This window comes from Rhodococcus sp. NPDC057135 (assembly GCF_042670865.1).
Lineage (GTDB): Bacteria > Actinomycetota > Actinomycetes > Mycobacteriales > Mycobacteriaceae > Rhodococcus_F.
Map to the genome: position 1 here is coordinate 229,400 of NZ_JBHUUU010000001.1, position 55,350 is coordinate 284,749.

At 62.9% G+C, this 55,350-nt stretch carries 56 protein-coding genes (2 of these 56 only partly in view); 29 read left to right on the plus strand and 27 right to left on the minus strand.

Translation table 11 applies throughout. The features are described from left to right. The 3 genes in view from ACFT1A_RS01040 to ACFT1A_RS01050 are tightly spaced (at most 35 nt apart) and all read left to right on the plus strand, a layout consistent with a single transcriptional unit that may run on beyond the window. Positions 1–364: the 3' portion of a DUF6308 family protein gene (locus ACFT1A_RS01040; RefSeq protein ID WP_378445473.1), read on the plus strand. 287 nt of this gene lie to the left of the window's left edge; only the last 364 of its 651 coding nucleotides appear in the window; its start codon lies beyond the left edge, outside the window; it ends in the stop codon at positions 362–364. Positions 365–399: 35 nt separating this feature from the next. Continuing rightward, on the plus strand, positions 400–1,857 hold the full coding sequence (locus ACFT1A_RS01045) for a DUF222 domain-containing protein (protein ID WP_378445475.1): 1,458 nt from the start codon (positions 400–402) through the stop codon (positions 1,855–1,857). Between the two features lie 3 nt (positions 1,858–1,860). Continuing rightward, on the plus strand, positions 1,861–2,964 hold the full coding sequence (locus ACFT1A_RS01050) for an FAD-dependent monooxygenase (RefSeq protein ID WP_378445477.1): 1,104 nt from the start codon (positions 1,861–1,863) through the stop codon (positions 2,962–2,964). Here the strand turns inward: ACFT1A_RS01050 and ACFT1A_RS01055 are convergent. Continuing rightward, a complete protein-coding gene (locus ACFT1A_RS01055) occupies positions 2,927–3,493 on the minus strand; it encodes a GNAT family N-acetyltransferase (protein WP_378445479.1) in 567 nt (188 codons plus the stop codon). The two genes, ACFT1A_RS01050 and ACFT1A_RS01055, sit on opposite strands and share 38 nt — an antisense overlap. Beyond that, a complete protein-coding gene (locus ACFT1A_RS01060; protein WP_317553691.1) occupies positions 3,490–4,173 on the minus strand; it encodes a TetR/AcrR family transcriptional regulator in 684 nt (227 codons plus the stop codon). The genes ACFT1A_RS01055 and ACFT1A_RS01060 overlap by 4 nt, the downstream gene beginning before the upstream one ends. Before the next feature lie 102 nt (positions 4,174–4,275). Between ACFT1A_RS01060 and ACFT1A_RS01065 the strand changes: the two genes are divergently transcribed. From ACFT1A_RS01065 to ACFT1A_RS01085, 5 genes are read left to right on the plus strand one after another with little or no spacing between them, the layout of a single operon-like run. Then, entirely contained in the window at positions 4,276–5,466 is a 1,191-nt protein-coding gene (locus tag ACFT1A_RS01065; RefSeq protein WP_230816081.1) for a lipid-transfer protein, read from the plus strand. Positions 5,467–5,508: 42 nt separating this feature from the next. Next, entirely contained in the window at positions 5,509–5,940 is a 432-nt protein-coding gene (locus ACFT1A_RS01070) for an SRPBCC family protein (protein WP_030535858.1), read from the plus strand. Between the two features lie 6 nt (positions 5,941–5,946). Next, positions 5,947–6,822 (plus strand): MaoC/PaaZ C-terminal domain-containing protein, encoded by an 876-nt coding sequence (locus ACFT1A_RS01075; protein ID WP_378445482.1) that lies wholly within the window; start codon positions 5,947–5,949, stop codon positions 6,820–6,822. Between the two features lie 41 nt (positions 6,823–6,863). Next, positions 6,864–7,730, plus strand: coding sequence for an SDR family oxidoreductase (locus ACFT1A_RS01080; RefSeq protein WP_378445484.1), 867 nt, complete (start codon positions 6,864–6,866; stop codon positions 7,728–7,730). A 4-nt stretch (positions 7,731–7,734) separates the two neighbouring features. Further along, positions 7,735–9,933: an acyl-CoA dehydrogenase gene (locus tag ACFT1A_RS01085; RefSeq protein ID WP_378445487.1), complete on the plus strand. Its 2,199-nt coding sequence runs from the start codon at positions 7,735–7,737 to the stop codon at positions 9,931–9,933. A 17-nt stretch (positions 9,934–9,950) separates the two neighbouring features. Here ACFT1A_RS01085 and ACFT1A_RS01090 read toward each other — a convergent pair whose 3' ends face one another. The 4 genes from ACFT1A_RS01090 to ACFT1A_RS01105 form a co-directional block, all read right to left on the minus strand. Beyond that, on the minus strand, positions 9,951–11,363 hold the full coding sequence (locus ACFT1A_RS01090) for an amidase (protein ID WP_378445489.1): 1,413 nt from the start codon (positions 11,361–11,363) through the stop codon (positions 9,951–9,953). A 90-nt stretch (positions 11,364–11,453) separates the two neighbouring features. Beyond that, positions 11,454–11,612, minus strand: a complete 159-nt coding sequence (locus ACFT1A_RS01095) for a hypothetical protein (RefSeq protein WP_378445490.1) — start codon at positions 11,610–11,612, stop codon at positions 11,454–11,456. 144 nt (positions 11,613–11,756) lie between these two features. Continuing rightward, positions 11,757–12,407 carry a sterol desaturase family protein gene (locus tag ACFT1A_RS01100; protein ID WP_378445491.1) on the minus strand — a complete coding sequence of 217 codons (651 nt, stop codon included), beginning with the start codon at positions 12,405–12,407 and terminating at the stop codon, positions 11,757–11,759. Further along, complete coding sequence (locus ACFT1A_RS01105) at positions 12,404–13,126, minus strand: FadR/GntR family transcriptional regulator (RefSeq protein WP_378445492.1); 723 nt, start codon at positions 13,124–13,126, stop codon at positions 12,404–12,406. Before ACFT1A_RS01105 ends, ACFT1A_RS01100 begins: the two co-directional genes overlap by 4 nt. A gap of 156 nt (positions 13,127–13,282) precedes the next feature. Here ACFT1A_RS01105 and ACFT1A_RS01110 point away from each other — a divergent pair, with 156 nt between their 5' ends. Further along, positions 13,283–14,305, plus strand: a complete 1,023-nt coding sequence (locus tag ACFT1A_RS01110) for an ABC transporter substrate-binding protein (RefSeq protein ID WP_378445493.1) — start codon at positions 13,283–13,285, stop codon at positions 14,303–14,305. After that, positions 14,302–15,315: an ABC transporter substrate-binding protein gene (locus tag ACFT1A_RS01115; protein WP_378445494.1), complete on the plus strand. Its 1,014-nt coding sequence runs from the start codon at positions 14,302–14,304 to the stop codon at positions 15,313–15,315. The genes ACFT1A_RS01110 and ACFT1A_RS01115 overlap by 4 nt, the downstream gene beginning before the upstream one ends. A gap of 26 nt (positions 15,316–15,341) precedes the next feature. On the opposite strand, the gene ACFT1A_RS01120 is transcribed toward ACFT1A_RS01115, so the two are convergent. Genes ACFT1A_RS01120 through ACFT1A_RS01130 form a run of 3 tightly spaced genes read right to left on the minus strand, consistent with a single transcriptional unit; the run spans position 15,342 to position 19,305 of the window. Then, entirely contained in the window at positions 15,342–16,787 is a 1,446-nt protein-coding gene (locus tag ACFT1A_RS01120) for an amidase (RefSeq protein WP_378445495.1), read from the minus strand. 33 nt (positions 16,788–16,820) lie between these two features. Next, on the minus strand, positions 16,821–18,083 hold the full coding sequence (locus ACFT1A_RS01125; RefSeq protein WP_378445496.1) for an amidohydrolase: 1,263 nt from the start codon (positions 18,081–18,083) through the stop codon (positions 16,821–16,823). Between the two features lie 13 nt (positions 18,084–18,096). Continuing rightward, positions 18,097–19,305 (minus strand): MFS transporter, encoded by a 1,209-nt coding sequence (locus ACFT1A_RS01130; protein WP_347875699.1) that lies wholly within the window; start codon positions 19,303–19,305, stop codon positions 18,097–18,099. A gap of 99 nt (positions 19,306–19,404) precedes the next feature. Between ACFT1A_RS01130 and ACFT1A_RS01135 the strand changes: the two genes are divergently transcribed. Further along, positions 19,405–20,439, plus strand: coding sequence for an Lrp/AsnC family transcriptional regulator (locus ACFT1A_RS01135; protein WP_378445497.1), 1,035 nt, complete (start codon positions 19,405–19,407; stop codon positions 20,437–20,439). A 3-nt stretch (positions 20,440–20,442) separates the two neighbouring features. Here ACFT1A_RS01135 and ACFT1A_RS01140 read toward each other — a convergent pair whose 3' ends face one another. Then, positions 20,443–21,156 carry a TMEM165/GDT1 family protein gene (locus ACFT1A_RS01140; protein WP_378445498.1) on the minus strand — a complete coding sequence of 238 codons (714 nt, stop codon included), beginning with the start codon at positions 21,154–21,156 and terminating at the stop codon, positions 20,443–20,445. 294 nt (positions 21,157–21,450) lie between these two features. Then, the gene (locus ACFT1A_RS01145) at positions 21,451–21,978 is read right to left on the minus strand and encodes a peptidase (RefSeq protein ID WP_378445499.1); all 528 of its coding nucleotides are present in this window, start codon (positions 21,976–21,978) and stop codon (positions 21,451–21,453) included. A gap of 165 nt (positions 21,979–22,143) precedes the next feature. Here ACFT1A_RS01145 and ACFT1A_RS01150 point away from each other — a divergent pair, with 165 nt between their 5' ends. The 3 genes from ACFT1A_RS01150 (at position 22,144) to ACFT1A_RS01160 (ending at position 25,396) form a co-directional block, all read left to right on the plus strand. Then, positions 22,144–23,493, plus strand: a complete 1,350-nt coding sequence (locus ACFT1A_RS01150; protein WP_378445500.1) for a DUF1254 domain-containing protein — start codon at positions 22,144–22,146, stop codon at positions 23,491–23,493. A gap of 156 nt (positions 23,494–23,649) precedes the next feature. Beyond that, positions 23,650–24,222: an HdeD family acid-resistance protein gene (locus tag ACFT1A_RS01155; RefSeq protein WP_378445501.1), complete on the plus strand. Its 573-nt coding sequence runs from the start codon at positions 23,650–23,652 to the stop codon at positions 24,220–24,222. After that, complete coding sequence (locus ACFT1A_RS01160; protein ID WP_378445502.1) at positions 24,212–25,396, plus strand: AI-2E family transporter; 1,185 nt, start codon at positions 24,212–24,214, stop codon at positions 25,394–25,396. The genes ACFT1A_RS01155 and ACFT1A_RS01160 overlap by 11 nt, the downstream gene beginning before the upstream one ends. Before the next feature lie 8 nt (positions 25,397–25,404). Here the strand turns inward: ACFT1A_RS01160 and ACFT1A_RS01165 are convergent, their stop codons facing one another. Both ACFT1A_RS01165 and ACFT1A_RS01170 read right to left on the minus strand, forming a co-directional pair. Next, complete coding sequence (locus tag ACFT1A_RS01165) at positions 25,405–26,463, minus strand: alpha/beta hydrolase (protein ID WP_378445503.1); 1,059 nt, start codon at positions 26,461–26,463, stop codon at positions 25,405–25,407. A gap of 66 nt (positions 26,464–26,529) precedes the next feature. Next, positions 26,530–27,993 (minus strand): serine hydrolase domain-containing protein, encoded by a 1,464-nt coding sequence (locus tag ACFT1A_RS01170; protein WP_378445504.1) that lies wholly within the window; start codon positions 27,991–27,993, stop codon positions 26,530–26,532. Between the two features lie 179 nt (positions 27,994–28,172). Between ACFT1A_RS01170 and ACFT1A_RS01175 the strand changes: the two genes are divergently transcribed. After that, positions 28,173–29,525 carry a hypothetical protein gene (locus ACFT1A_RS01175; RefSeq protein ID WP_378445505.1) on the plus strand — a complete coding sequence of 451 codons (1,353 nt, stop codon included), beginning with the start codon at positions 28,173–28,175 and terminating at the stop codon, positions 29,523–29,525. On the opposite strand, the gene ACFT1A_RS01180 is transcribed toward ACFT1A_RS01175, so the two are convergent. Beyond that, positions 29,522–30,145, minus strand: a complete 624-nt coding sequence (locus ACFT1A_RS01180; protein WP_003944189.1) for a superoxide dismutase — start codon at positions 30,143–30,145, stop codon at positions 29,522–29,524. The genes ACFT1A_RS01175 and ACFT1A_RS01180 overlap by 4 nt on opposite strands. A 260-nt stretch (positions 30,146–30,405) precedes the next feature. On the opposite strand from ACFT1A_RS01180, the gene ACFT1A_RS01185 reads away from it, so the two are divergent. From ACFT1A_RS01185 to ACFT1A_RS01195, 3 genes are all read left to right on the plus strand, one after another. Next, the gene (locus tag ACFT1A_RS01185) at positions 30,406–31,584 is read left to right on the plus strand and encodes an acyltransferase family protein (protein ID WP_378445506.1); all 1,179 of its coding nucleotides are present in this window, start codon (positions 30,406–30,408) and stop codon (positions 31,582–31,584) included. Beyond that, complete coding sequence (gene msrA / locus ACFT1A_RS01190) at positions 31,523–32,236, plus strand: peptide-methionine (S)-S-oxide reductase MsrA (protein WP_378445507.1); 714 nt, start codon at positions 31,523–31,525, stop codon at positions 32,234–32,236. Before ACFT1A_RS01185 ends, msrA begins: the two co-directional genes overlap by 62 nt. Positions 32,237–32,346: 110 nt before the next feature. Beyond that, the gene (locus ACFT1A_RS01195) at positions 32,347–32,943 is read left to right on the plus strand and encodes a hypothetical protein (protein WP_378445508.1); all 597 of its coding nucleotides are present in this window, start codon (positions 32,347–32,349) and stop codon (positions 32,941–32,943) included. 30 nt (positions 32,944–32,973) lie between these two features. On the opposite strand, the gene ACFT1A_RS01200 is transcribed toward ACFT1A_RS01195, so the two are convergent. After that, complete coding sequence (locus tag ACFT1A_RS01200) at positions 32,974–33,903, minus strand: LLM class F420-dependent oxidoreductase (protein WP_378445509.1); 930 nt, start codon at positions 33,901–33,903, stop codon at positions 32,974–32,976. 16 nt (positions 33,904–33,919) lie between these two features. Then, positions 33,920–35,701 (minus strand): hypothetical protein, encoded by a 1,782-nt coding sequence (locus tag ACFT1A_RS01205; protein ID WP_378445510.1) that lies wholly within the window; start codon positions 35,699–35,701, stop codon positions 33,920–33,922. Between the two features lie 416 nt (positions 35,702–36,117). On the opposite strand from ACFT1A_RS01205, the gene ACFT1A_RS01210 reads away from it, so the two are divergent. The 4 genes from ACFT1A_RS01210 to ACFT1A_RS01225 are packed head-to-tail and all read left to right on the plus strand — an operon-like array spanning position 36,118 to position 39,672. Next, positions 36,118–37,113: a DUF4328 domain-containing protein gene (locus ACFT1A_RS01210; protein WP_378445511.1), complete on the plus strand. Its 996-nt coding sequence runs from the start codon at positions 36,118–36,120 to the stop codon at positions 37,111–37,113. After that, positions 37,110–37,874, plus strand: a complete 765-nt coding sequence (locus ACFT1A_RS01215; protein ID WP_378445512.1) for a glycerophosphodiester phosphodiesterase — start codon at positions 37,110–37,112, stop codon at positions 37,872–37,874. The genes ACFT1A_RS01210 and ACFT1A_RS01215 overlap by 4 nt, the downstream gene beginning before the upstream one ends. Positions 37,875–37,885: 11 nt before the next feature. Further along, the gene (locus ACFT1A_RS01220) at positions 37,886–38,800 is read left to right on the plus strand and encodes a DUF5926 family protein (protein WP_378445513.1); all 915 of its coding nucleotides are present in this window, start codon (positions 37,886–37,888) and stop codon (positions 38,798–38,800) included. A gap of 53 nt (positions 38,801–38,853) precedes the next feature. Further along, positions 38,854–39,672, plus strand: a complete 819-nt coding sequence (locus tag ACFT1A_RS01225) for an alpha/beta fold hydrolase (protein WP_003944129.1) — start codon at positions 38,854–38,856, stop codon at positions 39,670–39,672. Here the strand turns inward: ACFT1A_RS01225 and ACFT1A_RS01230 are convergent. Beyond that, positions 39,669–40,214 carry a ferritin gene (locus ACFT1A_RS01230; protein WP_024487904.1) on the minus strand — a complete coding sequence of 182 codons (546 nt, stop codon included), beginning with the start codon at positions 40,212–40,214 and terminating at the stop codon, positions 39,669–39,671. The genes ACFT1A_RS01225 and ACFT1A_RS01230 overlap by 4 nt on opposite strands. A 154-nt stretch (positions 40,215–40,368) precedes the next feature. Then, positions 40,369–41,295: a cation diffusion facilitator family transporter gene (locus ACFT1A_RS01235; protein WP_378445514.1), complete on the minus strand. Its 927-nt coding sequence runs from the start codon at positions 41,293–41,295 to the stop codon at positions 40,369–40,371. A 179-nt stretch (positions 41,296–41,474) separates the two neighbouring features. On the opposite strand from ACFT1A_RS01235, the gene ACFT1A_RS01240 reads away from it, so the two are divergent. From ACFT1A_RS01240 to ACFT1A_RS01250, 3 genes are read left to right on the plus strand one after another with little or no spacing between them, the layout of a single operon-like run. Then, a complete protein-coding gene (locus tag ACFT1A_RS01240) occupies positions 41,475–42,104 on the plus strand; it encodes a M23 family metallopeptidase (RefSeq protein WP_378445766.1) in 630 nt (209 codons plus the stop codon). A gap of 28 nt (positions 42,105–42,132) precedes the next feature. Then, a complete protein-coding gene (locus tag ACFT1A_RS01245) occupies positions 42,133–42,492 on the plus strand; it encodes a BlaI/MecI/CopY family transcriptional regulator (RefSeq protein WP_378445515.1) in 360 nt (119 codons plus the stop codon). Continuing rightward, complete coding sequence (locus ACFT1A_RS01250; RefSeq protein ID WP_378445516.1) at positions 42,489–43,436, plus strand: M56 family metallopeptidase; 948 nt, start codon at positions 42,489–42,491, stop codon at positions 43,434–43,436. Before ACFT1A_RS01245 ends, ACFT1A_RS01250 begins: the two co-directional genes overlap by 4 nt. Here the strand turns inward: ACFT1A_RS01250 and ACFT1A_RS01255 are convergent, their stop codons facing one another. Further along, a complete protein-coding gene (locus tag ACFT1A_RS01255; protein ID WP_378445517.1) occupies positions 43,437–44,081 on the minus strand; it encodes a DsbA family protein in 645 nt (214 codons plus the stop codon). Positions 44,082–44,207: 126 nt separating this feature from the next. Here ACFT1A_RS01255 and ACFT1A_RS01260 point away from each other — a divergent pair, with 126 nt between their 5' ends. Further along, positions 44,208–45,149 (plus strand): cytochrome c oxidase assembly protein, encoded by a 942-nt coding sequence (locus tag ACFT1A_RS01260; protein ID WP_378445518.1) that lies wholly within the window; start codon positions 44,208–44,210, stop codon positions 45,147–45,149. An 11-nt stretch (positions 45,150–45,160) separates the two neighbouring features. On the opposite strand, the gene ACFT1A_RS01265 is transcribed toward ACFT1A_RS01260, so the two are convergent. The 5 genes from ACFT1A_RS01265 to ACFT1A_RS01285 all read right to left on the minus strand — a co-directional run bounded on the left by ACFT1A_RS01265 (position 45,161) and on the right by ACFT1A_RS01285 (position 49,321). Further along, positions 45,161–45,706: a ferritin gene (locus ACFT1A_RS01265; protein WP_378445519.1), complete on the minus strand. Its 546-nt coding sequence runs from the start codon at positions 45,704–45,706 to the stop codon at positions 45,161–45,163. A 121-nt stretch (positions 45,707–45,827) separates the two neighbouring features. Further along, a complete protein-coding gene (locus ACFT1A_RS01270; protein ID WP_378445520.1) occupies positions 45,828–46,214 on the minus strand; it encodes a hypothetical protein in 387 nt (128 codons plus the stop codon). 99 nt (positions 46,215–46,313) lie between these two features. Then, complete coding sequence (locus ACFT1A_RS01275; RefSeq protein WP_378445521.1) at positions 46,314–47,549, minus strand: LCP family protein; 1,236 nt, start codon at positions 47,547–47,549, stop codon at positions 46,314–46,316. 160 nt (positions 47,550–47,709) lie between these two features. Beyond that, positions 47,710–48,531: a CPBP family intramembrane glutamic endopeptidase gene (locus ACFT1A_RS01280; protein WP_378445522.1), complete on the minus strand. Its 822-nt coding sequence runs from the start codon at positions 48,529–48,531 to the stop codon at positions 47,710–47,712. Between the two features lie 10 nt (positions 48,532–48,541). Continuing rightward, on the minus strand, positions 48,542–49,321 hold the full coding sequence (locus tag ACFT1A_RS01285) for a DUF2470 domain-containing protein (RefSeq protein ID WP_003945406.1): 780 nt from the start codon (positions 49,319–49,321) through the stop codon (positions 48,542–48,544). Positions 49,322–49,460: 139 nt separating this feature from the next. Between ACFT1A_RS01285 and ACFT1A_RS01290 the strand changes: the two genes are divergently transcribed. Genes ACFT1A_RS01290 through ACFT1A_RS01300 form a run of 3 tightly spaced genes read left to right on the plus strand, consistent with a single transcriptional unit; the run spans position 49,461 to position 51,710 of the window. Further along, positions 49,461–50,099, plus strand: coding sequence for a hypothetical protein (locus tag ACFT1A_RS01290; protein ID WP_378445523.1), 639 nt, complete (start codon positions 49,461–49,463; stop codon positions 50,097–50,099). 31 nt (positions 50,100–50,130) lie between these two features. Beyond that, a complete protein-coding gene (gene pheA / locus ACFT1A_RS01295) occupies positions 50,131–51,045 on the plus strand; it encodes a prephenate dehydratase (RefSeq protein WP_378445524.1) in 915 nt (304 codons plus the stop codon). Continuing rightward, positions 51,042–51,710, plus strand: a complete 669-nt coding sequence (locus ACFT1A_RS01300) for a histidine phosphatase family protein (RefSeq protein ID WP_378445525.1) — start codon at positions 51,042–51,044, stop codon at positions 51,708–51,710. The genes pheA and ACFT1A_RS01300 overlap by 4 nt, the downstream gene beginning before the upstream one ends. Before the next feature lie 9 nt (positions 51,711–51,719). Here the strand turns inward: ACFT1A_RS01300 and ACFT1A_RS01305 are convergent, their stop codons facing one another. The 3 genes in view from ACFT1A_RS01305 to ACFT1A_RS01315 are tightly spaced (at most 50 nt apart) and all read right to left on the minus strand, a layout consistent with a single transcriptional unit that may run on beyond the window. Further along, entirely contained in the window at positions 51,720–53,822 is a 2,103-nt protein-coding gene (locus tag ACFT1A_RS01305) for an acyltransferase family protein (protein WP_378445526.1), read from the minus strand. A 40-nt stretch (positions 53,823–53,862) separates the two neighbouring features. Next, positions 53,863–54,630, minus strand: a complete 768-nt coding sequence (locus tag ACFT1A_RS01310) for an ESX secretion-associated protein EspG (RefSeq protein ID WP_378445527.1) — start codon at positions 54,628–54,630, stop codon at positions 53,863–53,865. A gap of 50 nt (positions 54,631–54,680) precedes the next feature. Continuing rightward, positions 54,681–55,350 carry the 3' portion of a PPE domain-containing protein gene (locus ACFT1A_RS01315; protein WP_378445528.1) on the minus strand. Its footprint extends 584 nt past the window's final position, so 670 of the gene's 1,254 nt are visible here — the last part of the coding sequence; its start codon lies beyond the right edge, outside the window — the gene reads right to left on this strand; it ends in the stop codon at positions 54,681–54,683.

The window sequence follows — 55,350 nt, forward strand, 5'->3', positions numbered from 1 at the left end:
GGCCGACGTCGGACCGGATCGCGATCTCTCGAACGAACCCGACCCCTTCACCCCGGAATCTCCGGTGTGGCGTTTGGAGACGGCGCTACGAGAGATTCACGGCGTCGGACGCACCATGGCGTCCAAGCTCATAGCCCGCAAGCGTCCGAAGTTCTATCCGATCTACGACGACGTCATCGGTCGAGAGCTGGGAACGAAGTCGGCCCACCTGGAACCCGTTCGCGTAGCCATGCGGGAAGACGAGTTGCAGAGTCGACTCCTCGATCTACGTGCACGTGCAGGTCTCGACGAATCCGTTCCGGTCATCAGGGTGTTGGACGTGCTGGCGTGGATGCAGGGTAAGGGATACAAACCGGCACTCTAGCTTTCTTGTCGGTGGGCGGGTCTAGTGTCGAATGTATGTTCGATGCTGGATTGACGAGCGGTGTGGGGACATCCGTCGATGACGGCCGTCCTGTCGTCGATCCACTCATGCTGCCGGACATGCTCTTTGCAATGGCGCAGAGTGAGAACATGCTTGCCGCGCAGAAGGTGCTCGGCGCATCCATGTTGTCGGAGTCGAGATTCAATGCCGAACTTGACGCGTCCGGTGATGTCGACAAGGCGTGGCGGATCGCATGCAACGAGATAGCGGTCATGCTCACTTGCTCACGTCGTACTGCCGAAGTCCACATCGAGATCGGTGACGCCCTACGCGAGTTCCTTCCGCTCACCAAGGCCGCATTCGCCGCCGGCGAGCTGGACTATGCGCGTGTGCGCAAGATTGTCGACGGACTCACCGGGGCCGACCCCGAGGCGATCGCAGCACTCGAGCGCCGGGTACTGGCCTCGGCGCACCGTCTTCCTCCCGGGCAACTCGAGCGCGACATCGAACGTCAGCTCTTTGCCTACGATCCGGATGCTGCTGCCGAACGTCGCCGGAAGATGCTGGAGCACCGCGATGTTCGTACGCGTGCCGACCGTCACGGCCTCGCGCAGTTGCAGGCAACACTCAGCGCCAGCGAGGCCGTCGAAGCGCTCGGCCTGATCAACGAGGCCGCCGGAAGTGTCTGCACCAACGATCCGCGAAATGTCTCGACCCGTAGGGCCGATGCGCTGGTCGCTCTCCTGCACGGCGAGAACGGGCTACGGTGCCAGTGTGGCAGCGAAACGTGCGAGGCTGCATCCACGGCAGCCCAATCAACTACATTCTCACGTCGGAAGCCGTTGTTGCACATCGTGTGTGATCTGGCGACGCTCCTCGGATTGACGTCAGATCCCGCGAGCATCGACGGGTACGGACCGATCGATCCTGATTTTGCTCGCGAGCTTGCTGCTGATTCCACCTGGCAGGCTTTGTTCGTAGATTTCCGGGCCCAGACCGCCGGAAATCGACCGCGCCGGCAACATGCTCCGGCTGTCCTTCCGCCTGTCACCCGGCCTGATCGCCCGGGCCGCGAACCGAACGGCTGCGGCGATCGGATTCGGGCAATGCAACTGAAGGTTGCGAACGCACCGGACATAGTTCGAAGATCGGATGGGCATGGCGCCCAGCCCGATCCACCTCCCGGCGCGCTGACCTACGCTCCGGGAGCGGCACTGGCCGCATTGGTACGGGCTGTCGACGGGCACTGCCGATTCCCTGGCTGTTCGGTGCCCGCGAACAGGTGCCAACTCGACCACGTCACCGAATTTGATCCATCCGATCCGAAACGTGGTGGGTGGACCATTGCGAGCAACCTCCAATGCCTGTGTCGTCATCACCATCAGGTGAAGACATACAGGTTGTGGACGCCGGTAATGCTGGAGAATCGAGCCATTCACTGGACCGACAACACCAGCGGGTTGACGGCTGTCACAGTTCCGGAGAGGATCTGACCCGTGCCGGAAGGACAAAGCGCTGGAATCGTCGGCGGGGGAATTGGCGGGCTGACGGCTGCCATCGCGCTCCGCAAAGCAGGCTGGGATGTCACCGTGTACGAGCGTGCGTCCGAGTTCACGGAGGTAGGCGCCGCCGTCGTGCTGTTTCCCAACGCGCTGGCAGCGTTGGACGAAATCGGTGTAGGCGAACAGGTCAGGGCTAACTCCCTTCCGTACAGCTCGGGCGCGATCAGGAATCTGCGCGGGCAAAATCTGGTGACGCGCAGAATTGGTGACTTCGCCGGCGGACGCGATCTGGTGACAATCCACCGCGCCGATCTGATCGAGGTGTTGGTTCGCGCCCTCCCCTCCGAGTGTCTACGCACCGGAGTCAGGGTGACGGGTGTTGGCTGCGGAGATCACGGCCGCGGCGAGATAGTCACCGACGGTGATACTGCTCGATACGACCTTGTCGTTGCCGCGGATGGTGTGCACAGTGTTGTGCGACAGCAGCTCTGGCCCGGCGAGGGAGCCGTGGTACATACCGGAGTGTCAGCTTGGCGCTGGATCGTCGATGGCCCACCGCCGAATTTTGTCGGACAGGTGTGGGGGGTTCGAGGGGAGTTCGGGATTCTCCCGTTGGCGGGCAACCGCACCTACGCCTTCGCGGGTGCGCAACGCGGCGTCGAGAGTCTCGCGTATTTTGCCGACTGGCCCGAACCGGTGTCGCAACTGGTCGCGAACGCTGATCCGGCTCGCATCATCGAGAACGAGTTGCTCGAGATTCGGACCCCGAAGTTGTTGACACGCGGCAAAGTTGCGTTGATCGGAGATGCCGCTCATGCCATGCGCCCCCACCTCGGGCTAGGTGCCGCTTTGGCGATCGAGGACGCCGTTACTCTTGCTGCCTATGCGCACGATCTCGCTGGCTACACAAAGGCTCGGCGTCGTAGAGTTCTAGCTGTTCAATGGATTTCGCGGCACATGTCAACCGTCGTGATGCCGGCGAGTCGCCCGCTGGCGGCGATGCGTGATGTTGCCGTGCGGTTGACTCCCGACATTCTTACCTTGTCGGTATTCGGTGTGATCAATCGCTGGCGGCCTCGGCCGATCGAGAGGCACTGACTTCGAAGATGGTTTCCAGACCGTCTTCTTCGTCCCACTGCTCACCGACTTCGCAAAAATTGTACTGGCTGATCAGGTTTCGAGATGCGGCATTGTCCGGGCTGATGGTCGCGCGAACGATGTGTACTTCGGATTCGCGACTCGCGACGTCGAGAAGTATCTCGAGGGCGGTTCGTGCGTAGCCCTGTCGTCGAAACGCCGGGTCGATGCGATATCCCATCTCGACCATCCCACGCGCGTCGGGGCGGCCGTGAAATCCGGCCAACCCCACCGGCGTCGACGTCCGAGTGTCGACCGCGATGCGGGTGATCCAAGCGCTGTCGTGCGGGTTCTCTGCTATCTGCTTGCTCCGGTAGCGCCACAAGCCCTGGCATTCTTCGCCGAGGAGATACGGGGTCAGGATTTCGGGTGCGAGTTCCATTGCGAGAGTAGCGTCATCGTCACCCAGTGCGTGGAGGACTGGTGATGGGACGTGGATCAGTCGAAGTCCGCGTCCGTCGAGTGTCCAGGGTAGTTCGGTGACTGTCACAGGTCGGCGATCGGGGTCGACAGCGTTATATCGACGCCGATGCTCCGGAGATTGCCGTCGAGAACCTGCCAGATGGAGCGTTCGAGGAATTCGGCCAATTCTGCGCTGGTCACGTCGGAACCTGGTTGGCTGAGCCAACGGTTGACGCTGACGTCGACCAAGCCGATCACGCCGAAAGCCAACGGCTCCGCCATCTTCGACGGTTTGCCGCGGCTGGTGAGAATCGCGCCCAACAGGTTTCCCAACTGGACGGCGATGGCTGTCTTAGTTCCGGTCACCACTTTCGAACCGGTGGCTCGGGTGCTCGGGGATCCCTTGCCTAAAAAGTGGTGCAGTCGTGGGTATTTCACAATCCAGCGAAGGTACGTGTCGACGGCCCGCGAGATAGCCTCGCCGACGGTGCCTTGCGGCGTGAGGGTGGGGGTCAGGTCGGTCATCATCATCTCGAGGATGCGGACTCGCAGCTGCTCGTCGAGGTCGGCTCGATCCTTGAAGATCCGGTAGACAACGGAACGGGGGACGTCGGCGCGCTCGGCGATTTGTTGGACGCCGACGTCGGCGCCACCTTCGTTGACTGCGTCGAGGGCTGCGTCGAGGATCCGCGCTTTGCGCTGCTCCTTGTGATCGTTCCAGCGAGTGCTGCGCCCGTCGGGCTGCGCCGACTCGGCTGTTTTTGTCATAAATCGAACGATACTCACCCCGCCATTGACTGGACAAGATGTCTCACATACTTTGGTGGGACAGCGTGTCACACACAGATACCGTTCTCTTCAGGAGTGGCAATGAGTAACAGGGTTTTTGTCGTCGGCGTCGGCATGACGAAATTCGAGAAGCCGGGATCCCGCGAGTGGGACTACCCCGACATGGCACGCGAGTCGGGTACCAAGGCGCTCGAAGACGCAGGTATCGACTACTCCGAGGTCGAGCAGGCATACGTCGGCTACGTCTACGGCGAGTCCACCGCAGGTCAGCGGGCTGTCTACGAGCTGGGTCTGACAGGTATCCCCATCGTCAACGTCAACAACAACTGTTCGACGGGATCGACCGCGCTCTACCTCGCCACGCAGGCAGTCAAGAGCGGTCAGGCCGACTGCGCATTGGCGCTGGGCTTCGAGAAGATGCAGTCCGGGTCGCTCGGATCCACCTACGACGACCGCGAACAGCCACTCATGCGGCACCTCCTCGCTCTCGCCGAGCTGCAGGAGTTCGCGATGCCGCCCGCTCCGTACATGTTCGGCGCGGCCGGCGTCGAGCACATGGAACGCTTCGGAACCACTGCTGAGCAGTTCGCGAAGATCGCCGTCAAGAACCACAAGCACTCGCTCAACAACCCGTACGCGCAGTTCCAGGACGAGTACACCCTCGAGCAGATCCTCGAAGCACGCCAGATTCACGGGCCACTCACCAAGCTCCAGTGCTCGCCTACGTCCGACGGATCCGGCGCGGCGATCATCGCCAGCGAAGCATTTGTCGAGAAGCACGGGCTTGCTGCTCAGGCGATCGAGATCGTCGGACAGGCCATGGTCACCGACATGAACAGCACTTTCGAGGACAAGAGCGCCATCAGCCTCGTCGGCGCCGACATGACCCGTAAGGCCGCCGAGAAGGTATATGCACAGGCCGGGATCACCGCCGACGATGTCGACGTCATCGAACTCCACGACTGCTTCTCCACCAACGAGTTGCTGACCTACGAAGCGCTCGGGCTGTGCGCCGAAGGTGACGGCGGCAAGCTCGTCGACGCCGACGACACCACCTACGGCGGACGCTGGGTGGTCAACCCGTCCGGCGGCCTCATCTCGAAGGGTCACCCCCTCGGAGCAACGGGCCTCGCACAGTGCGCCGAACTCACCTGGCAGCTCCGCGGTACCGCCGACAAGCGTCAGGTCGACGGCGCGAAGGTTGCTCTCCAGCACAACATCGGCCTCGGCGGCGCAGTCGTCGTGACCGCATACAAGCCCTACGCACGCTGAATCACACCCTCAACCCGCTAGCTACCCACTAGGAGTTTCATCATGGCTTCCGTTTCCGTCTCCGCCGTACTGCCCGCGTCCCCCGAGAAGACCTGGGATGCGCTCTCCGACCTGTCTCGCTGGGAAGAGTGGCTCACCATTCACCAGGGCTGGAAGAGTGAACTCCCCACCGAGGTTGCGCTGGGCGCCAAGTTCACCGAGGTCGTCTCCGTGATGGGTATGGCCAACAAGATCGAGTGGACCGTTGAAGAGGTCGAGGTTCCGAAGATGGTCAAGATCGCCGGAACCGGAATGGCCGGTGTCACCGTCGAATTCATCCTCTCGGTCGAGGCCGACGGTGCGGGCTCGAAGGCAACCGTCGACGCCAGCTTCAAGGGCACCATGATTGTCGGGCCGATCGGCAAGGCAGTCGCCAAGAACGCCAAGGCTGACCTCGAGGCTTCGCTGGCGAAGTTCGCCGAGCTGGTCGGATAACGCTCGATGACGACACCGAAGACCAACGCGGTCGAATTCGATACTTCCGGACTGGATGTATGGACTGATCCGGAGCACTTCGAGGTGACAGCCGAGCGTATCGCCGAATACGCCGCTGCCACCAACGATCCCATCGAGCGACATCTGAAGGGCGAGATCGCTCCGCCGGTCTTCGCGGTGGTACCCGTCTTCATGTCGATGGCACCGGCTGCCCTGTCGGTGGCACCGGTGGAACTGCTGATGAAGCTCGTTCACGGTGAGCAGGATTTCCTGTTCCACCGTCCGATCTACCCCGGTGACCATCTGGTCGCGCGCGCCAAGCCCATCGGTTTCGAGGGTCGCGACAACGGTTCCACGGTCGTCATCTACGTCGAAACCAAAACCGACAAGGGCGAATTGGTCAACGAGCAGTGGATGACGGCGTTCTTCCGCAAGGTCGACGCGGGTCCCGGCCTGGGTGAGAAGGCTCCCGAACACCGATTCGACGACGCTCTTCGTACTGGTAGTCCGGCAGCGGTGGTGAATCAGCACATCGACGAGGACCAGACGTTCCGGTACTCGCCGGCGTCCGGCGATCCGATGCCGATCCACCTCGACGAAGAGATCGCTCGCATGTCCGGGCTCCCCGGAATCATCAACCACGGGCTGTGCACCATGGCGTTCACGTCGTGGGGAGCCCTGACCGAACTGGCCGGCGGCGAGACCGAGCGGTTGCGCCGTCTCGCAGTGCGATTCGCGAAGCCCGTGCTTCCGACCCAGGACATCGAGACGGTGTTCTACAAGTCGGGTTCGGCAGACGGAGCCACGTCGTACTCGTACGAAACCAGCGCGGTTGGTGACCTGGTCATCAAGGACGGCCTTGCTGTCATCACCGACAAATGAGTCTTCATGTCCGACAACTGAACTGATGGGAATCTGAACTGATGGGAAGTCTCGACGGTCGCGTAGCGATCATCACCGGAGCAGGACGCGGCATCGGCCGTGAGCATGCGCTGCTCTTCGCTCGTGAGGGTGCGAGCGTCGTGGTCAACGATCTCGGCGGTGCAAACGACGGATCGGGTGCAGATGCCGGCCCCGCGCAGCAGGTAGTCGACGAGATCGTCGCTGCAGGCGGCAAGGCCGTCGCCAACACCGACAACATCGCCACCTGGGACGGCGCCGAGGGCCTCGTCAAGCAGGCCGTCAGCGAGTTCGGCCGACTCGACGTCCTGGTCAACAACGCCGGCATTCTTCGTGACGCCTTCATTGCGGGCATGGACGAGAGCCAATGGGACTCAGTCATTGCCGTGCACCTCAAGGGGCACGCAGCGACGCTGCACCACGCTGCCGCGTACTGGAAGGACCAGAGCAAGGCAGGCGAGACCGTCAATGCTTCGGTCATCAACACCGCCTCGGCTTCGGGTACCTTCATGCCGAATGCGGGCCAGGGCAACTACGGCGCCGCCAAGGCGGGCATCGCGGCCCTGACTTTGGTGGCCGCAGACGAACTGGATCGCTACGGCGTGCGAGTCAACGCAATTGCGCCGATCGCGCGTACTCGACTGACGCTGGCGACACCCGGTATGGGTGCGCTCTTCGCGGCCGAGGTTCCAGAGGGGGAGTTCGACGCGTTTGCGCCGTCCAACATCTCGCCGCTCGTGGCATATCTCGCGGCCTCGGACTGCAAGCTCACCGGCAAGGTGTACGCCGTTCAGGGTGGGGCCATCACGGAACTTGCCGGCTGGCACGGCGTGAACACCATCGAGAGCGAGGGTCCCTGGACCACCGCCGACCTCGCAGAACGTCTGTAAGCGCATGGCACGCAACGCATACGAACTCGGCCTCGGGCTGAGTGAGGAGCACACCGCGCTTGCAGATTCGGTGCGCTCCTTCGCCGAGCGCACCATCACCACCGAGCAGGTGCGCGCGGCGGTGGAGTCACGGACCGAGGACAAGTTCCCCGAGTTCTGGACGGCACTGGTCGGACAAGACCTTCTCGGGCTCGCGGTTCCGGAAGAGCAGGGTGGCCACGGCGCCGGTCTGCTGACCTTGGCCGTGGCACTGGAAGCGCTGGGCCGCACTGTCTCTCCCGGCCCGTTTGTTCCGACGGTATTGGCAAGCGCCGTTCTCGGTGCCGCCGATTCCAAGGCGGGACTCGAGTTCCTGCCCGGCCTGATCGACGGAAGCCGTACGGCAGCAGTCGCCTTGGGTGCACCGTTGGCGGCTGAGGCGTCGGACAGCGGGTACACGGTCACGGGCGCACTCGACGGTGTGCTCGGCGGTGAACATGCCGACGTACTGCTGGTTCCGATCCAGTTGCCCGAGGGCGTTCGCTACGCCGTGCTCGAGAGCAGCGCAGTCTCGATCACCGTGCAGGACAGCATCGACGTGCTGCGCGGTAGTGCGCGAATCGAAGCCGATGGAGCGCAGATCAGCGCCGAACGGGTACTCGACGGTCTCACCGAGGCGCGGGTACGGTCCATTGCCGCAGTCGTTCTCGGCGCCGAAGACGTCGGCGTCATGTCCTGGTGCGTCTCCACCGCGTCGGAGTACGCCAAGACGCGTGTGCAGTTCGGGCGACCCATCGGCCAGTTCCAGGGCGTCAAGCACAAGTGCGCGCAGATGGGCATTGCGCTCGAGCAGGCTCGCGCTGTTGTGTGGGATGCGGCAAGCGCATTGGACAAGGGCGACGACACGGCAGATTTTGCCGCCGACATCGCAGCGGTCATCGTTCCCGACGCTGCAGTGCAGGTAGCGCAGGACTGCGTGCAGGTTCACGGCGGTATCGGATTCACGTGGGAGCACGACGCGCACCTGTACTACCGCCGCGCACTCTCGATCCGCGGCATTCTCGGCACCCGCGAGGATCGTGCCAATCGCGTTGCGCAGCAGGCACTTGACGGTGTCAGCCGGGCTTCGGTTCTCGAACTTCCGCCCGAGGCGGAGGAGATCCGCGGCGACATCGCGGCTGAGCTGGCCAAGTTGGTCGATCTCGACGAGGACGACCAGCTCATTGCACTCGGCGACGGAGGGTGGGTCCAGCCGCACCTGCCGAAGCCGTACGGACGCAGTGCCGCTCCGCTCGAGCAGATCGTCATCTCCCAGGAGATCAAGGCTGCCGGTATCTCGATGCCGCAGCTCCTGATGGGAACTTGGGCCGTGCAGGCCGTCGTAGCGCATGGTTCGGACAAGCAGAAGCAGGAATTGGCAGTACCGACCCTGCAGGGTGAGCTGGTGTGGTGCCAGCTCTTCAGTGAGCCCGGTGCTGGTTCCGACCTCGCATCACTGTCGACGAAGGCCGAAAAGGTCGACGGCGGTTGGAAGATCACCGGTCAGAAGATCTGGACCACGGTTGCTCAGTTCTCCGACTGGGCAATGCTGATCGCCCGCACGGACGCCACCAAGCCGAAGCATCAGGGCATCACCTACTTCGTGCTCGATATGTCGACACCGGGCATCACCGTCCGCCCGCTGCGTGAGATGACGGGCTCGGCGCTGTTCAACGAGGTGTTCCTCGACGACGTGTTCATCCCCGACGAGAACGTGGTCGGCGAGGTCAACGACGGTTGGAACGTCGCACGTACGACGCTGGCCGGCGAGCGCGTCGCGCTCAGCCAGAAGATGGAGGCGTACGCCTCGGACACCGACCTGCTGAAGTTCGCGAAGTCGGCAGACCTGAGCCCGATCGGCCGCTACCGTGTCGGCGAGCTGGTTGCGGAGAGTCAGGCGATCGATCTCATCGGCTCCCGCGTTGTGCTCAAGCAACTTTCGGGAATCGACGTGAGTACTACGTCGAGCGTCGGCAAGCTGTTGGCGATGAAGATCAGCCAGTCGATCGCCGAGTTCGTCGTCGCTGAGCTGGGTGCTGCCGGAGCGGTCAGCATCCCAGGTCAGCCCAGCGACAAGGCGATGGAGCAGCTCATTTCGGGCCGAGCCACCACCATCTACGGTGGCACAACCGAGGTGCAGCTCAACGTGATCGGTGAGCGCATGCTCGGGTTACCGCGCGACTGATTGTTTCTGTCAGAGGCTCAGTCCTGGATTCGTCTCCAGGGCTGAGCCTCTTCCAGTTCGAAGGCCAATTCGAGGAGCGTGCGCTCGTCGCCGAGATCAGCGGAGAAATGCGAAGCCAACGGCAAACCGTTGCTGGTCTGGTGCATCGGTAGCGAAATCGCGGGACCGCCGGAGATGTTGTTCAGCGGCGTGAACGACGTGTACGCGATCAACTTGTCGAAGAGTTCCTCGAAAGGCTGAGCGGGAGAGAGGTATCCGAGTTCAGGGGTGGTGTGTCCCAGAGCCGGCGAGAGCACGACGTCGTACTTCAAGAACATGGCGCTGTACTGCTGCTGGAGGCGTCGCAGGCGGTAGAGCACGCGCGGCGTCTTCACGAGGTTCTTCCGGTACAGCGTGTAGAGGCCCTTGGTGAGATTGTCGGTACCGGACTTGTCGAAGTCGGGTCCGAGCATTTGTTTGCCACCGGTGGAGATGGCAAACGACAGGAAACCCCAGTAGATGCTGAAGTCGTCGATGAATTCGGGGCCGACGGGCAATGCCGCGTCCTCGACATGATGGCCAAGGCTTGCAAGGAGTTCGGCCGTAGCTTCGACGGACTTGCGCGTCTCGTCGTCTGTCTTGGTGACAGTCACGGAATCAGCGATCACGCCGACGCGCAATCGGGTTGAGCTGGGTCCTTCGATCAGGCGAACCGGTGCGAGTCGCGGATTGCGGTAGTAGTTCTCAGCCGCAGACATCCATCGTGCAGTGTCGCGAACAGTGCGAGTAACGGCGCCCTGAGCGATCAACCGGATCGGCATCGACTTGTCGGCGGGGTCGGCAACGGTACGGCCGCGAGTGGGTTTGAGTCCGACCAGTCCGCAGGCAGCGGCGGGAATGCGAATCGATCCACCGCCGTCGTTGGCGTGCGCGATCGGGAGTACGCCGGCAGCAACAAGCGCGGCTGCGCCACCCGAGGAAGCGCCCGACGAGTACGCCGGATTCCACGGGTTGTGGACGGGTTCTTCCGTCATGTATTCGGTGGACGCACTGAATCCGAACTCGGGTAGTCGAGTCTTGCCGATCGAAATGGCCCCGGTGGAGAGGAACTGCTTCGCGAAATCGCTGTCGGCTTTGGCGGGGATCGCGGTGAAGGCGGTACTGCCCTGCTGGGTGGGAAGGCCGGCGCTGTCGGTGTTGTCCTTGATCGCGGTGGGAACACCGGCAAAGACGCCCTTGGCGGGCCGGTTGCTCCTGGCGAGGGCGCGATCGAAATCAGTGCAGGCCAGACCGTTCAATTGCCCCTGCACGGCCTCGGCGCGGGCGATCGACGCCTCCATGACTTCCCGTGCGGTCACCTCACCCGATTCGATCCGGGCGGCGACGCCGGTGGCGTCGAGGTCGCCCAGGGCGTCGTCGGTGAAAGCGTGGACGGGGGTGTTCGCGGTCATGGGGATCCTTGTCAGGCGGAGGCACTCAGGTCGTCCGTCCAGCATATTGGACGGACGACCCCTGAGTGGCGCTATCTGTGGATTGCGGTATCAGCTACCGAAGAACGTCACTGCCTGCTCGGCCGCCTGCGGCGCCTGCTGGAACACTCCCTGTGGGATGAACTGCTGCGGAATGAACTGCTGGGGGCCCAACTGCTGGAAGTTCGTGACCATCGGGTGGATGACGTTGTTGAATACATCGTTGAACATGTGTTGTGTCCTTCGGTTACAGCGTTTTTCGAACTTCTGACTCCAACGACACTAAGCACGGTTCTGGTGAGTTTCAACGAAAATCACTGATACACAGTCAAGTTCAAGTTCATTGCCAGCTGGGGGCCAGGAACCGGCCCTCCTTCACGGCTTGGACGCTGCGCCGTGCAGGTTCTTGGCCGTCGGGGATGTCTCGACGGATTTGGGATCGGGGTACGTGCCCAGTACGCGATCGGCAGTTCCCGCGGTGGTGACGGTGAACCAGTAGTGCTCGTTCTTGAAGTGGTGGTTGCGGTGGTTACGCCAAACCGACCGGTAGAGAGCAGTTTTCGGCTTGTAGTCACTGTGGATGAGGAAATGCGTCCACTCGTAACCGAGGCCGAGCACGGAAATGCAGGTCAGGAACGTCAGGCCGAGTTCGACGCGGGGAAACGCCAGGAGGGCGAGGGCCGTCAGAACCGGAATCACGATCAGGAGCGTCTGCCACGGAATGAAGATGAGTGAGACGGTTCGCGGCGCAAAGTGGTGTTCCCGATGGCTGCGCGCCAGCCGTGAATCGAGTGTGACGCCGGCAATGGTTCGCGGCTTCCAATGTAGAACGAAGACGTGAATGATCCACTCCACGAACGGGAATGCGGCGATCATCACGAGCGGAACAAGTGCGTCGGTGATCTGCCAGTCGCCCAACGCAATGCGGGTCGTCGCCGCGGCCAGCAGCATGGTGCCGATCATCCACGGCGTCGGTGACTTACGAAACGTCCGTGCGGCATCGGCCAGAGTGAGTGGCTTGCTCATGGTTTCAGTCCCTCCAGGAAGGTGAGAGCGTCGCCGATTGCCGTCGTACCGGTGTGGAGCAGCGTCGCTGCCAGGGTCTCGGCGGCGGGCTCGTCGTGTGAAGTGATGGCGGAGGCCAGTTTTCGATACAGATCGGTTTGGCCGACTTCGGCCACCATGACGGAGGCAAGCGCCGTCATGGCCGGCTCGTATGCAGCTCGAAGGCTGTTGAAGATCAAGCGGAAGGCAATGGAATCTGCGCTGTCGACGACGACGTCCCAGAACGCCAGCGCGCGGCTTTGCAGCTCGACCGGATCTTCGGTGGCGCCTAGATGATCCACGGCCGCGTCGAGGTGCTGGGCAGATTCTGCGGAGATGCGACGAGCCGCCAGCACCGCGATCTGCGGTCCCATCAACTCGCGAGTTTCCAGGACGCTGCGCACCACCGTCAGGTCGGGGACGCCATCGCGAACCAGCAGTTGGGGGAGAAGTTCTGGTCCGGCCTGGCGTCGAAAATCGCGCACTGACGTGGACTCGCCCTGGCGGACCTCGACGAGTCCGGCTTGGGCGAGCTTCTGAATAGCCTCTCGGACTGCCGGCCTCGAGACACCGAATGCTTCGGCGAGTTTGCGCTCGCTGGGTAGTGTCTCGCCGGCAGCCAGCTCTCCGGCCAGCACTTTCACGGAAATCTGGTCGAAGACTGCGCCGGAGGCCGAGGTGCGTGCAACGGGTTGGAACATGTACCGACCTTAAGCGCTTGCTGGTGAGAGGTCAAGTGGTATTACCAGTTGAGTTCTGGCGTGAAAGAGATACCCCTTGGCCAACAAGCTTCACCGTAACGGCGCAGGTGAGAGTAATTTTAGGCGACCCTAATTCGGAATACCGTCAGGAAGCCCATGACACCTCTCCTGTTACCGACGCTAGACACCGACGCAGAGTTCGCTCGCATCACCGCGGCCTTGACTCGACGCGGCTTTCTGGGCGGAAGTGCCGCCGCACTGTCCATGCTCGCCCTTGCCGGATGCAGCAGTGAGGACGGCGGTGGCGGTGCGGAAGGCGAAACTCGGACGGTGCAGACGCATTACGGCCCCGTGGATGTTCCCGTTGATCCGCAGCGCATCGTCGCTGTCTCCTACAACACCCCGTGGCAGTTGCAAGCCGTCGGCTCCCGACCCGTGGCGACGCTCGACTACAGCGCGTACATCGACCAGTTCACCCCGGCGCAGCAGAAGTTCATCGACGGATTGTCCTCGGTGGGGGTGTTTCTCGAGGTCAACCGCGAAGCCGTAGTCGCTGCTGCGCCCGACCTCATCGTCGGTGATGCGTACGAGATCGACGAGGACATGTTCCGCGAGCTCTCGAAAATTGCTCCGACAGCGGTGTATTCGGGCACGAACCGGTCTGACTGGCGTTCGGTGTCGGAAGGTGTCGCAGACGCAGTCAACAAGGGTTCGGCATTGACGTCGAATCGCGAGAAGTATCAGGCGATGCAGGAGCGAATCCGCACCGAATACGCCGCTCAGCTTCGTGACAACCGTTGGGCCCAGGTCGCCATCGGAGGTTCGGAAGGACTCTTCTCGATTCTGTATCCAACCGGAGTGACCGGCGCGATGCTCGCCGACCTCGATGTCACGCGCGGCGAGTTCATCCCGGATCTGCGCCCATCCACCGGGTTCGAAGCCTTTCCCCTCGAGCAACTCGAAATGCTGCGGGACGTCACCGTCGTCATCTACCCGAAGCAGCCCAACGGAACTGATTCTGCAGGAATGAAATCCATCTTCGACAGCCCGTTGTGGAGCCGTGTTCCGGCAGCGGCGTCGGGCCGGGCGTTCGGAATCAGCACTCAGGTCACCGACTACGGCACGGCAATCAACTGGCTCAGCGAACTCGAATCCGGCGCCTTGGAGGCACTTTCATGACATCACTTCTCTTGCCCACGTCCGACACCGATGCCGAGTTCGCTCGGATCACCGCAGCCTTGACTCGTCGCGGCTTTCTGGGAGCCGGCGCGTTGGCCGGAATCGGATTGCTCACGGCCTGCGGAACCAGCACCGGTGAGTCTGCACAGGGCTCGATGCGCACCATCAACACCGCTCTCGGGCAGGTGGAAGTGCCCGCCAACCCGCAACGAGTGGTCAGCGCCGATTACTACACGGGTCCCGCGATGTTCGACGCCGGATTCACACCCGTCGGACTGCCGGTGGACTACGAGAACGCCGACGGCGTCCCGGAACCCTATGCGTCTGCTCTGCGGTCGCTCCCGAAGGTGGGGCGCTGGTACGAGCCGAACGCCGAGGCGATAGCGGCTTTGTCTCCCGACTTGATCGTGATGACCAACCTGCTGTCGGAGAACAACCCGGATCTTTACGAGCAGATCCGGTCGATCGCACCGACCGCGGTTTTTGCCGAAGACGGGCAGTACGCATGGAAGGAGCGTGCCCTCGGGGTCGCGGACGCGCTCAACCAGAGCGCGAAGGTTCAGGAGTTGGCAGACCGGTACGAGGCGCGGATCGCCAAGTTCCGCAGCGACAACGCTGATGTGTTGAGCAAGGTGAAGGTCGTCTACACCACGTACTTCGAGGAGAGTGGCTTCTCGCTGTATTCACCGACCAAGTATCAGACGACGGTGATCAGCGAGGCCGGGTTCCAGTTCAACGACCGTTCGCTCGCAATTCCCGCCGGCAGCAACGAGTGGTTCCCGAAGGAGCAGTTGGAGCTACTCGACGAGGCCGACGTCATCATCACCAACAGCGGCAAGGGCCCCATCAACGAGAAGTTGGCGAACGACACCATCTTCCAGCGTCTGCGCGCCGTCAAGAACGATCAGGTGTACTCGTTCGACTACGAGGGCGTCGCCTCGTTCGGTTGGGCCTTGACGTTCCTCGAGCAGTTCCAGCCGATTGCCGAGGAGATCAGAGCCAAGCTCTGATCTCCTCAGCCGTCACGAGGAAGCCGTCATGAGGAAGCCGGCGCAACCAGCTTCGGTTGATGCTGGGCGGTGTACGCCCACGGGTGGATCTTCTCCAGTGCTTTGCCGATCCGGAACACGGTCGGTTCGTCGTAGGTGTGACCGACGATCTGGACGCCCGTGGGAACGCCGTTGTGAGCGTGTCCACTGGGCACCGCCAATACGGGACACCGATTGGCGACGTTGAACGGCAACGTGAGAAGCGCTTCGGCGGTTGTGTTCACGTGCTGGCCGGCCACAGTGAGGCCGTCGAGCAAAGACTCGCCTGCCGGAAATGCGATGGTGCCCGAAGTCGGGCAGATCAGCGCATCGAACGGGGCCATTGCCTCGGCGAGCTCTCGCTGCATCTGGGTTTCCTTGCGAAGGCCGTCCAGGAATGACATCTCCGCAGCGCCCTGAGACGTGATTGCGACGTTGTCGAGCGTGTAGTCGGCAAGAAGATCACCGTGGACGCGAGCAACTTCCGCGACGGATGCACCCATGATCGTCCCGAAATGGACTTTCACCGCTGCTGCCATCGAGTCACGAGTCCACGGTAGTTCGATCTCCTCGACTATCGCCCCGGCATCGACCAACGATTGCGCGAGCGCCCGTGTGTTCGCGTCGATGTCAGGTTCGATGGGGAAGTCACCGAGCCGCAGGCACAGAGCGATGCGCATCCCCTCGACCGACGGGTAATCGTGCGGCAGTGTGATCGCCGGCCTCAGGGAAGCATGGTCACGCGGGTCCGGCCCGATCAGAACATTGGCCAAAAGAATTGCGTCGTCGACAGTTCGGGCCATAGGGCCGTCGCCACGGTAGGAATCCATGGAGAGCGGGGCAACCCCGGCGATACGCCCGTATGATGCTTTGAGGCCGACGGTGCCGGTAAAGCCGGCCGGGCCTCGCGTCGACCCACCGATGTCGGATGCTGTTGCCAGAGTGGTAGTTCCGGCGGCCAGTGCGGCGCCGGCTCCACCGGAGGAGCCGCCGGGACTGTAATCGAGGTTCCAGGGATTGCGGGTCACGCCCCACAACGGAGAGTGTGTGAACGCCGCGACGCAGAATTCCGGTGTCGTCGTGCGTGCGTGAATCAGGCCGCCTGCTGCCAGAACTCGGTCGATCACCGGTGCGTTCTCGCGGGCGATGTTGCCGCGTCCCGCCAGCGAACCTTCGGTCAGAGCCTTTCCCGCAATAGCATGTTTTTCCTTGGCAGCTACCGGAATTCCCTCCAAAGGCCGTGGGTCGGGTCCGCGGCCGAGGTATCGGCTCTCGGCTTCCCGTGCGCCGGCGAGTGCCTCGTCGAACATCTCTTCGGTGAAGGCATTGATGTGAGGCTCGAACTTCTGTGTTCGGTCGATGACTGCCTGTAGCAGTTCGATCGGAGACAATTCTCGCGCGCGAAAGTGAGCAATGGCTTCGGTGGCGCTGAGGTAGTGCAGTTCGTCTGACATGACGTTATCTCCCTGGGTAAGTCTGTGTGAGAATCACGCGCTCCGCGCAAGGGCTCCCAGTGCGGCCGCGGTCATTGCCGTGACACCTTCGGGTAGGGCAGCGGCGGGATCGGGGGCGAAGCGCGGTGAATGATTGGAAGGCGTGCCGGGTGGTATCCGTCCCTCGGCGAGCGCGGCAAGGGCGGTTCCGTCGAAACTCCGAAGTGCCGTTCCACCGAAATGCCAGAACACGGAGGGGCATTGGGCGGCGGTGCCGAAGATTCCGAAGTCCTCGCTACCTGAAAGTGGTTGTGACAGAGTGTGCATTCCCAAGCCGGCCTGTCGCAGGTCGGACATCACTGTGTACGTGGCGTCCGGAGTGTTGACCGTGGCCGGAAAGCCGTTGTACACATGCACATCCGGAGTCTCGCCGGCGCCGGCTCCGTCCGCTTCTGCGCGGGCGATCCGGCGCACCGATTCGAGCATGTTTTCTCGTGACGTTGCGCTGAAAGTCCTCAGGCTGAGCAGTAGTTCGGCTTCATCAGCGATGATGTTTGCAGCCGTGCCGGCGTGCAGGGCTCCGACGGTGAGCACCGGTGCCGTCGGGGTTGCTGCTTCGTGAGCAACAAGACTTTGAACGCGAAGCGCGAACGACGCTGCCATCAACAAGGGGTCGATGCATGCGTACGGCGAGGACGCGTGACCACCACGGCCGTGAAAAACCACTCGAATCGTGTCGGATGCTGCCATCAAGATGTCGGGTCTGCTGACCAACATCCCAGCAGGAGTCGGGCCTACGTGTTGCCCCAGGCAAAGGTCCGGTCGGGGGAAGCGGTCGAGGATTCCGTCGTCGACCATCGCACGAGCTCCGGAGCCGGTCTCCTCGGCCGGCTGGAAGACCGCGACAATCGTCCCGGTGATCGACGTCGGATCCGCGGAAAGCGCTGCGCACGTGGCAAGTAGCGCGGTCACGTGAACGTCGTGGCCACACGCGTGCATCACGCCGTCCGTCTTGGAGGCGTAGGACAGACCGGTGTCTTCTGCGACCGGCAACGCGTCCATGTCGGCGCGTAGCAGGATCACCGGGCCGCTGCTTCCCGTGAGAACACCGACCACACCCGTACCGCCGACCCCGACCGTGACATCCCAGCCGCCGATTCGCCGAAGTTCCTCGGCAACGATTGCGGCAGTGCGAGTTTCGTCGCCGGACAGCTCGGGGTGTGCATGCAGGTCCCGGTACAGATCGAACCAGTGCGGCTCGACGGTTCGCAACCGCGACGGGTCTCCGAACTCGAGATTCGAAAGCAGTTGATTCATGGTTGATCTTCTTTCAGTTGGCGGTTTTCAGTTGCACCAGGTTCAGCATCTTTTCTCGGGTTTGTGGTGCTGCCATTACCGCGACGATCGCCACGACGGGCCCGAGTGCGAGCGATACGAACGCCGCTGACCAGGAGAGATGGTCCACGATGAATCCGAATACAAGCGGTGCGACTATTCCGGCGACCATGCCGCCGAAAATGATCATCGACGACGCGGCCCCGACCACCGAAGAAGGCAGAGCCCGCAGGGGCAGTGCAAAACACGGCATGAAAGCGAAAGAGGCAGCGGCAGATCCGAGGGTGACGAGAACGACGAACAAGGCCGTGTTGGAGACGAAAGGAATGGAAACGAGCATCACGATGCACGCGAGCATGGACGGCACCACGACGATACGGCTGTTGCCTGCCAGTCGATCCGAGATTCGCCCGCCGATGACGGTGGTCACCGCCGCCACCACGGTTGCCGGGATGAGAAGCAGGCTTGCACTCGAAAGGGCGATTCCACGTTCGTCATGCAGGTAGGACGGAACCCAGGACGACATCCCCCAGATCACGAAGTCGTATCCGAAGAACATCAAGGCGAAGAGCCACATAGCGCGGGAGCGAAGTACGGTGCGCATGTTGTCCCAGGAAGAATCCGGACCGTGGTCGATCTCCGCCGGAAGTGCGGGAGGGAGCCACAACTTGATGCTGACGAGCGACAGTACGCCGAGCGCAGCGACGGCCAGAAACATCCCACGCCAGCCGATCAACGGGAGGAGCGCTGCCGCGACAACAATGGCGAGCAGCGTGCCGACGGCATTGGAGCTGTTCATCCAGCCTGTGGCAGTGGCACGTTGCTCCGGGATGCTTCGCTCGGCGACGAGCTTTACAGCAGCGGCCGGAAACACGCCCTGCGCGAGACCGAAGAGAAAGCGAACAACGAGAAGCGTCCCGAACGACCACGCAAGCGCAGTGAGGCCGGTGAAGACGCTCCACGCCACCAAACCGATGAGGGCCATCCGGACTGCGCCGTATCGATCGGCGAGCAGTCCACCAGGCAGTTGGGCCAGCGTGTAGGCGATGAAGAACGTGGAAATGATCAACCCACGCTGGGAGTAGTCGAGATCGAACTCCTCACCGAGCAGGGGGAGGGCGAGGTTGATCGCCAGCCGATCTATGTAGTCGATCGCGTAGGCGACGAACAGCAGCGCGACCGTGACTTTGGTGGAGCGAAGCACTGGGCCTCCAAGTGGTGAAACTGTGAAGTGATTCACACGTCTTTGGCAAACATGCAGTGATCACCATTCAGAATGCAGCAATCCGGCAATAATTGACTGATGAAGCCGGAATCCGACGCATTTGTCATCGCGGAATCTGATCTGGAGATCATCAATGCACTCCAACTCAACCCCCGCGCGTCGTGGACGCAGTTGTCGTCGGTGCTCGACATGGATTCGACGACGATCGCCCGCCGGTGGCGTCGACTCGTCTCGAACGGTCATTCGTGGGTCAACGCGGTCGCAATCGGTCGAACCCACATATTCGGTTATCTCATGATCAGGACCACTCAGGATTCCGTTGCCGACGTGGGGGAACTGTTGCGTCAACTGTCCTGCGCCTACCTGTTGGCCAGGACGGAAGGTGAGTTCGAGTACTTCGTCGGTGTGGTGGCCGCCGACCAGAAGAGTCTGGACACCTTGGTGTGTGAGCACCTGGCTGCCGATCCTGGAATTCTGTCGATCAGAAGCCGGGTCGGGGTGAAGGTGTACCGCGACGGCTTCAGTTGGGAGCCGGGCGCTCTGGGACAGGCCGGTCGCGCTCAACTGGCGACGGCATCGACAAAGGGGGCTGCGGCGCCCGCGGACCCGACAGAGTTCCGCGAGTCCGACGGCGCACTGTTGGAAGCGCTCGGCCGCGACGGACGTGCCAGCTATGCGCGCCTCGCCGCGATTTGTGGAACGAACGAGACTGCGATTCGACGGCGCTTGGCGCAGCTGACTGCGTCGCAGCAGCTGATTTTTCGCTGCGACGTCTCGCAACAGGCCGTCGGTTCACCCTTCGAAGTGATCTTCGACGTCGCTGTGGACGGTTCCACCGACGAACTCGGCCAACTCGTGTCGAGTTGGCCGGAGACCCGATTGTTGGTGGCGACCACCGGAACGGCGAACATGTTGATCAGCGTGTGGCTGAGTAGCCTCACCCAGAGTCTTGTCGTCGAGGATCGGCTACGTCGAATCGGCAGTGTGCGCATCCTCGATCGACGCGTCTCGCTCTACCCGATGAAGCGATTCGGGCAGCTACTCGGACCCAGCGGAGTGGCAGAAGGTCATGTGCCGGTCGCGATTTGGGGCGCCGACGACCTTCTTCGCTGAAAGTCAGTCGATCGGGGTCCGATTCTCGTCGACGAGGTGTGGATCAGAGTCGGTTGCTTGGGAGCGCTTCCAGACCATCCGGGCCAGCGCGCCCACCACGGACACTGCGAGAACAACTCCGCCGCCGATGACGCCGGCCGACGAGTCCGGGAAGATGCCCTCGAGCAGCAGCCAGACGCCGAAGACGAAGAACAGCACCGCGGCACCGATCTTGATGAATCCCTCCGGAAGGTGCTTGCCCAGTACCGAGCCGACGATGATGGCCAGAGCGTCGGCCGCCACCATGCCGACAGTCGATCCGATCCAGATGCCGATCCAGTCGTTGTCGGTGGCAAGAGTGATGGTGGCGAGCATGGTCTTGTCGCCGAGTTCGGCCAGGAAGAACGCCGACGCGACGGCGATGAAGGCGGACCGCGTGACGCGACCGGCCTTGTTCTGCTCGTCGTCGGTGAGATCGTCACCGCGCAGCGTCCAGAGACCGAAGATCAGGAAGGCGATACCGCCGACGATCGATATTGCCGCAGTCGGAAGTGCGACGCCGACGTAGTGGCCGACGGCGACCGAGACCAGGTGAACAAGGGTGGTGGCGACGGTGATTCCGCCGAGAACGACCCACCAGCGATAGCGCAAGGCAAACGTCATTGCCATCAGTTGCGACTTGTCGCCGAGTTCCGCGACGAAAATGACGCCGAAACTCAAAAGTATTGCGGCAAGCAAGATTTACTCCTCCGGTCGGTGTAGGTCGGAGGAAAAATGCGAGCCTCCGGCCTGGGCAGGCGCAGCGGGTGCGCTTGTCCGGCCGAAGGTCTCGCCCACCGAGGCCACAGGACCTTCGGTTCGCCAGGCCGGGTGCTTCGCGATCCGCACATGACGGAGCGCGTCGAACCAGTATGTCGACACAGGCGATTGGGGGCTACTCCCCTTCGTTGCTACCCACGTTAGCGCGGTCGAAACGAATTGGCAAAGCGCGCAGCAAGTTTGGGAGTCCGAACTTATCGCTTACCGGGACCGTCACGAGGCGAGGAGCATGGCCAAAACAGCGGTGTCGGGATCGCTGATCGGATCGATGCCGACACGGCTGATCATGGAGACGACTGTGCCGTCCGGCTCTGCCTCGACCCAGGCCGCACGATGCTCCAAACCCAGGTAGGGAAGACCGGGCAGTAGTACGCACCCCGACGCGCTGCCCTCGCATTCCGGCAGGCTGGACGTGGTTTCCGACGGCGGGTGCAGCATGATCAGGGCCGGTGGCTGGTGATCGGCGAAACGGCCGGGTGTCAGGGCAAAATCGCCCAGCACCGGACCTTCGGCAACCACCAGACCGACAGTGCCCGGCTGGGGGTCCTCGGGAACGTCCTCACGAACCCCGAAGACCGTCGTCGTCGGCAACAAACCCGGCATCGACGCCACTCGGACAGCCAAGGCGAGAAGCTGAGCCCACTCCTGGGTGGTGTCCGGCCAACGCCCGGAAATGACGAACCCCTGCAAAGATCCGGCGGCTTGGAACGGAGAAATGCCTATTGCTTCGTTTCTGTTCATTTCTGTTCCTCCCTCGGTGCTGGGGCAAATCTCGGGCAGACGCGCATGCGTCGGTCCGGCACACCTCGTTGGGTAATCGAAATATGCACCCATTCGGTACTGGCACACAAGACGGGGAGAGTGCCAGCCAGGTTTGCGCTGGTGAGGGCGGTGGTATGCGCAGGCATGACTCTGTCGAAGAACCGTTCTCGGCTGGAAGACCTGGCAACGCAGGCGTGGATCTTCGGATATCCACTGTTGATTGCGGCGGTATCGCGTGACGTCATGACGGCGGTGCCGGCCCCGGTGGCGATGAAAGCCCCGCTCAACCAGTTCGCTTATGCGCGTACAACGCCCGACGCGACCTTCACCGATGTCGTCTCACCCAACGCGGACACTCTCCACTCGTCGGGGTGGCTGGACGTCTCGACGGAACCGCAGGTGCTCTCATTGCCGGACTTCGGCACGCGGTACTGGCTGGTGCCCATCCTCGACGCGTGGAGCGACGTGTTCACGGTGCCGGGATCTCGGACTGTGGGACGCACCGGGGGACCGTATCTGGTGGCCGGGCCGAATTGGAAAGGCAACGTGCCCAAGGGTTTGACGCTGCTGCGTTCTCCGACGGCGATGAACTGGATAGTCGCCCGCTATGCGACGTCGGGGGGAACGGACCTGGCTGAAGTGCACAGCCTGCAGGACCGGACGCGACTGACACCGCTGTCGGAGTGGACGGGTGACCCTCAGGACTTCACGCCCGGCGAAGTGCCGGTGAACGCTGCCGTCGACACCCGGACGCCGCCGGTGGACCAGGTGGCCGCCATGGACGGCGAGGCCTTCTTCACCACACTCGACGCACTTCTCGACGACAATCCTCCCCGCCCGGACGATACCGAGATGATGAAACAGCTGTCCGACATCGGAATCGGCTCCTCGCTGCCCTGGAAGTCGCGTCCGCAAGAGGTGCGTGATGCCCTCGACCGAGCCGCGCGAACCGGAATGGACGTGCTGAGCGAGATCGCCAAAGAGGCCGAGGGTAGTCCGAAGAACGGCTGGACGATGCACCGCGGCTTGGGGCATTACGGAACTCATTACGCACAGCGGGCTTTGATCGTCTGGCTCGGTTTCGGGGCCAACCTCGACGCTGATGCCGTGTACCCGCACGCCACCACGGACGTCGACGGGAAGCCTCTGACCGGCGAGAAGAAGTACGTACTTCATTTCGAGAAGGACGAACTGCCGCCGGTCGAGGGCTTCTGGTCGCTCACGATGATGAACGAGCGGCAGTTCTTCGTGGACAACCCGATCGACCGATACGCGATCGGTGATCGAAGTGATCTGGTGTTTGCCGACGACGGTTCCCTCGACATCTATCTCCAGCACGAATCCCCTGGTGGTGAGAAGGAGCGGAACTGGCTGCCGGCTCCGTCCGGTGACTTCAACGTCTTTCTGCGCCTGTACTGGCCGAAGGCGGCAGTGCTGTCGGGATCGTGGACTGCGCCGGGTATTCGGGAAGCAGGTATTCGGGAAGCAGGCTGAAGGTCCTCTCGCTTCGTACCCGAAGAGCACAACTCGGTATCAGCCGCGCGTTTCGATGGGCGGAAAGGTCTCGATAGCCATACGATCTGTCGGTATTGCCCTGTTTGAAGAGCTGTTGAATCGGTCAGAGACACCCGCTTGCTTCGGAGGCTACTGATGGTCACGCAGAATCCGTTCGTGCAGTACGGCAAAGAGATCTGGTGGATGATCCTGATCCGCGGAATCTTCGGTGTGATCTTCGGAATCATCGCACTGGTGTGGCCGGGAATTACCGTGGTGGCCTTGGTCTTCCTGTTCGGTATCTACTCCATTGCCGACGGCTTGATCACGATCGTTCGAGCCGTCCGGGACCGCGAGCACCTGAGTTCTTGGGGATGGGGGGTGTTCACCGGCGTCGTTTCGGTGGGAGCCGGTGTGGTCGCCCTGGTCTGGCCAGGCATCACTGCGCTGGTGCTGCTGTACATCATTGCCTTCTACGCCATCATGTTCGGAATCTTCGGGATCGTCGGCGCCTTCAAGATGAAGGCGCTGCCCGGATCCAGTTGGGGATGGTTGCTCGCAGCCTCGGTACTCGCTGTCATCTTCGGCATCATTCTTCTCGTCGCGCCCGGCGAAGGCATCATCAGCCTCATCTGGTTGTTGGGTTGGTACGCAATCTTGTTCGGCCTCTTCATGATCGTGGGAGCATTCCAGATCAGGAGCCGGGCAAAGGAAGTCGGTGTTCTCTAAGAAGGGAAAGCCGGCCGTCGCGGCTCCCGCTCCGATCCCCACGCTGTCCGGTAGTGAGAACTGGTCGATCCCTCGCGGTTTGATCGTACTTCTCGGTATCGCGGCCACCGTGGTTGCCGTCGGCGGAATGAAAGTGTTCGGCGGCATCCTCGGACCGGTCTTCCTCGCACTGGTGCTGACGATTGCCGTTCAGCCCATTCAGGATTGGTCGCAGCGACGAGGGTGGCCCAAGTGGGTCGGAATGTTGGGCTCGCTTGTCACCGTTTATCTGATTCTGCTCGGGCTCGCTGCCTCGTTGATCGTGTCGACGGCGCAGTTGGCGACGATCTTGCCCCAGTACTCCGAGGAGATGACCAACCTCCTCAACGAGGGCCGCGACAAGTTGGCCGACTTCGGAGTGAGCACCGAACAGATCCAAAGCACGCTCAGCAGTATCGATCTCACGAAGGTAGTGGGTGTACTCGAAAGCGGGCTGGAGGGTCTGCTCGGCATTCTGTCGGATCTGGTGTTCATCCTCGCGCTGTTGCTGTTCATGGCCTTCGACGGCATGAGTATCCGCTCGCGGTTGCACGTGCTGGCCGAGCAGCGTCCCGAAATCTCCTACGCGCTCTCCACTTTTGCCGCAGGGACTCGCAAGTACCTGGTGGTCTCGACGGTATTCGGCCTCATCGTGGCGGTACTCGACGGTGGAGCGCTGTGGCTGATGGGCATTCAGCTACCCGTTCTGTGGGCGCTGCTGTCCTTCATCACCAACTACATCCCCAACATCGGGTTTGTCATCGGCGTCATCCCGCCGGCACTTCTCGGGCTCTTGCAGGGCGGCCCCTGGCTGATGCTCTGGGTGATCGTCGTCTACTCCGTCATCAACTTCGTGATCCAGTCCATCATCCAACCCAAGTTCGTCGGCGACGCCGTCGGACTGTCGGTGACGATGACGTTCCTCTCACTTGTCTTCTGGTCGTGGGTACTCGGGGCGCTCGGAGCGTTGCTGGCGATCCCGCTTTCGTTGTTGGTGAAGGCCGTCCTGCTCGACATCGACCCAGCCACACGCTGGGCCGACATCCTGATCAGCGGGCCTCGGGACATGCCGAAGGAGAAACCGGAGGAGCCTGAAAAGCCGAAAATACCCGCAGAATCCGAGCCGAACGGTGGACCTGACCAAACAAGTAAGTAGCTTCGGGGCTAATTCAGCCGATCGGCCGGGGCGTTGCGTTTGACGTCGACGAAGGCTTGATCGCTCGCCAGACCCCACTGTGGACCGACGAACACGGCGTCCGCTTCCGGGTTTCCGCCGACGAGGTGCTCGAACCATGCCATGGACAAACTGGCGGCTGGATTGTTCGGCAGATCGTCGTTGATGCTCAGGTGGGTGCCGTTCACCATGGGGGCGCTGTAGGCGGGCGCCTGGAACATGGTGGCGTAGGCCCAGTACGGCCACAGGAATGGCGCCGTGACCCAATCGCGGGTCCCTGTGATCGTCAGAGTGGGCACCGTGATGGCGGCTCCGATGGGGGCTTGGATTCCGGTAGCGACGCTCAGCGCGCCGACGATGCGCAGGCGCGGGTCGAGCAGTTGTTGAACCGGTGGGAGGTACGACGCCGCGTAGATGAGGGAACCTGCGCCTCCGGAATGGCCACCCAGGATCACGCGGGACAGATCGACCTTCCCGTGCAGAGGTGAACCGGGGCGGCCTTCCTCCTGGATCAGTGCTTGCGTCCCCCACAAGTGTTCAGTGGTGGTGGAATTGACGAAGTTGTACGGTATCGCCACGATGAATCCGCGGCTTGCCCACAGTCGCGCCGCGTCGTCGTACTGGCCGGCGTCGCCGTCGATGCCCGGTACCCATACCAACGCAGGCGCCGCTGCCATTTCTTGTAGATCCGTGGGGTAGTAGTACAGGACACCGATTGGTGAATCGGGACCGTGTGGGAATGCGTTGGTGCATCGCAACTGCTCCGGATCCTTCATTCCCGCCAGTGGCGAGAGCAGCTTTTGCAAACCTCCGTAGAGGTCGTTGCACTGTGTCAGTTGTTGCGAGACGGTCACATCGTGGGCTCCGGCGACGGCAAATTTCTGGTGTATCGCGCCTTGGACGGTCGCCGGGAACACCGCTCCGAGAACGGGTCCAGGCCCTGGTACAGGTTGCTGTCCCGGAACGTCATTCGGCTCGCCGGAGGCAATTCCGGCACCGGAAAGTGTCAGAGTCAAACCGAGCGCCACTCCCAAGATCAATTTACGCATCGAGCGTCTCCCCAATTGTGTCGGCATCGTTCTCTCTCAACTGCTTTCAACTGCTTTCAACTGCTCTTAACGTGGTCCGCGGGAGCTGGCTGCGACTGCGGCCGCGATCTGGGCGCTGGCATCTACGACCGTGTCGGACAGATCCACCGGTAGAGGCTTCCCGTTGCACCACAGGAGATTGCAGCCGGTGTCGGCGTAATCTCCGGTGCCGAGCAGGATGGCCAGCACGTTGGCCGGGTCCGACCAGAACAGGACGTCCGCCGGCTCTCGGAACAGTGGGCCGGTCGAATCGTTGTAGCGGTACGGATCATCGACCGGTGCCGGCGGCAGATCTCGCACACTGGCCGTGATCTTGCGGATCAGCTCCTGGTTGTCAGGGTTTCCGGTGCCAACGAGGTTGGCACCCAGGTTGTTCGGATCGATGCTGACAGGGATTCCTTGACGGACGATGACCATGTCGCGACTGGGCACCACCACAATGAGCTGTCCGAGCGCCCCGGAGAACGCATACGTGTCGCGGGGGGAACCCGGCAGAATCGGATGGTCGATGCGGCGAACCGAGCGACCGGAGAACGAAGGCCAGTGAGTATCACCGACATTGGTCCACAACAGGAATCCGTAGCCGCCGTTGGCGTCCGTTGGCTGGGCGGCGTCGCGGACATAGTCGGGGTCGACGATCTCGCGCCCGTTCCAACTTCCGTTCTGCAACATCAGTCGTCCGAGTCGAGCCAGGTCGTCCGCGCGCATCGCCAATCCGCCGCTGACCACGGTATTACCGCTGCGATCGCGCAACCACACCCAGCTGTCGCGGCTGATTCCCACCGGGCCGAACACCTCACGTTGCACAAAGTGCTGGAAATCCGATCGTGCGGTGATCTCGATGATCTTCGGCAGAAGGGCCAGCGTGTTCTGTGCATACTGGAACTTCGTTCCTGCCGGGAAATCAATTGGTGTGCTGAGTGTTTGGAGGATCTGATCGGTGCCGATGCCTGCACCCTCGGCCGGCCAGCTGAAATGCAGGCCTGTCGTCTGGGTGAGGATCTGACGGACTGTGAGGGCACCGTGGGCGTCGTCGGCCTGCGGGAAGAACTTTCGGAGCGGGTCGTCGAGTGTGAAGAGCCCCATGGTGATTGCACGGCCGACCGCTACCGAGGCGACGCCCTTTGTGGTGCTGGCCAACGGTATCGGAAGGTTTCCCGTTCCGGTGCGGTCGCCGGCGAGGCAACCGTGCCGATAAACCTGGGTGGTGGCGGCGCCCTTCGTCTGCCCGAAGTCCAGCGCTTCCGCCAAGGCGGCCGCGTCAATTCCCAGGACCTCCGGACTCTCGCGGGCGGCAAGTTGGCCAGGCGCAGGCTCCGCGCAGACGGCGGCCTGGCTCGCAGTGGGGGCGGCGCCGGCAGGCGCGGCGGCGAAGGTGGCCATCACCAGTGCGGCGCAGGTGGCAACAATTGCCGTACTCCGGTATCCAGCTACGCGTTTGAGGAGCGTGTCGCCCGAGCCGACTGTTGATGCTTTCCCGATGAAGGTCACAGAACGCCCACTCTTCACTAGTCCTCCGTGTTCGACATTTTCGTGTTAGACATCCTCGTCTCACTTTCAAACTAGCTCACAGGTGTGACTCAGGCAACAGGCAGTCTGATGGGGACGAAGGGTTGCAGGCTTCCGCGACTCTCAGTGTTTCTACAAGTTGTTGCTTTATCGTCTCGCCCATGAGCGCCGAGAACACCACCGAGAACACCCACCGCCAGCCGTCACGCCTCGGTCGACGGCTGGCGGTGGGTGGTGTAGCGGCGATAGTCGCAGCTGCGGTCGCGGGGATCGGCTTCGTGATTTTCGCGGGCGGCGGTGCTGATAATTCGCGCACCGTCGCGATCGTGAACGCAGACGCCGGAACCACTCTCGACGGCAAGGAACTTCGAGCGGGTGACACGCTGGTGGACACTCTGGGCAAGAATGAAGACTTCGACTTCCAGGTGGTCGACAACCCCGGCGGCAACTACTTCGCGACGTTGACGGTGCCGGAAGACTTCAGTGAATCCGTTGCGTCGATGTTCGGCACGGACCCCCGCCAGGCGAGTGTCGAGCTGGCGGTGAAGGGTTCGGATCCGGAGAGGTCGACCGAACTGACTCGGGCGGTCTCCGCGCAGGTCGGCGCCGACGGAATCAAGGGTCTGCTGGCTCAGACGTCAGCCGCCAGGCGCTCGATAGATCAAAACCTCACCACCGCACAGATTCTGGTCGCCGGAACCAACGAGGCCGGAAAGTCCATCGATCAGGTGAAGGCGGGCGCCGGCACACTGCTGCCGTATCTCGAGACCGCACGGTCCGGGGCGTTGGAGTTGATGAGCGTGGCGGAACAGGTATCCGGTGTTGTCGATCAGGCATCGGGATCGGCGGAAGAGTTGGCCACGCGCGCTGATTCGCTGGGCTTGACGTTGGGGGAGGCGTCGTCCTCGACCGCGGAATTGAAGACACGAATCGACACGTTGCAGACCGCGTTGAACGGCCTTCCGATCCCGCCTGACGTGACAGCGCAACTGGCCGGTGTGAGTTCGGATCTCGGTGCGCTGAATGCGCAATTGGGCACCGTTCCGGCGCTGTTGGGTGGTTCGGTCGGACCCGATACGGAGCTCGGTGATCTGGTCCGCACCGCCGTCGGGCAGCTGCAAGGGGCGAGCGATCAACTGAGCAGTGCTGCCGGACAATTGAACGACGGACTCATCCCCATAGCCGATCAGGCGCCGCAGATGCTCGGTGACGTGACCGACCAGATCACCCAGGGATTCACGACGCTGCAAGGGATCGCCAAGTCATTGGTCACGGGCCTCGACGGCGCAAAATCCGGCATTCCCGCGATGACCACTCCGCAGCAGGTTCAGCTGACCTCGGTGCTGTCGGATCCGGTGGCCGTCAATCAGACCACCGCGAGCAGCGGTGACTCCGGAACTCGCACACTGGCATTGGTCTTCGGAGCGACGACGGTCTTGCTCGGTGGTGCTCTGCTGACACGAACGGCGGCGCCCCTGGTGAGGCGCCGCCGTTCGCGAGAAGAGCGTGACTAGACGATCAGACCTGCGGTCTGGGTACGTGCACGGTCGAAGCGAGCCGAGACGTCGTTCCAGTTGACGATGTTCCAGAATGCCTTGACGTAGTCGCCCTTGACGTTCTGGTAGTCGAGGTAGAAGGCGTGCTCCCACATGTCGAGGAGCAGCAGCGGCGTGAGGCCGATGGAGATGTTGCCCTGCTGATCGTAGAGCTGGACGATGATCAGACGCTGTCCGATCGAGTCCCACGCGAGGATGGACCAGCCGGAGCCCTGGATGGCGTTGGCGTTCGCGGAGAAGTGAGCGCGGAAGAGATCGAACGAACCGAAGTTGTCGTCGATCGCTGCGGCGAGTTCGCCTTCGGGCTTGTCGCCACCGTCAGCGCTGAGGTTGTTCCAGAAAACGGTGTGGTTGGTGTGGCCACCGAGGTGGAACGCCAGGTTCTTCTCGAGCAGGTTGGCCTGCGCTGCGATGGTGTCGTTCTCACGAGCCTCGGCCAGCTTCTCGAGTGCAGCGTTGGCACCGGCAACGTAAGCCGCGTGGTGCTTGTCGTGATGCAGCTCCATGATCTTGCCCGAGATGTGCGGCTCGAGGGCTGCGTAGTCGTAGGGGAGTTCCGGCAGCGTGTAAACAGACACGTGGGTCCCTTCTTTGCGGGCTGGTGAGCCCTGGTGCTTTAGAGTGCGTCGATCACCGGTCACGGCGTGACGTCACTCGCGTATGTGCAAATCATTCTTCGGGTTTCCACCCAATAACATTCGTACACCGTCCGCAACAGTCCGGCTCAGGTAGCAATCACCAAAGAATAAAGTTTGGGTAACCGAACTTACCGTGATCTAAGGGTAAGCTAATATGCGCAAATTCGTCGTAAAGGTGAACGGAACCTTAAACTTGCGCGATGCCCGCACCAGTTTTCCTCCCGGAATCACCAGAGGCGGCCGCGCCTCGGGTGAATCTTCCGGGCGCTGACCTGCTGCGAGCCCTGGCGGTTGCCGCCGTGATCTACTCCCACATCTCTTTCTACGTCATCGACGATCTCGGCTCGGGTTGGTGGGTGATCGACGTCGTCTACGGCGTTTTGATCGAGCCGGCCGAACTCAACCAGCACCTCTCTTTTGTCGGCGTCGCAGTATTCATGATGCTTACCGGCGCATTGGTGACGCGGTCCGCGATTCGCGACGGCCCCGGAAAATTCTTGACCAACCGATTCAGTCGACTGCTGCCCGCATTCTGGGTGGCAACCGCGATTGCCATTCTTCTGGTCCGCCTCGGAATCAACGGAATGTTCAGCGGTCAGGAAGGTATTTCCGATACCGAAGCGTTGATGAGCTTTTTTCTCGGCGGATTCTTTCTCAAGCCCGAGGTGGCAGTTCTCGGAGTGACTTGGACGCTCACCGTCCAATTCCTCTTCTATCTCGCGTGCGTCGCCGCTCGTCCGATACTGCGGCTGCGACCGATCGTCATGCCGCTCGCCGGTGGTGCGCTGTGCTCACTGGTTCTGCTCTACAACGTCTACGCGCCGCTGCCGTACACCGTGCCGATGCTGTCCAAGATCGCCGCGACGCTGCCGGCCGTCTTCCTCGGCCAGATCATGTACCTCGCGTGGGCGAAGCTTGCTCCCGGCCGCTGGCTGATCGCGGCCGTCCTCATGCAGATGCACGTCATCATCGTGGCGACCCAGTTCCGCGTGTACTGGGCCGGCGAGCACTACCTGTGGACCATCTCGGTAGTCGCCGCAGCGGTTGTCCTCATCGGCCGCTACGACGGCGTCCCGACGCGCTGGTCGGTCGTGAAGTGGCTCTCGACGCGCAGTTACGTCATCTATCTCGTGCACACCCTGATCCTGTACCGCGTCGTCGAGAACACCGTGATGTACGTGGGACCGACGCTGGCCTTCGCACTGTTCCTTCTGGTCACGGCTGCGGTAGCAGAAATCGGCTATCGCTGGGTGGAGCTGCCCGGTGCCCGCGCGGTCACGGCGTGGCGAAACAGCCGCTCGCGCGTAGCATCGAAGCATGAGCTGGTACGACGACATTCTGGGACGAGCGTCCGCAAAATCCACGCTGATCGCGCCTGAGGACGCCCTCCCCGGGCGAGAGCAGAAAATGCCGGTACCTACCGCGCACTACGTCAACGGACATCCGTTGACGCCGCCGTTTCCGGCCGAAATGCAGACCGTCGTCGTAGGTATGGGTTGTTTCTGGGGCGCCGAGAAGGAGTTCTGGCAGCTTCCCGGTGTGTACACGACCGCTGCGGGTTACGCGGGCGGTTTCACTCCCAATCCGACATACGAAGAGACGTGCTCCGGACGTACCGGTCACACCGAAGTAGTGCTGGTCGTCTTCGATCCCGCAGTGATCTCCTACGAGCAGATCCTGGCGCACTTCTGGGAGAACCACGATCCGACGCAGGGGATGCGTCAGGGCAACGACCAGGGCTCGCAGTACCGTTCGGCGATCTTCACGACGTCCGCGCAACAGGAAGAAATCGCTCACGCGTCGGCCGTCGCTTTCGGCGAAAGGCTTGCCGAAGCGGGATACGGCGCGATCACCACCGAAATCGGTCCGCTGCGCGACTTCTTCTATGCGGAGGATTACCACCAGCAGTATTTGGCGAAGAATCCCGGCGGTTACTGCCCGGTGCATGCCACCGGCGTCAGTTGCCCGGTGGGATTACTCCGTCAGGATCAGGTTACGGCGCAGACGGACATCCTTCCGCCAAGCGAATAACGGACAGGTGTTGGAGGACACATGTGATTCAGCTCGTTAACACTTGCAACTAGATCGAAACAAAGGGAATCTCGAAGTACGAGTGTGTCGTCGAGAGAACTGAGTTCACAATGTCAGGTAGTACGCGAGGAACTGCGTCGCTGCTTCGACGCACCATTCACGTAGGCCACGATCCGATGGTTCGCCGCAGTGATCGGATCGAAGGGTTCATGTCCTTCGGTCTGATCATCTTCGCGATTTTGCTGCTGCCATTCGCAGTGTGGGCCGGCGCCGCGACGGCTTCGAGCCAGAACGCACTGATCGCCAAACAATCCTCGGAACTGCACAGCATTTCGGCGACGACAACGGCAGATTCGAAGCAAACCACCGTCTCCAGCGCCGATTACATTGCGCCGACGACGGATATGGCCAGCGCACAGTGGAATTGGAACGGTCAGGTTCACACAGGCGACATCACGGTCGATTCCGCGACGCCCGCCGGCACCGAGGTCGACATCTACGTCAACGATCACGGCGACAAGTCCGTAGCCCCGATCACTCAGAGCGCTGCCGACGTCGCAGCCGTGGTGACCGGGGTTTTCACCTGGTTCAGCGTGATGTCCTTGCTGGTCATCGCGTTCATGCTGGTGCGGGTGTTTCTCGACCGTTCGCGCTCGGCCCAGTGGGACCGGGACCTACGCGCGTTCCTCGACGCGAACGCGCTGTAGATCCCGGCCTTTTTCACTGCCGCCCACTCTTTACTGCAGTTGGGGCATGACCTCGCTTGCGACGAGTTCGAGATGATCCAGATCGGCCAGATCGAGAGTCTGCAGATACACACGCTGTGAACCGGCTTCGGCGAACGTCCCGATCTTGTCGACCAGTTCCGAAGGCGTTCCGGCCAGACCGTTCTCACGCAATTCGTCCACGTCTCGTCCGATCGCCTCGGCGCGTTTCTTGATCTCTGCCTCGTCGCGGCCGCAGCACAGGACGAGAGCGTTGGAGTACACCAATTCGTTCGGATCCCGCTCGATGTCGACGCAAGCCTGACGAACCCGTGCAAAGATGTCCTTCGTTTCTTCGAGGGACTTGAACGGGATGTTGAACTCGTTCGCGAACCGAGCGGCGAGTGCCGGAGTCTTCTTCTTGCCCGTGCCACCGATCAGGATCGGCGGGCCGTCGACCTGGTGCGGCTTGGGAAGCGCGGGAGAGTTCTTGATCTGCACGTGCTTACCGTCGTAGTCGAACGTGTCGCCGACCGGAGTACGCCACAGACCGGTCACCACGTCGAGAGTTTCCTCGAGCAGTTCGAAGCGATCCTTGAGCGCGGGGAACGGGATCCCGTACGCCTGGTGCTCTTCCTCGTACCAACCGGCACCGATGCCGAGGTCCACGCGGCCACCACTCATCTGATCGACCTGCGCGACCGAGATGGCCAGCGGGCCGGCGTGACGGAACGTAGCCGACGTCACGAGGGTGCCGAGGCGGATGGTGGACGTTTCGCGGGCGATACCGGCGAGTGTGATCCACGCGTCGGTAGGTCCGGGAAGGCCGTCGGTATTCATGGCGAGATAATGGTCCGAGCGGAAAAATGCGCCGTAGCCGAGTTTTTCGGCGGTCTGGGCAACAGTCAGTAGTTGTTCGTAGGTAGCGCCCTGCTGGGGTTCGGTGAATATACGCAGCTCCATGACTTCCACTCTGCCACTATTTTGCGGAGGTCGGGACGACGGCACCGACTTGTCCGCCGCCGAAACACAGGGTCAGTCCCGGCGTCGTCGGCGTGATTTTCACACTGTTTCCGTGGCCGACCAGGCGTACGAACGCTGAGTGCAAACCTTGCGTCACGGGTACTGATACGGCGTCGCCGGACTCCAACGCGACGTCGATCGTTCCGTCGGTACTCGCGAGGTAATTGAGCTGGACCGTCCATTCCCAGCCGGCCAGGGGGCCGTCGAGTGGGAGCTCGGTAGGGCCTTCGGAGCGGGTGCCGCAGTTCGGTGTCGCCGCTTCGGGAATCCTTCTCGTCCAGGTCACTTCGGCATCGACAATCTTTCCGCTGTCGTCGATCGTGCGCAGAATCGGAGTGCTGGAAGAGAATTCGGGTCGATCAGACAGCGGCGCGAGAACGTTGCTTGCCAAATTGTTCGGAAAGGCGACGGGAAGGAGTACCTGGATCGCGACGGGTTGCTCGAGCAGCGGCGCGTCCTGATTCTGGGACAACGACATTCGTGCGTTGGCGAGGTAGTCGCGAGTCGGGTTCTCGCGCCAGATGTCGACGAACGTGACAGTCGAGACGAGCGAACTGACAACGAAGAGCACTGACAGCCCGGCGGCGACTGCGACGGACATGCGGGCCGGACGTCGCCGAGGTGAGGCGAGAATCAGGGCGGCGGCGAGGGCGAACACCGTCGCCGAATCCGTGAAGTAGCGCAAGGTCTGCGCCAATTCGTAGGTGGTGTCGGCGTCCGATCGGGTCGCGGTCATCGCCACGACGGAGGCCAGGAAGTACAGCGCCGCGGCGGCCCAGATCCAGGCGGCGCCGCGTCTGGCACGCACTGTCATCACGACCGTCGTCAGTAATGCAGCCCACGCCGCGACCACCAATACCGTCGGCGGATCGGCCCACGCGGGGCTGGGGATCCACCGCTCCCAGTGCCAGGGACCGCCGAGAAGAGTGGGAAGCATCCCCAAGGACGTGCCGTGATGCAGCAGCTCGGTGGACATGGAACGGCCGTAGCCGGTGACCGGAGACTCGACGGTGGTCAGGTACACCGGAATCCAGATGGCGAGGACAGCGGCGCAGGCCGTCCACAGGAGTCGGCACTTCGTGATCGCACTCCGGATCGGCGTTCCTTCGCCTTGCGTGCGCAAGTACAGCACCAGAAAAGCGAGTGCCACGAACGGAACGAGCACTGCCTTCTCGAAGAACAGTAGGGAGACGACAAAAACTGCGGTGCCCGAGAACACGTAGCGCACATGCCCGGTGCGGTACAGCTTGATCGCGTCCCCGCACGCCCAGGCAAGTGCGATCTGTAGCGGCAAGGCATTGAGCGCGGCCGCCCACCACGAGAACGCCGGAAGTGTCAGCGGGACGAACAAATACAGGATCAGCGGAATCAACAGCACCGGTCGCCAGCCGAGGACCAACCGAAGAGTGCGGAGAAGCGCCAAGGACGCCACGGCCTGACCGATGACGAGCAGTGTCGCCGACAGTGCCCAGTTGTACGGCGCGATGCGGGCGATCAACCCGGTGAAGAAGAAGGCCGCGGGCATGAAGTGACCGTCGTGGTCATAGAGAAGGAGTTCGCTCGAGAACGGTGGGAAGCGTGCGCCTCGGCCCATCAGGATGAGGTCGTCCCAGTAGAAGTAGTTGCTCGCGGCAACCCAGGCGCGAATGACGAGCTGACATCCGATCAACACGAACGCGAGCTGCGTGACCCGTTTCGGGGTGAACGTCAGAATTGGCTCGGGCTGTGGAGAAGTCATCGACGATCATGCTTCCAGGTGTGTCAAAAACCGGCCTTCGACAGGAAAAGGGGATAACGGTCTTTTCTGTCCTTTCGGAGCAATTTCTGAATGGATTGTGAACTTTGCCGGGATAAATGACGCCGACGCCCAAAAGTTCACTGACCTGCGGTGTCAAATTCATCCTCGAGCCTGTGCATCGTTCGCTAACACCTGTCAGCAAATTCTCAGGGTCTTGCCCGTGACCTGTGGATAAAGCCCGATTCATTCATCCAGAACTGTGGATGAACCTGTGGAAACTGTGGATAACTCGAGTTTTTAAGTGGCGGAGGTCACATTATTCGAACAATGCAGGTGAAGGCGGTGGAGGTTCGATCACAAATCGGGAGTGAATCCATTTGCTGCCGTTACCGATACGGCGTGACAGAATCGAAGTTGTGAGTGTCGTTCAGGTCTGCGCCCGATGCGCCGCACGCTGGCCTGTCGTCGGTGGCCCGACGCAGTGGTGCCCGCGCTGCAGCGGGGTTCTCCTCATCCCCACCCGCACCGAGATCTACCAACCGCCCAACCGTCGAGGCTTCCGCTGGATCGCGCGCTCACCGTCCGACCCACGAGGCGTGGGGGACGCACCAGTGCGTCGGAGCTTCTCCACTCCGCGCTACGACGCGGTCCCGCAGTGGGGACTCCAGGACGTCGTCGACACCTCACCGGTACCGCCCTCGCGTGCGGACCGGATGGCCGATCGAGTCGGGCCGTTGCTGACGCTCGCGGCGATCCTCTACGGACTGGCGGTGTTCGCCGAACTGGGCAGATACGCGATCCTGGTCCGCAACCGCACCACGCTGATCCCGCAGCCGTTGCTCACGGTCTCCGACGCTGCCGTCTACTTCACTCAGTTGGGTGGACTGCTGGTCTCCGTCCTCGCTGCCGTCGCCGCCGTGTGCTGGCTGCTTCGTCGGCGTCGTGAACACTTCGCACGCGCCCGGGAATCCGATCCGCGTACCGCCTCGGAAGTGGTCGTCGGCTGCGCTGTGCCGATCCTCAACCTCGTGATGCCGGCCGTCTATCTCCTCGAGCTGGTTCGCCGTGATCCGCGCGGAACCCTGCTGGTCAAGATCTGGTGGGGCTTCTGGGGATTCAGCGCTCTGCTGCTGGTGGTCAACGCGTACTGGCGATCACGCCCAGGGATTCAGGCAATGGCCGACGGGGTTCTGCTGAACGCATTCATAGCGCTGATCGCTGCCGTCACCGCCGCGTTGACGCTCGTCGTGATCCGACGGATCGAGCGCAAGAGTTGGCGCGGCGAGCCCGAATCGGAAACCCGGTGGGTGCCGGTGCCACGCTCGGTGCTGGAAGAGAAGACGGTGCTGAAAGAGAAGACTGTGCTCGAAGAGAAGACGGTGTCGGAAGAGAAGGAAACCGCAGCCCTGTGAGCCCAGATCGCCGAGGTCCACTCGTCGTTGCGCACCGAGGTGCGTCGGCTGCGCGGCCGGAGCACACCCTCGCCGCCTACGAACTAGCTCTCGAAGAGGGTGCGGACGGGCTCGAATGCGACGTTCGGCTCACCCGCGACGGACACCTGGTCTGCGTTCACGACCGCAAGGTCGACCGCACCTCGAGCGGGACGGGGATCGTCAGCGAGATGACTCTCGATTCGCTGAACGCTCTGGACTACGGGTCGACGAGCGAACCGGCCGAACTGCTGACTCTCGCCGATCTCATCACCCTCGCCCTGGATTTTGCTCGCCCCGTGAAGCTGTTCATCGAGACCAAGCACCCCGTGCGCTTCGGCGGCCTGGTCGAAGCAAAACTTCTCGCGGAACTGCACCGCTTCGGGATCGCGTCGCCGCCGTCGGCCGATCACTCGCGCGCAGTGGTCATGTCTTTCTCGGCGAGTGCGGTGTGGCGAGTGCGCCGTTCGGCACCGCTGCTGCCGACGGTCCTGCTCGGTGACGCGTCGCGGTACCTCGGCGGCGGTGCGTCGACGGCTGTTGGCGCTACGGCGATCGGGCCGTCGATCAAGGCGCTGCGCGAACATCCCGATCTGGTCGATCGGGCTGCTGCGGCGGGCCGCGCGACGTACTGCTGGACCGTCGACGACAAGGCGGATGTGGACCTGTGTCGTGAGCTCGGGGTCAGTTGGGTTGCCACCAACCATCCCGGGCGCACGAAGCAATGGCTGGGCAGCGTGTAGATTTTGCCCTCGTGGCCAAGAAGAGCAAAAGAAACAGTGGACCGAAGCAGGGCAGCGCACGCGCAGAGAAGCTGGCGGCACGCCAAGCAGAGCGTGAAGCCGCTGCCGGCGTAGTCAGCCGCCCGTTCGAGGGCCTTGCCGCCGAGTGCGATCTGGTCGCGCTGCGTGAATTCGTTCCGTCCGCCACGGCTCCGTTGCCGGTCATCGGCTCCGACCGTCCCGTCACGTTGGCGACCGTCCTCCCCGGCGCTGTTGCCGCACTCGTCCGCGACGAGGGCGAGACGGCCACCGGATTTGTCGGTGTCCAGGTTCAGGCGCACTCGGCCGACCTCGGCGCAGACCTCGCCGCTTCGGTGAACTGGATCAAGGACGCGGCCCCCGGCGACGCGCTTTCTGCCGCGAACCCCGATTCCGACACCCCCGCGGTCACCGCTGTCGTCGATCCGTCGGCGCTGCTCGACATCACCGTGCACCAGAACTTCAACTGGTGGATTCCGGAAGGCGTCGAAACCGATCCCGAGGTTGCCGCCACCGTGCAGCACGCCAACTCGGCGATCATGCCTTCTGCACGCCTCGAAGGCGACGGCCTCGTTGCCGCGTGGTGGGTCGACGCCGGCGAGAAGGCGCACCTGCGTTGGGTTCGTCCCGAGAGCGAAGACGACCTGATGCTCGCGCTGGCGCGCGTGCACGCGACCGGTGGACTGCACCTGGGTGAGGGCTCGCGCTACGCAGGCTCGTTCCGCACCCACGGCCTGTTGGTTCCCGTCTTCGACCTCGACCGCGAAAAGCATGCAAACGAGTGGGTAGCGGCAACCGTCGAGCTCGGTGAGCGTCTTGCCGAGGCTCTGGCCGTCGATGCTCCGCTCACCTCGGCCGAGCTTCGCTCGCGCGACGGGCTTCGTGGTCGTCAGGTCACGCTGCGCTGATTTTTTCGCCCGAACTATAGGCGTTACGCAAAGTTACGGTTAATGTTGGCGACATGACCTTGTCGCATGACATCTCCGGTAGTGGTCCCACGCTTGTGCTCGTCCATGGCATCGTCCATCGACGGCAGGCGTGGGATTCGCTTTTGGACCAGCTGACGCCGTACCGCCGCGTCGTCACCGTCGACCTTCCGGGTCACGGAGAGTCACTGCTGCCCGAACTCGGTCCTGACGTCATGGGACAGCTGATCGACGATGTCAGTGAGTTCGTCAAGGAAGTGACTCCGGCAGGGGAGCGCGCCCACGTCGCCGGAAACTCGCTCGGCGGCTGGATTGCACTCTCGCTGGCGGCGCGCGGAGATGTCGCGTCGGCGACAGCTCTTTCGCCGGCCGGGTTCTTTGTCAATCACCTCGATCAGGTGCGAGCGATCAACACGTTCCGTGCACTGCGCGGCACGGCCAAGCTCATGGGCGACGGATTGCCACGCGCATTGCGGTACAAGCTGATTCGCTATCCGGCGCTCGCCGCGTTCTTCGCTCATCCGAGCCACGTCGGGTATGCGGCGGCGTTGGCCGACTGTCGTTCGCTCGTGTCCAACGAACTCGTCGATCTCGGTCTCGAGATGGACTTCGTGTTGCCGCCCATCGTGGATCCCACTGTGCCGGTGACGGTTGCGTGGGGTCGACGCGATCTCATCCTGCCCGTGTATCAGGCGCAGCGCGTGAAAAAGCCGTTCCCGCAGGCAAAGTTGATGGTTCTGCCCGGTCTGGGGCACGTGCCGATGACAGATGCCCCCGAGCTGATCAGTTCGATCCTGCTGGCAGGAAGCGAACCGTTCGGCTCGAGGGCAAAATCTGTGAGTGCTGCAGGCTAGATGGTTCCGCCCGCTGCGTTCGGTGCACCGGTGGTGTCACCGACGGTGCTCATCTCGCGGGAAACGAAGTCTTCGAGGTCGAACAGGTTGGCGCCTGCGCGATCTGCGATGGTGAGAAGTGTTGTCATGCTTGCCACTTCCTCGACCTGCTCCTTGAGGAACCACTGCATGAACTGCTCGCCGAGGTAGTCGCCTTCTTCGCGGGCAGTGCTCGCGAGCTGGACGATCTGCTCGGTGACCGTCTTCTCCTGCGTCAGCGCGAGAGCGATGGGCTCGCGGGCATCCTTGAAGTCGGCCTTCGCGGCGTCGACGCCGGTGAGTTCGACGTTGATGTCGCGATCGAGGAAGTACTGAACGATCATCATGGCGTGGTTACGCTCTTCCACAGCCTGCTTGTAGAAGTGCTTTGCCAGCTGTGGCAGATCCGCATTGTCGAAGTAAACCGCTGTCGCGATGTACTGATGCGAAGCGTTGAACTCGTTGCGAATCTGGTCTCGGAGTAGTGCGTGGAATTTGGTCATGTGAGTCTCCCCAGAAGTCATGAATTCCAAGATAGTGCAGGTCAGAGGCCCTGTCATCCCAGTCTGACCTTATTGTGGTAAGCGTTCCCAAACTAAAGAAGACCTAATTTTTCTTCGAATTCGGTGAGGTTATCGAGCCCGGTGAAATCGAATGTTTCATTTAGGAATGTCCATTTCACCAGGCGAGTTCCGCGCATTTGCCGTCACTTCCCTGTAGTTCCACCTGTACGGTGGCGTGCTCCAGTTCGAAGGCCTCGGCAAGCAAGGTTTGGGTGGCCGCGAGCACCGTTGTGGGATCGGCGTCACTGGCCGCGGTGACATGAACGGAAGCAACTTCCATCCCCGAGGTGAGCGTCCAGACGTGTAGATCATGCGCGTCGACGACGCCCGGGAGGGTGTTGATCTTCTCGATGATCGACGTCACGTCGATGCGATCGGGAGCCTGCTGGAGCAGGATGCGGACGGCATGGCGGCCCAGGTTGAAGGCGCGCGGCAAGACGAAAAGGCCGATGGCTACGCCGATGACGGGGTCGGCGTAACGCCAACCGAACGCGAGCGTGACCAAGCCGCTGACGAGGACGCCGATGGACCCGACCATGTCCGCCATGACTTCGAGGTAGGCGCCGCGGATGTTGATACTTTCCTTCGCGCCGCTGCGCAGCATCAGGAAGGCGATGACGTTCATCGCCAATCCGACGACGGCGACTATCGCGACGGGGAGGCCGGGAACCTCGGGCGGATCCGAGAATCGGCTGGCAGCCTCGTAGAGCACCCATCCGGCGACTGCGAAGAGCAGGATCGCATTGGCCAGTGCCGCAAACACTTCCGTGCGATACATGCCGAAAGTACGGTCGGGGCGCCGGGCGGCACGCTGTGCGACGAGGATCGCGGCGAGCGCCATGAAGATGCCGAAGATGTCGGTGAACACGTGCGCCGAGTCCGAGAGCAGTGCCAGCGACGAGGTGAAGAGTCCGACCGTCACCTGCAGTACGAACGTCACCAACCCGAGGCCGGCGGCGATCCACAGTTTGTTGACATGCTTGCCGCTGTTGCTGGTCGCAGCCTCGGCGGGGGAGATTCCGTGCCCGTGTCCGTGTGACATCGAAGATCCTTTCGTCGACGTCAGCCTAGACACATATGCATATATGCGCAATAGTGCATGTCTTAAAAACTATGCAACATAGTTGTAAGGTGGCGGCGTAGACCTTCATTTGTCACCGACGCGAGGACCGAGAAGTGGGACGACATCGAAAAGCCGAGCCGATCAGACCCGGCGGGCGCATAGCCGCGGTTTCCGTGGCGACGGGCGCAATCCTGGCGTCCGGCACTTCCATCGGGCACGCATCGCCGCCGCCGGTTGCAGTCGAGGATGCGGCGGCGGTGTCGGTGCCGGAGATCCTCGACCTTGTTCGTACGACGGATCTTGCCGGAATAGCCGAACAACTCGGCAAGACGCGACAACTAGAATCCGAGCGTGCGGCGCTGGCGTACGAGGCCGAGAAGCCACAGGTGATGGCCCCCGTCAGCGGGACGATGACGTCCAGCTTCGGTCCACGGTGGGGAACCACCCACTACGGTCTCGACATCGCGAACGCGATCGGAACGCCCATCGTGTCGGCGACCGACGGTGTTGTGCTCGAATCCGGTCCCGCCGCGGGATTCGGGCTCTGGGTCCGCATCCAGCAGGATGACGGGACCGTCGGCGTCTACGGACATATCAACGAGGCGCTCGTGGTTGCGGGTCAGAAGGTGCGGGCGGGTGAGCTGATCGCGACCGTCGGCAATCGTGGACAATCGACAGGACCACACTTGCACTACGAGGTGTGGCAATCTGACGGACAGAAGACCGATCCGCTCGCGTATCTGAATTCCCGGGGCGTGTCGTTCGGGGAGAAGACCACGGGCGACTGAAGTTCTGTCACGACGCGATGGAGGAGCAATGCAGGGGCTGGGCGGACTCGAAGCCGAGGTCATGGATGTGCTCTGGCAGTCCAACGACGCGCTCTCGGTCAAGGATCTGGTCGAGATCCTGGGCGAGCGTCGACAGCTCGCGTACACCACCATCCTGACCGTCGTGACGCATCTCTACGACAAGGGCTGGGTGAGTCGCGAGAAGAAGAGTCGCGCCTACTTCTATCGGCCGAGCCGCACCCGTGAAGAAGCCACCTCCAGGGCCCTGCGCGAATTGTTGGACAGCAGTTCCGATTCCGCTGCCGTGCTGTTGCACTTCGCCAAGACCATGACGGACGCCGAGAACGAGGCCCTGCGCCGAGGTCTTTCCGGGGAAGGTGCGCAATGACATTGGCGTTGCCGATGCTTCTCGGTGCGGTACTCGTTGGATTCTTGGTTCCGAGAGCGTTGCGAGCTGTTTCCTCGGCGTTGTCACCGGCGGTGCTCCTCGCGGCGTGGCTCGGCAGTATGGCGTCGGCTCTGTATCTCGCTCTCTCCGCGGTCTTGGTTCTGGTGTGGCCGAGCCACGCGCCGGTCGAGGGGCTGGTCGACGGTATCGCTCGGTGCTTCAGCGCCTTCGCGCACGGCACGAGTTCGTGGGTGGGTGAACTGATCACCGGTACAGCCGTTGCTGTGGTGGGTTTGATCGCCGTTCGGATCGTGTTGGCCGGCCGCAAACAAGCGCGTGAGCATGCGAGAGTCCGAGATTTCCATCGTGATGTTCTCTCGATCGTCGCGCGCCGCGACAACTCGGAGTCCGACGTGTTGTGGTTGGATCATCCGCTGCCGATGGCGTACAGCGTCGCCGGAAAGCCTGGATTTGTTGTTGCGACGCAAGGCTTGTCATCCGCTCTTACCGGAGGCGAGCGTGACGCGGTTCTCGCGCACGAGCGTGCGCACCTGAGCGGCGGTCATCACCGAATCGTCGGTGCGTGCGAAGTCTTGGCCGCTGTTCTGCCGCGAGTGCCGTTGTTCGCGGCGGCACCTGCTGCCGTCGGCGCGATCGTGGAACTGTCAGCGGACCGGCACGCCGCTCGCGTCACCAGCCCGGCTGCGGTGCGTTCCGCTCTTGCCGTGGTGTCGAAATCGCCGCTTCCTCAGCCGGACTGGAGCTTGGGCGATCGCGGCGGCGCGACCGCTGTGCGATTGCGTTCCCTGGTGGACGGCGACGTGGCGTCGCCTCGGCGACTGACCTGCGCGGTGGCGGCCTGTGTGCCGGCGGCTGTCACGACGGCCGTTGCCGCAGCCGTGACGGTAGCCGTCTCCGCGGGTATCTGCGCTGTTCTGACCTGATCATTCTCCCAAGGCCGAGTCGATCTGGGCTTTCAGATCTTCGTAGGTCGGCATCGGGGCCAGTTTCACATCGTTCAGAAAGAGGGTCGGCGTGCCCTGGACGCCCAGGCGTCGACCTTCTTCGAAGTCGCGCTCGACCCGCTCGCGGACGCCGCGGCTGCTGAGGTCGGAGTCGAATCGGGTCATGTCCAGGCCGAGATCTTGTGCGTAGGAGCGGAACAACGCCTCCTGCGATTCGGCAGATTCACCCCACTGTGACTGAGTCTCGTACATCCGTTGATACATCTCGACGAACTTGCCCTGGCGAGATGCGGATTCGACGACCTGCGCCGCGAGAGCGCTGTTGGTGTGACTCGGAATCGGAAAGTATCTGATGCCGAATGTGATTCGATCCTCGTACTCGGCTCTGATTCGCTCCATCGTCGGGTACAGCGCGCGGCAGGCCTCGCATTCGAAGTCGAGGAACTCGACCAGGTTCACCTTGCCGTCGGCGGCCGAGGTCAATCGGTACGCGTCGTCGGTGAGGACGGCGGTGGATTGTGCTGCCCGATCGGTGCTCTCGTTGTCCGCCCGGATCGGATCGATGGTGATGAACGTGATCAGTGCTACCGCGAACACCGCGATCAGGGCGGCGGATATCTTCATGCTTCTGGACACTGCTGTGCACCTGGACCTTTCGTCGAATTCCTAAATACTATCCAACATAGTAGTTAGGTGTAGAGTCGACGGTACCCGCATGGAGACGAAGGAGGACCTGCCGGTGAAGCGTTCGTGAACGACACGCCGCCGCCGTCGATCGGGCAGATGCTGGAGTGGGATACTTCGTCCCTCCCGCTTCTTCCTGCGCTGGGAGTTGTTCTTGCACTCTGGTATTGGACTGGCGCTCAGCGAGTTCGCGCGAGTGGGAGACCGTGGCCGTGGCATCGGACAGCGTTTTTCCTGGGTGGGTGCCTGCTGCTGATCGCGGTAACCGGACTGAAGGTCGAGAGCTACGGCTACGAACTCTTCAGTGTCTGGATGTTCCAACACCTGACGCTCTCGATGGCGATCCCGCCGCTCTGGGTACTGGGCTCGCCGGGACTGCTGCTACTGCGTTCGACGCCGCACCGAGGGATGGGGAGAGGCATTCTCGCGCTTGCCCTCTCGGCATTGCGTAGCCCGCCGGCGCGATGGGTGTTGCACCCCGGTTTCACGATCCCGGTATTTCTGTTCAGTTACTACGGGATCTATCTGTCGCCGATCTTCGACACCGTCTCGGCGTTACCGGCCGGACACGTCTCGCTCGAGATCTTCTTTCTCGCCAGCGGTCTGCTCTTCATCATGCCGGTGCTCGCGACCGGCCCACTCCCGGTGCGGCAGAGCTACCTCGGGCGCTGTTTCGACCTGTTCGTGGAGATGCCTCTGCACGTGTTCATCGGCGTCGTACTCATGATGGCCACAAAGCCGCTGCTGACCAAGTTCGTGGATCCGCCTCCGGAGTGGGGCGTGGACGTCATGCAGGATCAGCAGCTGGCGGGCGCCCTCGCGTGGTCGTACGGAGAGCCCGTCGCGCTGGTGGTGGTCGTGATCTTCGCGATGCGCTGGAACCGGGACGACAAACGGATGAATGCCGCCCTGGACCGTCGCGCCGAGATCGACGGCGACAGTGATCTGGAGGCGTACAACAACTTCCTCAGATCACTGAGCGCCGCCGAGCGGCCTGAGACTCGGTAGGCCGGTGGCCCTCAGACGCCGCCGCCGGCGGGCGTCGGCGCCATTGCGTCGGCAGCGGCCGGGGTGTTCATCTCGCGTGCGACAAATGTTTCGAGGTGGAACAGGTTGTCGCCGGCGCGGTCGACGATGGTGAGAAGTGTTGTCATGCTTGCCACTTCCTCGACCTGTTCCTTGAGGAACCACTGCATGAACTGCTCGCCCAGGTAGTCGCCGGTATCGCGAGCTGTACGTGCCAGCTGCGTCACCTGCTCGGTGACCGTCTTCTCCTGCTCGAGTGCCAATTCGACCGGAGCCCGGACGCTGTCGAACTTCGTCACGACGTCGTCGATGCCGGGTACGTCCACGTCGAGGTCGTTGTCGAGCAGGTACTGGATCATCATCATCGCGTGACCGCGTTCCTCGGTGGCCTGGCTGTAGAAGCGCGCGGCCATCTGCGGAAGATCGTGTGCATCGAAGTACACCGCTACCGCGATGTACTGCTGCGATGCAGTGAACTCGTTACGGATCTGCTGACGCAGCAGAGTGGTGAATTCGCTCGAGTTCTTCGCCTGTGTCATCCCAACAGGTTACTGGGTCGTCGCCGCTGAGAGGGAGCTACTTCTTGTCGAGCTGATCGATGATGAAGCCGACAGTTTCCGGTCGGTACCCGTAGACGAACGAGTCCTTTTCGCCGACGTATCAGTCGCCGCACTGGAACGAGCTGCTCTTTTCGATCCCCGCCGGCCACCACTGAGCGGACAGGGAGGCCGGGCGCGTTTCGGCAGTGGGAAGTGCAGTACAGATGGTGTGATCGATCTCCGCGACGTTCGCTTTCATTCGCAGGATGCGTTCGTTGCCGGTGGTGCGGATGACCTCGTCGATACCCGTCGCGCCGGCGGGAACCCAACTCGGCAGTGTGTCGATTCCGTTGGATGCTTGTGCAAAAGAGAAGGTTTCGGTTTTCTTGTACGCCTTGGAGTCGTCGAACTTCTCGAAGGTTCCGGAGCAGGACGTCACGAGTGCAGCAGCTCCGACGGCGGCGGCAACGACGGCGAGAGTGCGGAATCGGCGGTGTGTTGTGTTCATACCTTCACGGTATTTTTCGGCGGGCCGTTCCGCGTCCTGCCGGAAAGCGATTTGTTCGCCGGGCTTGTCCTCCCGCGGTACTACCGGAACTCAGGGCGATTACCCCGTGGTGATCAGATCCTGTGGAATCTGCTGATCGTTGGCCAGAGCGTCGAAGAACTGCGAAGCGCGCGCCTTGTCCCACAACAACACGTTGCCCGACCCGTCCACGTCCTCGAAACCGGCGACCGGAACCGTCGTGGTGGTCATTCCGCCGCGAAGCGCCCAGGCGAGTGAGGCCAGATTCCAGATGTGATCGCCTTCGTCGACCTGTAGAGACTTGGCGGTATCGGAGACAAGTGGCCACAACCGGAACGGATTGAGGAACGTGGTCGGACTCGTCGCCTTCGACAGCAACGCCGACATGAACTGGCGCTGGTTGTTCATGCGGTCGAGGTCGGCGAGCGCCGTCGCGCGAGTTCGCACGAACCCGAGTGCGTCCGAACCCTTCAAATCCTGGCATCCGGCGGGGAGGTTGATCCCGGCCAGCGGATCGTCGATCGGCTGTGCCAGGCACACGTTGACGCCACCGACGGCGTCGACGATGCCGGCGAACCCGCTGAATCCGATCTCGGCGTAGTGGTCGATGCGAAGCCCCGTTGCCTCTTCGACGGTCTGCACGAGCAATGGAGCGCCACCGAAGGCGAAGGCGGCGTTGATCTTGTCCGAGCCGTAGCCGGGGATCGGAACGTACGAGTCGCGCGGGATGCTGACCATCGTCGTCTTCCCGCTCTTGGGGACATGGACCAAGATCACCGTGTCAGTGCGCTTGGGTCCGGTGTCGCCGCCCGTCGCAAGGGCTTGCTCCTGCTCGGGGGTGAGCCCCTCACGACTGTCGGAGCCGACGATCAGCCAGTTCGTTCCCGGAGTATCTGCGACGCGTCCTGCGTAGTCGGGCAGCGCGTCGATTCGATTGAGCGAACTGTCGACGTAATAGAGCGCACCGGCCAATGCGAGCAGCAACACCAACAACGTGATGCCGATACGTTTACCCCAGCTACGACGCTTACGTGGGCGTCGCTGCTTCGGTGGTTCAGGAGGGCGCGGCGGGGCGTTCGGCGGGGTTCGGCGCGGCGGAGCGGGCGCGTACTTGGCCTGGCGCTGCGGATCCTGACGCTGCCCACCCTGACGGCGGGGGTCGTCCTGGAACGGCTGCGGGCGCTGGGTCGGTGCCCAGTCCTCGCGCCTGGGTTGCTGCGGCGCTTGTTGTGGGGCCTGTGACCAGGCCTGATTGGCCGGATTCTGCTGCGGCGGGCGTCCGTCGCGGCGAATGACTGTCGGGCCTTCCGGCGGCATCGGTGGACGCCGCTGCGGGGGTGGGCCCTGACGGGGTGGATTCTGGCGTGGAGGGTTCTGCCTCGGAGGCATCGGTCCACGCGGAGGTGGCCCTGGCGGCTGGCGCCGCGGAGGGCGCTGAGGATATTCGGAGTCGCCGGTCACCAGTTCACGGTACCGGTCACGGCAGCCAGGAGACGTGATCGCGCAGGAGGGCGTAACCGATGAACGCCACCATGTCGATGAGAGCGTGGGCGATGACCAGTGGCCAGAGTTTCCCGGTGCGCTGCCAGTACCGGCCGAACACGAGCCCCATGATCACGTTTCCGACGCCGCCGCCGAACCCCTGATAGAGGTGGTAACTGCCGCGCAGAAGTGACGATGCGAGCAGCGATTTGTTCTCGCTCCAGCCCAGCGTTCGGAGGCGAGTGATCAGGTAGGCGACGACCAGTACCTCTTCGGCGCCGGAGTTCGCGATTGCGGACAGAACGAGGATCGGCACCCGCCACCAGTGGTCGTCGAGCGCGCTGGCCTGGACGGTGAGGTTGACGCTGAGCGCCTGAGCCACGAGGTAGAACAGCAGGCCGGGGAGACCGATCACGGCGGCCAAGCCGAAACCCGGGGCTATGTCGCGCCCGAATCGAGGTTTGGGAGTCAGCCCCGCAGCACGCGGACCGATCCCCGAACGCCACAGCAGATAGAGCCCAAGCGCTGCCCACGCGAGAAGCTTTGCGACGCCCAGTAATTGGCGCGCCAGGTCGATCCAGTCGATGGCGGCCCGCGAGGGATTGAGCGCAACCGTCTGATCCGAGAGCGCAACCGGCGTCGCCAAGGATTCGGCGAGCGAAAGGATCCCGGACAATCCGCTGAGTCCGAAGGTGACCAGCAGGACGATCGTGATCTCGATCCAGACTCCGCGTCTGGCGGCCGGATCGAGCGCCGGGCCGGCCGGGACGGGAGACGGCGGCCGTAACCACGTGCGGACGGTTTCGCGGGCATTCACCCGCGCAACGCTAGCCGTTCGATGCGCCGCCCGATCGGAGGCCGTTGAGGAAAGGGCACCCGACCAGCATGCGGATGGCGCGGCTCAGCGCGGGAGCGTCGTCGACGGGGTTGGCGAACGGCATCCACACGTCGCGGTCACCGGTGTGATCCTCGACCCGCAGGCGCAGGCCGTAGCGGTCGATGCCGAGTGGCCGAACGCGTCCGGTGCGCATGTACGGGGGAAGCTTGCGCACGAGCAGGTCCACGAGGTCGCGGTGGTCTTCGTCGAGATGCTGCAGCCACGCCGTTTCCATTTCCCAGAAGGGATCGGGGCTGGCGTTCAGCAGTTCGTCCACGGCGACGGGTTCTGCTCCCGTCGAATCAGCGACTACAGCCGAGGCCAGGCTCAAACGAAGAAGGACCGAGGTGTGGCCGATGTCGAGAAGTCCCGGGTGGGGATGTTCGGATGCGACGTCGTCGGCGAGAACGCGTGCCTCGTAGTCGGGCACCGCGTGCAAGGAGCCGCGAAGCCACACGAGGGAGCGCACCGGCTCGCGCAGTCGCAGTGGTGCGTGATCGGTGATCTCGAGGACGGCGGGCAAGCCACCGCCGCCGGAGTTCCAGGCCAGAGCCGCAGCTGCGGAGGCATGTGGGACTGCAACGACGACGTCACCGTTCGAACGCAGGTGATGCACCGACGTGACGGTGGGATCGCTGCCTTCGATGGCGAGAACTGCGTCCTGTGCGCGCACACAGGCGCTGCGGACGCGTTCGGCGGTGGACGGGCCGGTGCTGGTCTTCGTTGCCATGCTGCCCCCTTGGCGGGTGTTCTCTCGAACTCCATCGGATGATGAGGTAACCCTAACCTAAGGTGCTCCGGTGTGAATCGCAAGACTTTTACGCAACTCGCGTGGAATCCGTCGACTTCGCCGGGGTTACGGTTTGTCCGTGGCCATTCCTCTCTCACTCGGGCTGCCCGCCCCGAGAAACTCGCGCGGACTCCTCGAAGCACTCTTTCTCCCGGTCGTTCCGGCGTCCGCCCTGATCGGCGCCGAAGCCGCGGGCCGGGTGGTCGTCCGTCTCGACATCGATCCCGAGAAACTACGTGCGGACACCGGTGCGTCGTACGAGGCCGTGCGTTTCGACCTCGACGTCACCACCGACCAGATCGACGACGCGATCGCGCTGCGTCTGCCCGCTCCGCTCGCGGTGTACGTCGACGGCGGTGAAGAGGAACTGACGCCTGCCGAAGCGGCACTGCGACTGTGCGAAGGTGGCCGGATTCCCGGACTCGCCGCCGGTCGGACTCCCACCGAAGTGGCCGATTTCCTGGCGGTACTCGCGCACGAGTCCGTCGGTTTCGTAGCCCGTGCAGCCGACGCCGACGAGGTGATCGCCCTGCTGTGTGGCACCGTCGCCGCACTGCGTGGTGATGACGTTCGCGCCGCGATAGTCGATCCGAAGCCGGAAAAACTCACTGCTCTGATCCCGGAAGCCGCGTCCGCGATGCGCGAGGTGCTGCTCGCGATCGAGGTTGCGGATCCGCAGGCGGTGGAAACCGCTCTGCGTGCCGCGGGTTTGCAGTGACCGGCGCGGGTCGGTGCGTAATCTCGTAGGCGTGCCAAGAATCGCGTATTTCGGTCCGTCGGGAACCTTCACGGAGATAGCTCTCGCCCAGTTGGAGGCTGAGGGCGCGTTCGGCGAAACCGTCGAGCGAGTACCGGCAGGAAGTCCGCCGGCGACGCTCGACATGGTTCGCGAGGGTTCGGTCGACGGGGCCGTGGTTCCCTTCGAGAACTCGGTGGAAGGCGGCGTAGCGCCGACGCTCGATTCGCTGGCCCTCGGTTCGCCGCTGCAGATCGTGGCCGAAACCGATCTGGACGTGAGCTTCTCCATCCTGGTTCGGGCCGGGACTACCGCAGATCAGGTCCGCACGATCGGGGCCTACCCACATGCGGGCGCACAGGTCCGCGGATGGATCGCCGAGAACCTTCCACAAGCCGAGGTAGTGCTGGCCTCGTCCAATGCCGGTGCGGCCCTGGATGTGCAGGCCGGAACCGTCGACGCCGGTGTGTCCACGGCGCTGGCCGGTCAGATGCTCGAACTCGACAGCCTCGCGGACAACGTCGCCGATGTGGGCGGTGCCCGCACACGCTTCGTGCTGGTCACCAAGCCGGCCCCGGTTCCGTCGCGGACCGGTGCCGATCGCACCGCGCTGGTGCTTCACCTCGACAACGCTCCGGGCTCCCTGGTACGTGCACTCTCCGAATTCGCAGCTCGCGGTATCGATCTGACTCGGATCGAATCGCGGCCGATGCGAACGGAATTGGGTACTTATCGCTTCTTCGTGGACTGTGTCGGGCACATCGAGGACTCGTTGGTGGCCGAAGCGATGCGTGCACTGCATCGCAAATCCGGAGTCCGCTTCCTCGGATCGTGGGCAACAGCGAATTCGACCGGGCCACAACCACCTTCGGACGAAGAAGCAATCAACTGGATCGACGAGCTCAAGCGGGGAGAGGGAGAACGATGACCGGAAGGCTCATCCTCGTTCGGCACGGTCAGACGGAGGCGAATGTCGCCAAGCGTCTCGACACCGCCTTGCCTGGAGCAAAACTCACGCCGGCAGGGTTGGCGCAGGCCGAAACGTTGGGCATCGGCCTCGCCTCGGCCCCGCCCCTCGCACTTGTGTCGTCGTTGGCGTTGCGTGCACGGCAGACAGCAGGTTTCGTGGAGCAGGCGGCCGGCGTCTCCCTGGATGTGCGGGACGGACTGCACGAGGTGCAGGCCGGGGATCTCGAGGATCGCACCGACGAAGCAGCGCACCGACTGTTCATGGAGACGTTCCATCACTGGCACACCGGGAACCTCGGCGCCCGCATTCCCGGCGGCGAAACGGGATACGACGTGCTGGAACGGTACGTCCCCGTGGTCAACGCGTTGCGGGAAGAATTTCTCGAAGGCTCACGCGACGGCGGAGACATCGTCGTGGTCAGTCATGGTGCGGCGATCCGTCTTGTCGCCGCCCAACTGGCCGGTGTCCCCGGTCTGTTCGCCGCCAACAACCACCTGGCCAACACCGAGACCGTCGAACTGTTGCCCTCGGCCGACGGCGGCTGGGAGTGCCTGCGCTGGGGAGCTGTGAATCCGCCGTTCGAGCATCGGCTCATCCCCGGTGCCGACGACGTGATGGGCTGACCGCCTGCTTCACCACCAGCCGGTCTGGACGCTCAGTTGGCGCCCGAGTTCGGCGGACAGGGTGCTCACGTAACTGGCGGTCAGGTGGTGGGAATCGTGATACATCAACACATTTCCCTCCACGACGCGGCACAACTCCGGTCCGCACACGCCGTCGCTGAGGTCGAGTAGCCGGACGTTGGTCAGATCGACAATTGCCGACGGCGCCGGATTGACGTCGCTGAGCATCTCCGACCGTGGCATCGCGCAGTGATCGGGTGACGTGGTGGTCGCCAGACAGTCGATCGCGCGGTAGGCGACGCCGTCGTGATGCAACCACGGGGTATCGCGAATGGCGAGCACGTCGATACCGTCGCGCCCCAGTTCCTCCCACACGTGCACGTACGAGTCCGGCGTCACGTCGCCGGGACCGTCGGAACTCGGCCTGGTTGCCGTCGTGAACACGAAATCGGGTGAGGCGTCGGCCAACTCGGTCAGCACTCCACGCGACCAGTCGACGCAATCCGGGTAGTCGTTGTCCGACAACGTCTGCATGGAGTCGATCGTGAGCGGGCAGCCCATCTTCAGATACGTGTCGACGCGGAACCCGTGGCTCTTGCCGAGTTCGTCGAGCGCAGTGAGCCAGTGTTCGGAGTGCGAACCGCCTGCGAGAGCGATGGTTCTGTCGGCATCGGCGTCGCCGTAGGTGCAGTGGACGACGTCCCGCTCGAGAAAATCGGCGATACAACCGTCGAGCGTGCTGGCCGGAAGGTCCAGCGGCGCATCGAAGATCGAGGGAACCATCGACGCCTTCGGTACATCGGCACCGTCCGTGAGTGCGAGTGCGCCGGGATGGGTAGGGAGGTCGAGGGTGTCGACCGCCCGTTGGCCAGTCGTCTGGCTGCTCGCGTACGACTGCCAAGCGACCGAAGCGGCGAGGACCACGGCAGCGGTGATGACACAAGCCAGAACGGTCAATCGGCGCGAGCGGCCTCCGCGCTCCACCGGAACCTCGACCAGGCGCCGGAGTGCGAGCGCCCCGGCGACGGAGAGGGCGATGATCAGTGCCCCGCCGAGCGGGCCGGCTTCGGGGCGTCCGGTGATCACGAGTGCAAACACCAGGATGGGCCAGTGAATCAGGTACAGCGCGAACGCGAACGAGCCGAGCCACGTCAGAGCCGGATGGGCGAGCGTCCGCGACGTCCAGGGTGCGTCGTCGCCGACTCCGGACAGGATCAGCGCAAGAGTTGCCAGCACCGGTACCAGCGCCCACGGGCCGGGAAACTGCGCCGCGCCGTCGAGAACGACGCCGCACAACAGGATCGACGAAAGACCCGCCCAACCGATCGTTGCCCGGATCGAGAACGGCAACGACGCGATCTGCCGACTGCGGGTGCTGGTCATCAGAACCGCGAGCAGCCCACCGAGAGCCAATTCCCACAACCTGGCACCGGAGTCGTAGTACGCCCAAGCTTGATGGCGTGACGATTTGGCGAGCGCGTAGAGGAAAGATCCGGCGGCCAGAACGAAGAGGGTGACCGCGAGCGAGGGTCGAAAGTAGTTCGGTTTCACGCGCGAAGCCAGGTAGGCGATCACCGAGACGAGTGCAATGGCCAGGAGATAGAACTGACCTTGCACGGCCATCGACCAGAGATGCTGCAGGGGAGTGACCGAACCATCGGCGGCCAGGTAATCGCTTGCGGTGCTGGCGAGCTGCCAGTTCTGGAAGAAGCCGAGCACTGCGATCAGTTGATCACCCAGATCTGCCCAGCGCGTCCGCGGCAACAGCAGCGCGGTGCCGATCGCAGTCAAGACGCTGACCACCGCGATCAGAGGGAACAGCCGCAGAAACACTCGCCGAAGTGCTGGGAGCGGGTTCGACGAGCCCCCGGATTCGGCGCGTCGAACCAGTGAGCCGACGAAGAAGTACCCGGACAGAACCAGGAAGACATCCACCCCGCCCGACACCCGTCCGAACCACACGTGGAACACGACCACCAAACCGATGGCAAGGCCACGCAGGCCGTTGAGATCTTGTCGGTGAGGTGTTGTTGCCCGTTCTTCGGTCGGCCGATCGATCGTGCCGACCGAGCCTTGTTCGCCCGGTGACGACGGTTGACGCGAGAACTGCATGCTGAAGTAAGGCTCCGGGCGTTGAAGGGACGCCCCGAGGTTACCCGGAAGTGTCGGGCGTCGATTCCTCGAGTTCGGTTACCAGCGCGTTCACGGCTTGCCGAAGGCGATGGGATGTTCCGGAACTGATGGATGTCCATTCGGTGCCGTCGGCAGCCCGAGTGGTCGAACCCACGAGCCGGCCGGCCAAGGTGTCGTACACCGTCACTGCGCCGGTCATGAGCGTCGTCGCTCCCAAACTGTGTGGTATTCCGACCAATTCGGCGAAAGCGGTACAGGTGACGATTGCGCTACCCAGTTGGTGCGCTTCGTCTTCGGGTATCCCGGCGTTGATCAAGGCAGAGGTCACGCTGTCGGCATCCGGGCCGGCGCCGAATGCCAGGCTCAGCATTTCGGTCGGTGCGTTGATCACGGCGATCGGCATTGCTTCGGCGCTGCCGAGCGCGGTGACCACGGGTACGGCCGGTTCGGACGTGACACTGCGTAGTGCAAACGAAGATTCGGTTGATGTTGCTTCGACACAAAGGAATTCGCCCTGCGCGATGCAGAGGCGTGAAATGCTTCCGCCGGCATGTCGACGCAGCGCCAACTCCCACTTGGGGTGAGTCAGGACGCGCAGGCGGGCACTGAGCTCGTGATGGATCTCCCCACCGGGGAGGAGATCGCGCTCGGAGAGTGAATCTGCCGCGGACTGCATCGCCGTATGGTGAGCGCTTGCACTACCGTGGACCGACGCGCCACCGAGAACCACGGGAAGCGCATCGAGACCGAGTCGCTCACGTACATAGTCGATTTCGTCCTGTGACACCGTGACGACCGGCAAATTCCAGCCGTCATGTGAGGTGCCGAGATCCACAGTCAACGCTCTGCGGTTTCAAGCGCGCCACCGATCACCGAAGGGATGACCGTCCGGCCGTCGGCGAAGTGCTCGAAGTGCTTGAGATAATCGGGTGTCTCGTGCTCGGTCTCGTCTTCCGCTTGGGCGGCATGACGACCGCCGGCGATCGGCGCAGATCCGCCTGCGGTTCGGGCGGGATCCACTCTGACGGTATCCGCGGTGCCCTGAACCGGCGAGGTCACGGGGTTCTGGCGTGCGGCGCTCTGGCCGGTGGAGGGATCGGGAAGCGCGTGCCGGCCGATGCTGCCGCTCGACGACGAGCCTGCACTTGTTCCGACTCCGGTAGTCGCGGATGCTGCGCTGACCTGTGCCGGTGCCCGGCCTGCAGACGGGGAGCCGAACAGTGACGGTGCGGAAGCGCCCAGCCCTGCGCCGCCGAGTCCTGTGCCGCCCAGTCCGGTGAGTCCTGCTCCTGCCGTCGCGAGAGCTGATGCGGCACTGGTGGCGCCCGTGACTGCGGTTGTCGTGGCCCCGGCGGCGGCCGCCGCTCCACCGGCGATGGCACCGGCCTGCGAGGCAGCGGCGGCAAATACCGGGCTGGAAACTACAGATGCGACAGCAGCGGTTGCGGCGCGCACAGGATCCGCGATTACGTCAGCGAGTGTGGATGCCGCGTGCACGACGGACTGT

What these genes read in the sequence shown, in the direction of transcription:
- ACFT1A_RS01045 (WP_378445475.1), top strand. Translation starts at nt 400, where the DNA reads ATGTTCGATGCTGGATTGACGAGCGGTGTGGGGACATCCGTCGATGAC.
- ACFT1A_RS01060 (WP_317553691.1), bottom strand. Translation starts at nt 4,173, where the DNA reads ATGACAAAAACAGCCGAGTCGGCGCAGCCCGACGGGCGCAGCACTCGC.
- ACFT1A_RS01065 (WP_230816081.1), top strand. Translation starts at nt 4,276, where the DNA reads ATGAGTAACAGGGTTTTTGTCGTCGGCGTCGGCATGACGAAATTCGAG.
- ACFT1A_RS01070 (WP_030535858.1), top strand. Translation starts at nt 5,509, where the DNA reads ATGGCTTCCGTTTCCGTCTCCGCCGTACTGCCCGCGTCCCCCGAGAAG.
- ACFT1A_RS01075 (WP_378445482.1), top strand. Translation starts at nt 5,947, where the DNA reads ATGACGACACCGAAGACCAACGCGGTCGAATTCGATACTTCCGGACTG.
- ACFT1A_RS01080 (WP_378445484.1), top strand. Translation starts at nt 6,864, where the DNA reads ATGGGAAGTCTCGACGGTCGCGTAGCGATCATCACCGGAGCAGGACGC.
- ACFT1A_RS01085 (WP_378445487.1), top strand. Translation starts at nt 7,735, where the DNA reads ATGGCACGCAACGCATACGAACTCGGCCTCGGGCTGAGTGAGGAGCAC.
- ACFT1A_RS01090 (WP_378445489.1), bottom strand. Translation starts at nt 11,363, where the DNA reads ATGACCGCGAACACCCCCGTCCACGCTTTCACCGACGACGCCCTGGGC.
- ACFT1A_RS01095 (WP_378445490.1), bottom strand. Translation starts at nt 11,612, where the DNA reads ATGTTCAACGATGTATTCAACAACGTCATCCACCCGATGGTCACGAAC.
- ACFT1A_RS01100 (WP_378445491.1), bottom strand. Translation starts at nt 12,407, where the DNA reads ATGAGCAAGCCACTCACTCTGGCCGATGCCGCACGGACGTTTCGTAAG.
- ACFT1A_RS01105 (WP_378445492.1), bottom strand. Translation starts at nt 13,126, where the DNA reads ATGTTCCAACCCGTTGCACGCACCTCGGCCTCCGGCGCAGTCTTCGAC.
- ACFT1A_RS01110 (WP_378445493.1), top strand. Translation starts at nt 13,283, where the DNA reads ATGACACCTCTCCTGTTACCGACGCTAGACACCGACGCAGAGTTCGCT.
- ACFT1A_RS01115 (WP_378445494.1), top strand. Translation starts at nt 14,302, where the DNA reads ATGACATCACTTCTCTTGCCCACGTCCGACACCGATGCCGAGTTCGCT.
- ACFT1A_RS01120 (WP_378445495.1), bottom strand. Translation starts at nt 16,787, where the DNA reads ATGTCAGACGAACTGCACTACCTCAGCGCCACCGAAGCCATTGCTCAC.
- ACFT1A_RS01125 (WP_378445496.1), bottom strand. Translation starts at nt 18,083, where the DNA reads ATGAATCAACTGCTTTCGAATCTCGAGTTCGGAGACCCGTCGCGGTTG.
- ACFT1A_RS01135 (WP_378445497.1), top strand. Translation starts at nt 19,405, where the DNA reads ATGAAGCCGGAATCCGACGCATTTGTCATCGCGGAATCTGATCTGGAG.
- ACFT1A_RS01145 (WP_378445499.1), bottom strand. Translation starts at nt 21,978, where the DNA reads ATGAACAGAAACGAAGCAATAGGCATTTCTCCGTTCCAAGCCGCCGGA.
- ACFT1A_RS01150 (WP_378445500.1), top strand. Translation starts at nt 22,144, where the DNA reads ATGACTCTGTCGAAGAACCGTTCTCGGCTGGAAGACCTGGCAACGCAG.
- ACFT1A_RS01155 (WP_378445501.1), top strand. Translation starts at nt 23,650, where the DNA reads ATGGTCACGCAGAATCCGTTCGTGCAGTACGGCAAAGAGATCTGGTGG.
- ACFT1A_RS01165 (WP_378445503.1), bottom strand. Translation starts at nt 26,463, where the DNA reads ATGCGTAAATTGATCTTGGGAGTGGCGCTCGGTTTGACTCTGACACTT.
- ACFT1A_RS01175 (WP_378445505.1), top strand. Translation starts at nt 28,173, where the DNA reads ATGAGCGCCGAGAACACCACCGAGAACACCCACCGCCAGCCGTCACGC.
- ACFT1A_RS01185 (WP_378445506.1), top strand. Translation starts at nt 30,406, where the DNA reads ATGCCCGCACCAGTTTTCCTCCCGGAATCACCAGAGGCGGCCGCGCCT.
- msrA (WP_378445507.1), top strand. Translation starts at nt 31,523, where the DNA reads ATGAGCTGGTACGACGACATTCTGGGACGAGCGTCCGCAAAATCCACG.
- ACFT1A_RS01195 (WP_378445508.1), top strand. Translation starts at nt 32,347, where the DNA reads ATGTCAGGTAGTACGCGAGGAACTGCGTCGCTGCTTCGACGCACCATT.
- ACFT1A_RS01200 (WP_378445509.1), bottom strand. Translation starts at nt 33,903, where the DNA reads ATGGAGCTGCGTATATTCACCGAACCCCAGCAGGGCGCTACCTACGAA.
- ACFT1A_RS01205 (WP_378445510.1), bottom strand. Translation starts at nt 35,701, where the DNA reads ATGACTTCTCCACAGCCCGAGCCAATTCTGACGTTCACCCCGAAACGG.
- ACFT1A_RS01225 (WP_003944129.1), top strand. Translation starts at nt 38,854, where the DNA reads ATGACCTTGTCGCATGACATCTCCGGTAGTGGTCCCACGCTTGTGCTC.
- ACFT1A_RS01230 (WP_024487904.1), bottom strand. Translation starts at nt 40,214, where the DNA reads ATGACTTCTGGGGAGACTCACATGACCAAATTCCACGCACTACTCCGA.
- ACFT1A_RS01235 (WP_378445514.1), bottom strand. Translation starts at nt 41,295, where the DNA reads ATGTCACACGGACACGGGCACGGAATCTCCCCCGCCGAGGCTGCGACC.
- ACFT1A_RS01245 (WP_378445515.1), top strand. Translation starts at nt 42,133, where the DNA reads ATGCAGGGGCTGGGCGGACTCGAAGCCGAGGTCATGGATGTGCTCTGG.
- ACFT1A_RS01250 (WP_378445516.1), top strand. Translation starts at nt 42,489, where the DNA reads ATGACATTGGCGTTGCCGATGCTTCTCGGTGCGGTACTCGTTGGATTC.
- ACFT1A_RS01255 (WP_378445517.1), bottom strand. Translation starts at nt 44,081, where the DNA reads ATGAAGATATCCGCCGCCCTGATCGCGGTGTTCGCGGTAGCACTGATC.
- ACFT1A_RS01265 (WP_378445519.1), bottom strand. Translation starts at nt 45,706, where the DNA reads ATGACACAGGCGAAGAACTCGAGCGAATTCACCACTCTGCTGCGTCAG.
- ACFT1A_RS01270 (WP_378445520.1), bottom strand. Translation starts at nt 46,214, where the DNA reads ATGAACACAACACACCGCCGATTCCGCACTCTCGCCGTCGTTGCCGCC.
- ACFT1A_RS01275 (WP_378445521.1), bottom strand. Translation starts at nt 47,549, where the DNA reads ATGCCGCCGGAAGGCCCGACAGTCATTCGCCGCGACGGACGCCCGCCG.
- ACFT1A_RS01285 (WP_003945406.1), bottom strand. Translation starts at nt 49,321, where the DNA reads ATGGCAACGAAGACCAGCACCGGCCCGTCCACCGCCGAACGCGTCCGC.
- ACFT1A_RS01300 (WP_378445525.1), top strand. Translation starts at nt 51,042, where the DNA reads ATGACCGGAAGGCTCATCCTCGTTCGGCACGGTCAGACGGAGGCGAAT.
- ACFT1A_RS01305 (WP_378445526.1), bottom strand. Translation starts at nt 53,822, where the DNA reads ATGCAGTTCTCGCGTCAACCGTCGTCACCGGGCGAACAAGGCTCGGTC.